This is a genomic window from Streptomyces sp. NPDC057697, from assembly GCF_042799335.1.
Classification (GTDB): Bacteria; Actinomycetota; Actinomycetes; order Streptomycetales; family Streptomycetaceae; genus Streptomyces.
This window is the reverse complement of record NZ_JBHVJA010000014.1, coordinates 1-57,671: the sequence shown is the minus strand read 5'-3', so window position 1 is coordinate 57,671 and position 57,671 is coordinate 1. Positions and strand designations below refer to the sequence as shown.

General features: G+C 72.3%; 38 protein-coding genes (1 of these 38 running past the window's edge). 19 read left to right on the top strand and 19 right to left on the bottom strand.

What is annotated here, in order from left to right; genetic code table 11:
- Together ACFVFH_RS29550 and ACFVFH_RS29545 are read right to left on the bottom strand one after the other, a co-directional pair.
- Window positions 1-327 carry the 5' end (the start) of a serine/threonine-protein kinase gene (locus ACFVFH_RS29550; RefSeq protein ID WP_383774164.1) on the bottom strand. Its footprint begins 915 nt before the window's first position, so 327 of the gene's 1,242 nt are visible here — the first part of the coding sequence; its start codon is at window positions 325-327; its stop codon lies beyond the left edge, outside the window.
- 196 nt (window positions 328-523) lie between these two features.
- On the bottom strand, window positions 524-2,179 hold the full coding sequence (locus ACFVFH_RS29545) for a serine/threonine-protein kinase (protein ID WP_383774162.1): 1,656 nt from the start codon (window positions 2,177-2,179) through the stop codon (window positions 524-526).
- Window positions 2,180-2,669: 490 nt separating this feature from the next.
- Between ACFVFH_RS29545 and ACFVFH_RS29540 the strand changes: the two genes are divergently transcribed.
- The 5 genes from ACFVFH_RS29540 to ACFVFH_RS29520 all read left to right on the top strand — a co-directional run bounded on the left by ACFVFH_RS29540 (window position 2,670) and on the right by ACFVFH_RS29520 (window position 12,455).
- Window positions 2,670-6,233 carry an FHA domain-containing protein gene (locus tag ACFVFH_RS29540; RefSeq protein WP_383774160.1) on the top strand — a complete coding sequence of 1,188 codons (3,564 nt, stop codon included), beginning with the start codon at window positions 2,670-2,672 and terminating at the stop codon, window positions 6,231-6,233.
- 176 nt (window positions 6,234-6,409) lie between these two features.
- Window positions 6,410-7,771, top strand: a complete 1,362-nt coding sequence (locus ACFVFH_RS29535) for an ABC transporter substrate-binding protein (RefSeq protein WP_383774158.1) — start codon at window positions 6,410-6,412, stop codon at window positions 7,769-7,771.
- 4 nt (window positions 7,772-7,775) lie between these two features.
- Window positions 7,776-9,194, top strand: a complete 1,419-nt coding sequence (locus tag ACFVFH_RS29530; protein WP_383774156.1) for a carbohydrate ABC transporter permease — start codon at window positions 7,776-7,778, stop codon at window positions 9,192-9,194.
- Window positions 9,191-10,096: a carbohydrate ABC transporter permease gene (locus tag ACFVFH_RS29525; RefSeq protein WP_383774154.1), complete on the top strand. Its 906-nt coding sequence runs from the start codon at window positions 9,191-9,193 to the stop codon at window positions 10,094-10,096. The genes ACFVFH_RS29530 and ACFVFH_RS29525 overlap by 4 nt, the downstream gene beginning before the upstream one ends.
- A 184-nt stretch (window positions 10,097-10,280) precedes the next feature.
- The gene (locus tag ACFVFH_RS29520) at window positions 10,281-12,455 is read left to right on the top strand and encodes a CDP-glycerol glycerophosphotransferase family protein (protein WP_383774152.1); all 2,175 of its coding nucleotides are present in this window, start codon (window positions 10,281-10,283) and stop codon (window positions 12,453-12,455) included.
- A gap of 21 nt (window positions 12,456-12,476) precedes the next feature.
- Here the strand turns inward: ACFVFH_RS29520 and ACFVFH_RS29515 are convergent, their stop codons facing one another.
- The 4 genes from ACFVFH_RS29515 to ACFVFH_RS29500 all read right to left on the bottom strand — a co-directional run bounded on the left by ACFVFH_RS29515 (window position 12,477) and on the right by ACFVFH_RS29500 (window position 19,473).
- The gene (locus tag ACFVFH_RS29515; protein WP_383774150.1) at window positions 12,477-12,851 is read right to left on the bottom strand and encodes a hypothetical protein; all 375 of its coding nucleotides are present in this window, start codon (window positions 12,849-12,851) and stop codon (window positions 12,477-12,479) included.
- A gap of 70 nt (window positions 12,852-12,921) precedes the next feature.
- Window positions 12,922-14,436, bottom strand: coding sequence for a methyltransferase domain-containing protein (locus tag ACFVFH_RS29510; RefSeq protein ID WP_383774148.1), 1,515 nt, complete (start codon window positions 14,434-14,436; stop codon window positions 12,922-12,924).
- Between the two features lie 60 nt (window positions 14,437-14,496).
- Window positions 14,497-15,705 (bottom strand): hypothetical protein, encoded by a 1,209-nt coding sequence (locus ACFVFH_RS29505; protein WP_383774146.1) that lies wholly within the window; start codon window positions 15,703-15,705, stop codon window positions 14,497-14,499.
- A 222-nt stretch (window positions 15,706-15,927) separates the two neighbouring features.
- Entirely contained in the window at window positions 15,928-19,473 is a 3,546-nt protein-coding gene (locus tag ACFVFH_RS29500; RefSeq protein WP_383774412.1) for a CDP-glycerol glycerophosphotransferase family protein, read from the bottom strand.
- A 407-nt stretch (window positions 19,474-19,880) separates the two neighbouring features.
- Here ACFVFH_RS29500 and ACFVFH_RS29495 point away from each other — a divergent pair, with 407 nt between their 5' ends.
- The gene (locus ACFVFH_RS29495; protein WP_383774144.1) at window positions 19,881-23,378 is read left to right on the top strand and encodes a CDP-glycerol glycerophosphotransferase family protein; all 3,498 of its coding nucleotides are present in this window, start codon (window positions 19,881-19,883) and stop codon (window positions 23,376-23,378) included.
- Between the two features lie 36 nt (window positions 23,379-23,414).
- Here ACFVFH_RS29495 and ACFVFH_RS29490 read toward each other — a convergent pair whose 3' ends face one another.
- A complete protein-coding gene (locus ACFVFH_RS29490; protein WP_383774142.1) occupies window positions 23,415-24,032 on the bottom strand; it encodes a TetR/AcrR family transcriptional regulator in 618 nt (205 codons plus the stop codon).
- Window positions 24,033-24,149: 117 nt separating this feature from the next.
- Here ACFVFH_RS29490 and ACFVFH_RS29485 point away from each other — a divergent pair, with 117 nt between their 5' ends.
- The 4 genes from ACFVFH_RS29485 to ACFVFH_RS29470 all read left to right on the top strand — a co-directional run bounded on the left by ACFVFH_RS29485 (window position 24,150) and on the right by ACFVFH_RS29470 (window position 29,196).
- On the top strand, window positions 24,150-25,091 hold the full coding sequence (locus ACFVFH_RS29485) for an ABC transporter permease (RefSeq protein WP_383774141.1): 942 nt from the start codon (window positions 24,150-24,152) through the stop codon (window positions 25,089-25,091).
- Window positions 25,084-25,863: an ABC transporter ATP-binding protein gene (locus ACFVFH_RS29480; protein ID WP_383774139.1), complete on the top strand. Its 780-nt coding sequence runs from the start codon at window positions 25,084-25,086 to the stop codon at window positions 25,861-25,863. The genes ACFVFH_RS29485 and ACFVFH_RS29480 overlap by 8 nt, the downstream gene beginning before the upstream one ends.
- 207 nt (window positions 25,864-26,070) lie before the next feature.
- Complete coding sequence (locus ACFVFH_RS29475) at window positions 26,071-27,906, top strand: protein kinase (RefSeq protein ID WP_383774410.1); 1,836 nt, start codon at window positions 26,071-26,073, stop codon at window positions 27,904-27,906.
- A 153-nt stretch (window positions 27,907-28,059) separates the two neighbouring features.
- Window positions 28,060-29,196, top strand: a complete 1,137-nt coding sequence (locus tag ACFVFH_RS29470; RefSeq protein ID WP_383774137.1) for an FHA domain-containing protein — start codon at window positions 28,060-28,062, stop codon at window positions 29,194-29,196.
- Window positions 29,197-29,257: 61 nt separating this feature from the next.
- Here the strand turns inward: ACFVFH_RS29470 and ACFVFH_RS29465 are convergent, their stop codons facing one another.
- Entirely contained in the window at window positions 29,258-34,264 is a 5,007-nt protein-coding gene (locus tag ACFVFH_RS29465; protein WP_383774136.1) for an NAD-glutamate dehydrogenase, read from the bottom strand.
- A 412-nt stretch (window positions 34,265-34,676) separates the two neighbouring features.
- Between ACFVFH_RS29465 and ACFVFH_RS29460 the strand changes: the two genes are divergently transcribed.
- Window positions 34,677-35,246 carry a DJ-1/PfpI family protein gene (locus ACFVFH_RS29460; RefSeq protein WP_383774134.1) on the top strand — a complete coding sequence of 190 codons (570 nt, stop codon included), beginning with the start codon at window positions 34,677-34,679 and terminating at the stop codon, window positions 35,244-35,246.
- Window positions 35,247-35,696: 450 nt separating this feature from the next.
- Here the strand turns inward: ACFVFH_RS29460 and ACFVFH_RS29455 are convergent, their stop codons facing one another.
- Both ACFVFH_RS29455 and ACFVFH_RS29450 read right to left on the bottom strand, forming a co-directional pair.
- Window positions 35,697-36,368: an HAD family hydrolase gene (locus ACFVFH_RS29455; RefSeq protein ID WP_383774131.1), complete on the bottom strand. Its 672-nt coding sequence runs from the start codon at window positions 36,366-36,368 to the stop codon at window positions 35,697-35,699.
- Between the two features lie 76 nt (window positions 36,369-36,444).
- On the bottom strand, window positions 36,445-36,951 hold the full coding sequence (locus ACFVFH_RS29450) for a DUF6912 family protein (RefSeq protein WP_383774129.1): 507 nt from the start codon (window positions 36,949-36,951) through the stop codon (window positions 36,445-36,447).
- A gap of 291 nt (window positions 36,952-37,242) precedes the next feature.
- Here ACFVFH_RS29450 and ACFVFH_RS29445 point away from each other — a divergent pair, with 291 nt between their 5' ends.
- Window positions 37,243-37,671 carry an Rv3235 family protein gene (locus ACFVFH_RS29445; protein ID WP_383774127.1) on the top strand — a complete coding sequence of 143 codons (429 nt, stop codon included), beginning with the start codon at window positions 37,243-37,245 and terminating at the stop codon, window positions 37,669-37,671.
- Between the two features lie 658 nt (window positions 37,672-38,329).
- On the opposite strand, the gene secA is transcribed toward ACFVFH_RS29445, so the two are convergent.
- Window positions 38,330-41,149, bottom strand: coding sequence for a preprotein translocase subunit SecA (gene secA / locus ACFVFH_RS29440; protein ID WP_383774125.1), 2,820 nt, complete (start codon window positions 41,147-41,149; stop codon window positions 38,330-38,332).
- Between the two features lie 239 nt (window positions 41,150-41,388).
- On the opposite strand from secA, the gene ACFVFH_RS29435 reads away from it, so the two are divergent.
- Window positions 41,389-41,961, top strand: coding sequence for a GNAT family N-acetyltransferase (locus ACFVFH_RS29435; RefSeq protein ID WP_383774123.1), 573 nt, complete (start codon window positions 41,389-41,391; stop codon window positions 41,959-41,961).
- A gap of 105 nt (window positions 41,962-42,066) precedes the next feature.
- Complete coding sequence (locus ACFVFH_RS29430) at window positions 42,067-43,242, top strand: winged helix-turn-helix domain-containing protein (protein ID WP_383774121.1); 1,176 nt, start codon at window positions 42,067-42,069, stop codon at window positions 43,240-43,242.
- A gap of 54 nt (window positions 43,243-43,296) precedes the next feature.
- Here ACFVFH_RS29430 and ACFVFH_RS29425 read toward each other — a convergent pair whose 3' ends face one another.
- The 8 genes from ACFVFH_RS29425 to mtnA all read right to left on the bottom strand — a co-directional run bounded on the left by ACFVFH_RS29425 (window position 43,297) and on the right by mtnA (window position 51,903).
- Window positions 43,297-44,040, bottom strand: coding sequence for a response regulator (locus tag ACFVFH_RS29425; protein ID WP_383774119.1), 744 nt, complete (start codon window positions 44,038-44,040; stop codon window positions 43,297-43,299).
- 184 nt (window positions 44,041-44,224) lie between these two features.
- Window positions 44,225-44,914, bottom strand: coding sequence for a ribosome hibernation-promoting factor, HPF/YfiA family (hpf, locus tag ACFVFH_RS29420; RefSeq protein WP_093540636.1), 690 nt, complete (start codon window positions 44,912-44,914; stop codon window positions 44,225-44,227).
- A gap of 28 nt (window positions 44,915-44,942) precedes the next feature.
- Window positions 44,943-45,071 carry a hypothetical protein gene (locus ACFVFH_RS29415; protein ID WP_383774117.1) on the bottom strand — a complete coding sequence of 43 codons (129 nt, stop codon included), beginning with the start codon at window positions 45,069-45,071 and terminating at the stop codon, window positions 44,943-44,945.
- A 164-nt stretch (window positions 45,072-45,235) separates the two neighbouring features.
- Window positions 45,236-45,973, bottom strand: a complete 738-nt coding sequence (locus tag ACFVFH_RS29410) for a ComF family protein (RefSeq protein WP_383774115.1) — start codon at window positions 45,971-45,973, stop codon at window positions 45,236-45,238.
- Window positions 45,974-46,179: 206 nt separating this feature from the next.
- On the bottom strand, window positions 46,180-48,009 hold the full coding sequence (locus ACFVFH_RS29405) for an LpqB family beta-propeller domain-containing protein (RefSeq protein ID WP_383774408.1): 1,830 nt from the start codon (window positions 48,007-48,009) through the stop codon (window positions 46,180-46,182).
- Between the two features lie 25 nt (window positions 48,010-48,034).
- On the bottom strand, window positions 48,035-49,972 hold the full coding sequence (gene mtrB / locus ACFVFH_RS29400; RefSeq protein WP_383774406.1) for an MtrAB system histidine kinase MtrB: 1,938 nt from the start codon (window positions 49,970-49,972) through the stop codon (window positions 48,035-48,037).
- 88 nt (window positions 49,973-50,060) lie between these two features.
- Window positions 50,061-50,750 (bottom strand): two-component system response regulator MtrA, encoded by a 690-nt coding sequence (gene mtrA / locus ACFVFH_RS29395; protein WP_187281934.1) that lies wholly within the window; start codon window positions 50,748-50,750, stop codon window positions 50,061-50,063.
- Between the two features lie 4 nt (window positions 50,751-50,754).
- The gene (mtnA, locus tag ACFVFH_RS29390; protein ID WP_383774113.1) at window positions 50,755-51,903 is read right to left on the bottom strand and encodes an S-methyl-5-thioribose-1-phosphate isomerase; all 1,149 of its coding nucleotides are present in this window, start codon (window positions 51,901-51,903) and stop codon (window positions 50,755-50,757) included.
- Between the two features lie 140 nt (window positions 51,904-52,043).
- Between mtnA and ACFVFH_RS29385 the strand changes: the two genes are divergently transcribed.
- From ACFVFH_RS29385 to ACFVFH_RS29365, 5 genes are read left to right on the top strand one after another with little or no spacing between them, the layout of a single operon-like run.
- Window positions 52,044-53,246 (top strand): glycerophosphoryl diester phosphodiesterase membrane domain-containing protein, encoded by a 1,203-nt coding sequence (locus ACFVFH_RS29385; protein ID WP_383774111.1) that lies wholly within the window; start codon window positions 52,044-52,046, stop codon window positions 53,244-53,246.
- A 4-nt stretch (window positions 53,247-53,250) separates the two neighbouring features.
- Window positions 53,251-53,940 (top strand): DUF4129 domain-containing protein, encoded by a 690-nt coding sequence (locus ACFVFH_RS29380; RefSeq protein ID WP_383774109.1) that lies wholly within the window; start codon window positions 53,251-53,253, stop codon window positions 53,938-53,940.
- Complete coding sequence (locus ACFVFH_RS29375; RefSeq protein WP_383774107.1) at window positions 53,937-55,136, top strand: DUF4350 domain-containing protein; 1,200 nt, start codon at window positions 53,937-53,939, stop codon at window positions 55,134-55,136. Before ACFVFH_RS29380 ends, ACFVFH_RS29375 begins: the two co-directional genes overlap by 4 nt.
- A complete protein-coding gene (locus ACFVFH_RS29370; protein WP_383774105.1) occupies window positions 55,133-56,134 on the top strand; it encodes an AAA family ATPase in 1,002 nt (333 codons plus the stop codon). The genes ACFVFH_RS29375 and ACFVFH_RS29370 overlap by 4 nt, the downstream gene beginning before the upstream one ends.
- A gap of 10 nt (window positions 56,135-56,144) precedes the next feature.
- On the top strand, window positions 56,145-57,455 hold the full coding sequence (locus ACFVFH_RS29365) for a DUF58 domain-containing protein (RefSeq protein WP_383774404.1): 1,311 nt from the start codon (window positions 56,145-56,147) through the stop codon (window positions 57,453-57,455).
- Window positions 57,456-57,671: the final 216 nt, after the last annotated feature.

Here is a 57,671-nt window from a genome sequence, read left to right as displayed (position 1 = left end):
CGCCACGGCGGCCTCGGGCGCGAGGCGGCGTTCCCGGTCGAGGCGGGTGCGCAGGTCGGTGCCGCGCACCAGGTCCATGACGAGGGCCAGGTCGTTGCCGTCCACCACGAGGTCGCGGACGGCGACGACGTGCGGATGGTCGAGTCCGAGCAGGGCGGTGCGCTCCTGGACGAAGCGTCCGACGAGTTCCTGGTCGGACGCGAGGTCCTCGCGGAGCAGTTTGATGGCCACCGGGCCCTCGGGCCCCTCGCCGAGCCAGACCGTGCCGGCGCTGCCGCGCCCCAGGATCTGGTGTGCGGTGTACCGGCTGCCGATATTCCGTGCCAAGACTGCTCCCTCAGCGGCTGGCGATGGACCGTCGCTCATGACCCCCGGTCGACAAAGTTACGCGTCGGCCGGGGGGTTGAGTGCCCGGGATGGTGCCAACCTTCACTTCCGCGGGCGATATGCGGTGGAAACTGGCCCGCGGAAGTCGATATAGCTACCGAGTCGATGGTGGTGCGGTTGATGGTGGTGCGGCCGTTCAGGGGCCGGTGTTGCCCGCGCTGCCGCTGTCGCTGCCGCCGCCCAGCTTCGACACCCAGTCGCTGATGTCGGAGACCGTGTCGCTGATCGCCTGCCAGTAGCTCTTGCCCTGGCCGATCCAGTCCTGCAACGGGGTCAGTTCCCAGATCAGCCAGCCCGCGACGAACAGCAGCACCACGGTGAACAGGCAGCCCTTGAGGCAGCCGAGGCCGGGAATCCGCATCGGGTTGGCACTGCGCTGCCTCGGCTCGCGGGGCTGCCGCGGGGCCGGGGGCTGGGGCGCGGCCGGCTGCTGCGGGGGCGCGTACTGCTGCCGCTGGGGCTGCTGGTACTGCTGTTGGCGCTGGGGGTACTGCTGTTGCTGCGGCTGCTGGTACTGCTGATGCTGCGGCGGCGGCTGACGCCGGGGCTGCTGCGGCTGCTGCTGGGGCTGGGCGCGCTGGGGTCGGCGGCGCAGCGGGTCCTCGCTCGGGTCGAGGTACTGGACCTGGGTCTGGTCGTTGCGGTCGCGGGCCGCCTGGAGTTGGGACTGCCAGGGGTGCGGCCCGTCGGGCTGCGGGGGGCCGTCCGGACGCGGCGGCACGGGCGGCAGGACCGAGGTCGGGTCGGCGTGCCCGGCCGGGCCCTGGCCGGGGGTGTGCGGCAGGACGCTGGTGGCGGCGCCGGGGTCGTACGCGCCCGCGTTGCTCGGCAGCACCTGCGTCGGGTCCGCGGCGCCGGGGGTCGCCGGTACGGCCGCGGGCGCCGGGTCGGGGGCGAGCAGGGCGCCCACGCCGTCGGCCGCGGCGATCTGGGCGGAGTTGGCGTGCACGCCGATGCCCTCCGCGACGACGCGCAGGCCGCGGGCCAGGTTCTCGGCGCTGGGCCGCCGGTCGGGGTCCTTGCTCAGGCAGCGCTCTATCACCGTCCACAGCGGGGCCGGGACGGTGCTGGGGCGGCGGGGCTCCTCGCTGAGGTGCCGGTGGAGCACTTCGAGCGCGGTGCCGCCGGCGAACGGCGGACGGCCGGTGACCAGCTCGTACAGCAGGATGCCCGCGCCGTAGATGTCGACGGCGGAGGTCTGCGGGCGGCCCTCGGCGGACTCGGGCGCCACATAGGCGGGCGTGCCGACGAACTCATGGGTCCGGGTGAGCCCCGGGGAGTCGGCCAGGCGGGCGATGCCGAAGTCGGTGAGCATCGGGCGCATCCGGCCGTCGCGCTCGTCCAGCAGGACGTTGGCGGGCTTGAGGTCGCGGTGGACGACGCCGTCGGCGTGGCTCGCGGCGAGCGCGTCCGCGATCTGCGCGGTGAGCAGCGCGGCGGCGACCGGGGTGAGCGGGCCGTTCTCGCGGAGGTAGCGGTGCAGGTCCGGGCCGTCGATCAGGTCCATGACCAGAGCGAGGAGGTCGCCCTCGACGACCAGGTCGCGGGTGCGCACGATGTTCTCGTGGGTGAGCCGGAGCAGTACCGAGCGCTCGCGCAGGAACCGCATCACGATGTCGGCGTCGTTGGCCAGCTCTTCCTTCAGGACCTTGATCGCCACGGTCTCGCCGGGCTCGCCGGCGACGGCCGCCTCGGCGCCCGCGGTCTCCCGCTGGCGGGCCCGCCAGACGGTGCCCGTGGCGCCGCGTCCCAGCGGCTCCTCCAGGAGGTACTTGCTGCCTACCGGCCGCACGTCATGCGCTCCCTGCAGATCGTGGTGCTTACGGTCCCCCCGGTTCCGCCCGGGCGTTCCGGCCCACTCTAGTGGGGTGACCGGCGGGGTCGGGCGGCTCCGCCGGGTCGTCCGACGGCTCCCGGCCGCTCCCGTCCCGGGGAGGCGGCGACCGGCTCGCGGAACAAGACGCGCACATCGGGCGGATGGTTGCCGCACACCTGTGCGATACGACGTTCCCGGCGCTCCCGCGGAACGGTTCCGTCCGCGGGCCCGGCGTTCCAAGCAGGCACTTATGGGCGCACAGCCGACGTTTCAAGATCACTTGGCGGTGGCCCCCGGGCGTGTTGTCGGCGGCAGGTGCGAGGATGCCTCCAGCACGGAACCGCGGGGTCGGGAGCCCCGTGGCACGTGACGAACCTGTACCGGACGACGCGTCCGTGTCGGGTGGGGGGAATCACAGGGCGTTTCCCCTGCCCGGCGCACCGCGCAGAAGGGACCGCTGACGGCGATGCAGATCCGGCTGACCGTCCTCGCGCCGCGCAGCGGCCAGACCCCGGCGCGCGCGTGCGACGTGCTGGTCACCGCCCCGCCCGGGACGGCGCTCGCCACCGTGGCGTCCAACCTGGCCGCGGCCGTCCTGGGGCCCGACGGCTCGCTCGGCAGCGGCGCGGTGGTGCTCTTCGCCGGGCGCGAGCGGCTCGACGCGCAGCGGTGCGCCCTGGGCGAGCCGCCGCTGGTGGACGGGGCGGTGCTCTCGCTCCAGGTCCCGGGCGAGGACGAGGCGGTGGACGACGCCGTCCCGGCCCGGCTGCACGTGGTCGCGGGGCCGGACGCGGGCGGGGTCCACCTGCTGCACGGCGGCCGCGTCCGGATCGGCCGCTCCGCCGACGCGGACGTGCCGCTGGACGACCCCGATGTGTCCCGGCTGCACTGCGCGGTGACGGTCTCCGCCGACGGCCTGGTCGCGGTGGCGGACCTCGGCTCCACCAACGGCACCCTGCTCGACGGCGAGGAGGTCCGCGAGCGCCCGGTCCGGCTGAAGCCCGGTGCGCTGCTGCGGCTCGGCGAGTCCACGCTCCGGCTGACCTCCGGCGCGCCCGCGCCGACGCTGGCGACGGCCCCGGACGGCGAGGGCCATCTGCGGGTGTCCGGCACGGCGGGCGCCGACGACGGCCCGGGACACGGCTACGCCCTGCCGGTCGCCCCCGCTCCCACCCCCCGGGAGGACCCCGGCGCCGCCCTCGCGTACGAGGAGGACGAGGGGCGGGCCGACGGGCGCGGGCGGACCGCCGCCGGCCGCCCCGCGCCGGACGACGGGGCGCTCAGGCGGGGCGGGATCGGCGCCTGGGCCCGCAGACTCGCGGGCGGCAGGGGCGAGCCGGTGCACGAGGCGACGCCCGACGGGGCGGAGGCGTCCGATCCGCTGTTCCCGGCCACCTCCGCGGCGCCGTCCGGGCCCGCCGGGCCGAGCGCCTGGCCGGACCCGGCGGCCGTGCTGCTGACCGCGCTCGGCCCCGGCCCCCGGCTGTGGGAGCGCGGCACCGGCCACCCCGAGGCGCTCGTGGTGCGCCTCGGCACGACGGACCGGGCCGAGCTGCCCGCCGTGCCGGTGACGGTGGGGCTGCGGGAGGCCGGTTCGCTCGGGCTCGCCGGTCCGCGGACCCGGCTGGCCGGGCTCGCCCGCTCGGCCGTGGCGCAGCTCGCCGCGCTGCACTCCCCCGCCGATCTGGAGATCGTGCTGATCAGCACGGACCGCGCCCGCGGCGCGGACGAGCGCAGGCGCGAGTGGGCCTGGCTCGGCTGGCTGCCCCATCTGCGGCCGGCGCACGGCCAGGACTGCCGGCTGCTCCTCGCGTACGACCGCGAGCAGGCCACCGCCCGGGTGACGGAGCTGGTGCGCCGGCTGGACGACGGTCCGCTCGGCCCCGGCTGGGCGAGCCTGGACCGGAGCACGGTCGCCGAGGCCGCGCGGCGGTACACCGGGCCGTACACCGTGCTGGTCGTCGACGGCGACCCGGGCTCGGCGGCGCTGCGCGAGAACACCGCCCGGCTGGCCGCCGTCGGTGCCGCGGCCGGTATCCATCTGATCTGTCTGGCCGAGACCCCGGCCGCCACACCCACCTCACCGGTCGCGGCGACCTACGAGGCCGCCTGCCACGCCTCGATCGCGTTCCGCGAGTGCGGGGCGGTGGCGATGCTGAGCGGCGACGTGGCGACGGCCCTGCGGCTGCTGCGGACGGCGGACGGCCAGGCCGCCGGGCGCGGCACGGTCGCCACCGTGGACGCGGTCTCGGCGCACTGGGCCGAGCGGTTCGGCCGGGCGCTGGCCCCGCTGCGCACGGAGGGGTCGGCCGCCGCCCACGGCCGGTCGTCGGCGGCGGCGCTCCCGACGACCGCCCGCCTGCTGGACGAGCTGGGCCTGGCCCGTGCCACCCCGGCCTCCCTGATGGCCCGATGGGCCTCCACCGCGGACGACCAGCCCGGCGCCACGGTGCGCGGCTCGGGCCGCTGGGCGGGCGGCACGGGCGGCGACGGCCGCGGCTCGGACCGTACGGAGCAGCCGCGCGGCACCGGCCCCCGCGTGGGCGCCCAGCGCATGGGCGGCGCCCCAAGGCCGGACGAATACGCGCCCGGCTCGGGCCGCACCCCCTACCCCGGCAGCGAGAACGCCACCCATATCGGCGCCCCGGGCCGCTCCCTCGCCCCGGACGACGGCCACGAGGCCCCCGGCTCCGGGCGCACCCCGTATCCGGACTCCGGGCGCACGCCGTACCCCGGCGGTTCCCCGGGCCGGATCGGCGGGCAGCGCCACGGCGGTGCGCCCGCCCGAGCCCCGGGTGCGGAGGCCGGGACCGGCGCCCGGACCGGCGGGGGTGACCGCGCGGGCGACGGCCCGGGGGACGGCGGTCTCCGCGCCGGCGCTTCCGGGCGCGGCGCGAACCGGGTCAGCGGGCCACGTGGCGACGACACGCCCCGGATCGCGGCGCGGGGCGCGGAGAGCGCCGCCGCCACCGCGCCCGCCGAGGGCGCCGCGCCCGCCGTGGTCGGGCGGCCCGTGGTGGTGCTCGGGGCCGGGCCCCGGGGCGCGGTCAGCGTGGATCTGTCGGAGGAGGGCCCGCACCTCCTCATCGAGGGACCGGCCGGCAGCGGGCGCACGGAGCTGCTGCGCGCCGTCGCCGCCTCGCTCGCCGCGGCCGCCCGGCCGGATCTGCTGGGCATCCTGCTGGTCGACGGCGCGGGCGACCGCGGCGAGGGCCTCGCCCCCTGCACCGAGCTGCCGCACGCCTTCACGCACCTGGCGGCCTCCGATCCGGTGCGGATGCGGGAGTTCGCGCAGGCCCTGGGCGGCGAGCTGAAGCGCCGCGCCGAGCTGCTCGGCCCGCACGACTTCACCGAGTGGCACCACCGGCAGGAGGTGGCGCGGCGGATGGTCGGCCAGCGGCCGCCGACCGCCGCGGAACAGCGCGGTGACGTGGACACCCCGATGAGCGGGACGCTCCGGCTGCGCCCCGCCGCCCGGCCCTCGGACCCCGGGCCTTCCCCGCTGCCCCGGCTCGTCGTCCTGGTCGACGACTTCGACGCGCTGGTCGCCCCGGCGCTCGGCAGCCCCGGCCGCCCCGCCGCCGGTTCGGTGGTGCGGGCCCTGGAGGCGGTGGCGCGGGAGGGCGGCCGGCTGGGCGTCCACCTGGTCGCGGCCTCCGCCCGCCCGGAGCGCACGGAGGACACGGACCTGGCCCACGGGGCGCGGCTGCGCATCGTGCTGGACGCGCCGGTGGTCCCGCCGTCGCCGGAGAGCCCGGCGCCCGGCCGGGGCAGGCTCGGGCACCCGGACGGCCGGGTGACGCCCTTCCAGGGCGGCCGGGTGACCGGACGCATCCCGCGTACCGCCACGCTGCGGCCCACCGTCGTCCCGCTGGAGTGGGAGCGGATGGGTGATCCGCCGACCCGCCGCCCGGTCCGCGAGCTGGGCAACGGGCCGACCGACCTGGCGCTGCTCGCCAGTGCGCTGGAGTGGGCGGCCCGGTCGGTGAACGCCGAGCCGATAGCGCCGTTCGGGCCCGTCCACCCCTGAGGGGGATCTTCGGGGAGCGCGGCGCGAACAGCCGTGCGGCGCCGGGTCCGGACATCCACTGACATCACGTCACGAGCCCATCACGATCAAGGAGTTGAGACGCCAAGCGGTATTGCGGCCCCCGTGCACCCGGCGTAGGACTGTGCGCACACGACGATGTGAGAAACGGGGAAGCAATGCGCACAACCCTTCGGATCAGCAGGGCCGCAGCGGTGTTCACCGCCATCGGCGCACTGGCCCTCACCGGTTGCGGTGACGGTGGCGACGGGAAGGACAAGACGGACAGCGGCGCGGGGAGCGACAAGAGCGGCTCCACCGTCGCCCTGCCCGAGCTGGACGGCCAGAAGCTCTCGGTCGCGGCCGTCTGGACGGGCGCCGAGCAGGCCAACTTCGTCAAGGTCCTCAAGGAGTTCGAGAGCCGCACGGGCGCCGAGGTCACCTTCGTCCCGGCCCAGGACCCGATCGTCAACTTCCTCGGTACGAAGATCGCGGGAGGTCAGCCGCCGGACGTCGCGATGATCCCGCAGGTCGGCGCGATCCAGCAGGCCGCGCAGAAGAAGTGGGCGAAGCCGGTCGGCCCCGAGGCCAAGGCCCAGCTGGCCAAGAACTACGCGAAGGTCTGGCAGGACCTCGGCGCGGTGGACGGCACCCAGTACGGCGTCTACTTCAAGGCCGCCAACAAGTCCCTGGTCTGGTACAACGCCAAGGCGTTCGAGAACGCGGGCGCGGCCGAGCCGAAGACCTGGAAGGACTTCCTGAAGACGGCCGAGACGATCTCCGCCTCGGGTGTCACCCCGGTCTCGGTCGGCGGCGCGGACGGCTGGACGCTCACCGACTGGTTCGAGAACGTCTATCTCTCCCAGGCCGGTCCGGAGAAGTACGACCAGCTGGCCCAGCACAAGATCAAGTGGACGGACCCGTCCGTCAAGGACGCGCTGACCACGCTGGCGCAGCTCTTCGGCAAGCCGTCGCTGATCGCGGGCGGCGCCGACGGCGCCCTCCAGACGGAGTTCCCGGCCTCGGTCACCCAGACGTTCACCGGGGGCGACCAGCCCAAGGCCGCGATGGTCTACGAGGGCGACTTCGTGAGCGTCAACATCGCGCAGACGAAGACGAAGATCGGGACGGACGCCAAGGTGTTCCCGTTCCCGGCGGTCGGCGCCGAGTCCCCCGTCGTGACCGGCGGCGACGCCGCGGTGGCGCTGAAGGACGGCAAGGGCGCCCAGGCCCTGCTGACCTGGCTGGCCTCGACGGACGCGGCGAAGATCATGGCCGGGCAGGGCGGGTTCATCTCGCCGAACAAGGCCCTGGACGCCGCCGCGTACCCGAACGAGGTGCAGCGCACCATGGCGAAGGCGCTGATCGGTGCCGGTGACTCCGTCCGCTTCGACATGTCCGACCAGGCGCCGCAGTCGTTCGGCGGGACGCCCGGCAAGGGCGAGTGGAAGACCCTCCAGGACTTCCTGAAGAACCCGAAGGACATCGCGGGGACTCAAGCGAAGCTGGAGTCCGACGCGGCCAAGGCGTACAAGAGCTGACGGGATGACGACAGCCGCAGCGGGGGGCGCCGACGCGGTGCCCCCCGCCGACAAGCAATCGTCCGCCGAGCCGTCGGTGCCCTCGCCCAGGAAGCCGTCCGGCCCGCGGTCCGGCAGTCCCGGACGCGGCCGCCGAAGCGTGACCGGCACCCGCAGGCTCATCGCGGCCCTGTTCCTGGCGCCCGCGCTGGTGCTGCTGGGCGCGCTGGTGGTCTATCCGATCGTCTACTCCGTCTACCGGTCGTTCCTCGACCAGGCGGGCACGGGCTTCGCCGGACTCGACAACTACAAGGCGCTGTTCACGGACGACACCATCCGTACGGCGGTCGAGAACAACGCGATCTGGCTCGTGCTCGCGCCCACGGTCTCCACGGCCCTCGGGCTGATCTTCGCGGTGCTCACGGAGCGGGTCCGCTGGGGCACCGCGTTCAAGCTGGTCGTCTTCATGCCGATGGCGATCTCCATGCTCGCCGCGGGCATCATCTTCCGGCTGGTGTACGACGCCGCTCCGGAACGCGGGGTCGCCAACGCCGTCTGGGTGGGGGTGCACGACACCTTCTCCGAGTCGGCGGGGTACCCGAAGGCGCATCCGCTGCCCGTCCACCCGCTCAAGGCGGGCGGTGGCGGCTCGTTCGTCACCAAGGCGCCGGTACGGGCCGGACAGCCGGTGCTGCTGCCGCTGGTCGGCGTGGTCCCGGCGAACATGCCGAAGGACGCGGAGCCCGCGAAGGCCGCCGCGGCGAAGGGCGGTGAGATCACCGGCACCGCGTGGCTGGACTTCACCAGGGGCGGCGGCGGCCGGCCCAATGTCATCGACGCCAAGGAGCTGGGGCTCAAGGGCCTCACGATCGAGGCGGTCAAGGACGGCAAGGTGGTCGCCTCGGCGACGGCGGGCGCGGACGGCACGTTCACCCTGCCCGCGTCGGCGGACGGCGCCGGGCTCCGGCTCCCCGCCTCGAACTTCAAGGAGCCGTACAACGGTGTCGAATGGCTCGGCCCGACCCTGGTCACCCCGGGGATCATCGGTTCGTACGTCTGGATGTGGGCCGGGTTCGCGATGGTGCTGATCGCGGCGGGGCTCGCGGGGCTGCCCCGTGAACTCCTCGAAGCGGCCCGGGTGGACGGCGCGAACGAGTGGCAGGTGTTCCGCCGGATCACGGTGCCGATGCTCGCGCCCGTGCTCGTGGTGGTGCTGGTCACGCTGATGATCAATGTGCTGAAGATCTTCGACCTGGTCTTCATCATCGCGCCGGGCTCCTCCCAGGACGACGCGAACGTGCTGGCGCTCCAGCTCTACCGGTCCTCGTTCGGCACGGACGCGGACCTCGGGATCGGCAGCGCCATCGCCGTACTCCTGCTGCTGCTGGTACTCCCGGTGATGTACGTCAACATCCGCCGGATCCGGAAGGAGGGGCGCCGATGACGACAGCGTCGACCACGAGCACGACGGCCGCGGACGTTCCGCTGCGGGCCGAACGGTCCCTCGGCGCGCGCCTCGCCGCCCGCGCCGCCGGCGGGGCGATGCGGATCTTCCTCGTCCTGGTGGGCCTGTTCTGGCTGATGCCGACGATCGGGCTGCTGCTCTCCTCGCTGCGGGGCTCGGACGACATCGCCGCGACCGGCTGGTGGAAGGTCTTCACGGCCCCGTCCCAGCTCACCTTCGACAACTACTCCCGACTGCTGGACAATCCGACGATCACCCACTCCCTCCTGAGCACGGTGATGATCACCGTTCCGGCGACCGTGCTGGTCGTCGTGATCGGTTCGCTGGCCGGATACGCCTTCGCCTGGCTGGAGTTCCCCGGCCGCGACTGGTGGTTCCTGGTGGTCGTGGGGCTGCTGGTGGTCCCGGTGCAGGTCGCCCTGGTGCCGGTCTCCAAGCTCTTCGGCGCGGTCGGGATCTTCGAGACGACCTTCGGCGTGGTCATCTTCCACACGGCCTTCGGCCTGCCCTTCGCGATCTTCCTGCTGCGGAACTTCTTCGCGGAGATCCCGAGGGAGCTGCTGGAGGCGGCCCGGCTCGACGGGGCGGGCGAGATCCGGCTCTTCACCCGGGTCGTGATGCCGCTGGGCGGCCCGGCGATCGCCTCGCTCGGGATCTTCCAGTTCCTCTGGGTGTGGAACGACATGCTGGTCGCGCTGATCTTCGCCGACTCGGACAGCCCGCCGATCACGGTGGCCCTCCAGCAGCAGGTCAGGCAGTTCGGCAACAACATCGACGTGCTGGCGCCCGGCGCCTTCGTGTCGATGGTGATCCCGCTGGCGGTCTTCTTCGCCTTCCAGCGGCAGTTCGTCTCCGGCGTGATGGCGGGCGCGGTCAAGTAGACCCCGCGCGCCGGGCCCCGCGCGATGCGCACGGCTGTACGTCAACACGGGGCGGGGCGGCCTCTCCTGGCTGCCCCGCCCCACCTGCCGTTTCGCGGACGTGTCACGTTCCGGCGTAACCAGGGCACCCCGTCGGACGTTTGCGGACCACCCGCCCGCGCAGCGAACGACCCATGGATGTGTTGTGCCCCGGTTCAGTGTCATCGTTCCCGTCCGCCGTGCCCGAGGCCAGCTGCGCGAGTGCCTGGAGTCGGTGCTCGGCCAGTCGTTCACGGACATCGAGGTGATCGGGGTCGACGACGGCTCCCCCGACGGATCGGGGCTGCTGTTCGACGAGTTCGCCGCCCGGGACTGCCGGGTGCAGGCCATCCATCTGCCGCCGGGGGCCGGTGCGGACGGGCGGCGCAACGCCGGGACCGAGCGGGCCCTCGGGGACTACCTCCTCTTCCTGGAGGGCGGTTCCGTCCATCTGCCGGACGCCCTGGAGGCCGTCGCCGACCGGCTGGACGCCGCCGGTGACCCCGAGCTGCTGCTCTTCGGCCACCACTGGCGGCCCTTCCGCGGCCGGACCCGGCCGACCCGTTCGCTGGAGCTGCTCGGCGCACTGCCCCCGGGGCGGCTCACCCTCGCCGGGCACCCCCCGCTGCTGGACATCGCCCCGGTCTCCTGGAACCGCGCCGTGCGCCGCTCCCTCCACGAGGGCGAGAAGCTGTCCTTCGGCCCCGGGGAGCACGGTGAGCGGATGTACGCCTTCCAGACCCTGGCCGCCGCCGACTCCGTCGCCGTGCTCCCCGTCCCCTGCGTCGAGCACCGGGGCCTGCGCCCGCTGCCCGCTCCGGCCGACCCGGCGGAACCGTCGAAGGGCTCGGCGCCGCACGAGCTCGTCGACGCGTACACCGCGCTGCTGGAGTTCGTACGGGACCGGCCACGGCTGCGTCCGGTCCGGCCCCTGCTCTTCGAGCGGGCGGTCCGGGACCTCCTTCACGCGTACCCGTCGGTGCCCCGGCGGCGCCGCCGGTACGTGCGCTCCGTGGCGGCCTTCCACCGGGCGCACCGGCCCGAGGCGCACCGCTTCCCGGCGGGCGCCGAGGGGCTGCGGTCCCGGCTGATGGGGAGCGGCCGGTATGCCGCGCTCGGTGCGCTCGACACGGCAGCGGCCCTGCGCCGGATCGTGCGGGCGGCGCCCGGCGCGGTGCGGGCGGGGGCCTGGCGCGCGCTGGCCGGGAGCTACTACCGGTGGCAGCGCGGACTCCCGCTGGACGACGGGCTCGCCGTCTACGCCTCGTACGGGGACCGCGGGCCGAGCTGCAATCCGGAGGCGGTCTTCCAGCGGGCCCGGGAGCTGGCCCCGCGGGTGCACGGGGTGTGGGTGGTGTCGCGCGGTCGGCTGGACACGGTGCCCGAGGGCGTCGACCACGTGGTGCCGGGGACCCGCCGCTACTGGCAGGTGCTGGCACGGGCCACGTACTTCTTCAACAACGTCGACTTCCCCGACCATCTGGTCAAGCGCCCCGGCCAGATCCATGTGATGACGCATCACGGCACCCCGCTGAAGGTCATGGGGCTCGACCGGCAGAGCTGTCCGGCGGCGGCCCGGGGGCTGAGCTTCGACCGGCTGCTGCGGCGGGTGGACCGGTGGGACTGGAGCGTCTCCGCCAATCCGCACTCCACCGAGGTGTGGGCCCGGGTCTATCCGAGCGCGGCGCGTTCGCTCGAAGCGGGCTATCCGCGCAACGACGTCCTCGCGACGGCGACGGCCGACCGGATCGCCGCGATCCGCCGGGCCCTCGGTGTCCGGCCGGGACAGCGCGCCATCCTGTACGCGCCGACGCACCGGGAGTACGAGACGGCGTTCAGCAGCCGGCTCGATCTCGTGCGGTTCTGCGAGGCGCTGGGCCCGGAGTCGGTGGTGCTGGTCCGGGCCCACCCCTCCTACGAGGGCGCGGCGCTGCCGGACCATCCCGCGCTCATCGACGTCTGCGGCCATCCGCGGGTCGAGGAGCTGTGCCTGGCGGCGGACGCGCTGGTGACGGACTACTCGTCGGTGATGTTCGACTACGCCCATCTGGACCGCCCGATCGTGGTACACGCCCCCGACTGGGAGACGTACCGCACGGTCCGGGGGGTCTGCTTCGATCTGCTCTCCGGTGCGCCGGGCGACACCCCCGGGGCGGTCTCCACGACCACGGACGGGCTGGCCGGGATCTTCCTCGACGGCAGCTGGCGCAGCCCGGAGAACGAGGCGCTGCGGGCCGCGTTCCGGGCCCGGTTCTGTCCGTACGGCGACGGGCGGGCCGCGGAGCGGGTGGTACGGCAGGTGCTGCTGGGCGAGACGGGTCCGGTGGCCGGACGGGCCTGAGCGGCCCGTCCGGCGGCGGTGTCAGCGTTGCTGGCCCGCCATCACCGTGGCCAGGCCGACGACCACGAGCAGCGAGCCGCCCCAGGTCCACATCGAGGTCCGCTCGTGCAGCACGGTCGCCCCGGCCAGCACGATCAGCAGGTATCCGAGGGCGTTGAACGGGTAGGCGATGGAGAGCGGCACCTTGGCCAGGGTCGCCATCCAGGCGAGGGCGGACACCGCGAAGACCACCAGTCCCAGGACGACCCAGGGGCTGGTCGCGGCGCGCAGGGCGACGGACCCGGCGCCGTGTCCGGCGGCTGCCGCGGCGCCCTTCATCCCGTGCTTGAGCATGATCTGGCCGCCCGCCGACGAGAACACGGCGAACAGCAGCAGCATCAGACTGGGGAGGGTCAAGACCTTGCTCCTGACTGCGGCGCCCGGGGACTGCGGCTCCTGGGCGGGGGTGGGACGGGGGACGGCGGCCTCAGACGCCGACCCGGTCGGCAGGGACGTACTGTCGGTTGAGGATGTCCTGTACATCGACGTGCTCTCCAGCGATGATCGTCTCGGCCGCGTGCGGGGTGAGCAGTGCGACGTGCTGATAGCCGAACAGCGTCGGCCGGATCCGGGTGAGCAGCTTCGACACTCCGCCGAGGACCGCGGGGAGCGGTCCGCCGCCGAGCAGCGCCCAGAACGGGGCCCCGGTCGACGCGATGCCGAGGACGTCGTAGCCCGCGTCCCGGACCGTGCGGCGCAGGCTGGCCCGGGTGAAGAAGCGCAGATGGGTCTCGTCGAGGATGCCGCGCCGGTCGTAGCCGAAGACGCCGAGCGCCACCCGCAGCCGTGAGTACCAGTGGCTGAAGTTCGGTACGGAGAGCAGCACATGGCCGCCGGGGCGCAGCACCTCGGCGACCTCGGCGAGGACCCGTTCGGGGCGGGAGAGGTGCTCGATGACGTCGCCGGCGACCACGTAGTCGTAGTCGACCCCGATCTCGACGGGCAGCCCCTCCTCCAGGTTGGCGAGGTGGAAGCGGGTGCACTTCTCGCGCACGCCGGGGACCTCGACGTAGTCGACGCCGGTCACCTCGTGGCCGAGGGCTTCGAGGCGCTGGGCGAACAGGCCGCCGGAGCAGCCGAGGTCGAGGACCCGGCCGGGCGGGAGGCCGCGCATCTTCTCCAGGATGACGGCGTGCGAGGAGCCGTCGCCCTCCTTGAACGCGTACTCGACGGGCTTGGGGATCCAGCCGCAGGTGCCGAATCCCTTGACGGCGAGCCGGTATTCGAGGACGTCCTTGACGACGTCCTTGGCGTACTTCATGCCGTTGACGTAGCAGATCTCGTCGCCGTAGTACGTGGGGACGGGGATCTCCTTGATCCGCATCCCCTCGTTGAGCAGCTGGACGATGATCTGGGTGTCGAAGTCGAACGCGTCGGTGTTGCGGTGGATCGGCAGCTTCTTGAGTGCCGCGACGCTGTAGGCGCGGTATCCGGAGTGGAATTCGGTGAGTTGGGAGCCGAGCAGGGCGTTCTCCACGCGGGTGAGAATGCGGTTGCCGAGCCATTTGTACATCGGCATGCCGCCCTTGAGCGCGGACCCGGATTTCATCATCCGTGACCCGAAGACGGCCTCGCATTCGCCGCGTTCGATCGGTGCGACCATGTCGGGCAGGAATTCCGGGGCGTACTGTCCGTCGCCGTGCAGCAGCACGATGATGTCGAGTCCGTGCTCGGCGGCCAGCGCGTATCCGGCCTTCTGGTTTCCGCCGTATCCGAGGTTCTTGGTGTGCCGCATCACCACGGTCCGCGGCATTCCCTCCGTCTGCGACCAGCGGCAGCCCGCGGTGAAGGTGGCGTCATGGCTCGCGTCGTCGAGAATGAGGATTTCGGCGACCTTGGACCGGAAGTCCTCCGGAATGCGGTCGAGGGTCCTCTCCAGTGTCGTCTCGGCGTTGTACGCGACCACCAGGATGCCGATCCTGGGGCTCGGGCTTTCCTTCACGGGGCGTTCTCCAGTTGTGCTCGGTGCTCGGTGATCGGTGCGTGGTGCTGGGGGGGTGGGTCAGTTGACGGGGGAACCGGTGGGCTGCGCGGCGCGGGGTGCCGCGACCGGTCCCCCTCCGGCGGGGGGCCGGCCGGGCGGGTCCGGCTGGGTGGCGAGGACCTTGCGGACGCCCCTGAGGAGGGCCGCGGCGAGCAGCACCCAGCCGACCTCGGCGAGTTGCAGCACCGTTTCGCTCCAGCGCACGGCGGAGGCTCCCCGGTAGCCGAGGACCGCCGTCAGGCCGAGCAGGCAGCTGTACGCGGCGCCCTCCCAGAACCCGACGACGAACAGCCCGGCGGCGGCCCAGGTCAGGTACTGGAGCGCGGACGCGGTGGAGAGCAGCAGCAGGAGGCTCATCGTGATGGCGACGACGACGGGCAGCTGCGCGGGGCGCAGCCAGGCGAGCCAGGCGCCCGCCGCCACGCAGGCCAGGACGAAGAGGAAGTGGCCGTCGCCCTCGATGAAGGTGATGAAGGACTGTGGCAGGCCGAACAGGTCGGCGAACCGGACGAGGCCCCAGAGGCGGTAGCCGCCGCCCGCGTACTCCAGGACGTTCTCCTTGAGGTTCTCCGGCACGGTCGCCAGGACCGGCCCCCAGACGAGGGCGACCAGGGCGGTGAACCCGGCGCCGAAGCGGAGGAGGACCGGCCGGCCGGCCCGCAGCGCGACGAGGAGCAGCGCCGGGACGACCACCACGGGGATGAACTTGATGCTGATCGAGAGCGCGGCGGTGACCCCTGCGGCCAGCGGCGCCTTCCGGTCCACGAGCAGGTGGGCGGCGATCAGGGCGAAGGTGATGGCGACCGCGTCGGTGTTGCCGTGGTAGCCGGAGGTGGCGATCAGTACGGGGCTGGCGGCCACGCCCACGCCACAGGCGACGGCGGCGCCGAGGGAGGCCCGGCGGCGCACGATCTCGAACACGACGAGTGCGCAGAAGAAGTCGGCGATCGAGGCGGGCGATCTGATCAGCGTCCCGAACGGAATGCCGAGGCCGGAGAGTTCATTCAGGCCGAGAAGCATCCAGCCGGCCAGCGGCGGATGGTTGTAGACGGGCAGTCCGGGCAGCGGCTGTTCGTAAATCCGAATGGGCCCGTAGCGCGCGATCGCCTTTGCGAAACCATGAAAGATCCGCACATCGGCGGGGCCCGGCATATTCGCCGCGATCAGCATTCGGGTGAGAAGCCCGGCGGCCGCGGCGATGAGCACCACCGCCCTTGCGCGTGGCACGTCCCAGGTTTCGCATCGCATTCGGATACCCATGAAAACAGAACGTAGCAACCCGAAGACGCTGAGCGACGCACCGTCGGCCCCACTTATAGGGACCATTACTTGAATACGCCGAACGTTCACACAAACGCGCGCACCCCCGGACCACTCGAACGGTTCAGGGGGTGCGCGGTGACATCGGCCTTTCGCCCGGTCCGCGGGGCGGCGGCCGGGCGGTGCGGATTACAGCATTCGGTCGACGACGGCCGCCGCCGCGTGGCCGTCGTCCAGGTCGCAGAAGTCCCGGCGGAATGCCTCGTACGCCTGCGCGTGTCCCGCGGTGGCGCGTTCCGGGTCGCGCAGCGCCTCGACGAGTCCGGCCGAGCCGGGGATCAGCGGGCCGGGGGCGCGGGCCTCGAAGTCGAAGGCGAAGCCGCGCTGGGTGTCGCGGTAGTGCGCCAGGTCGTGGGTGTGGAAGAGCATCGGCCGGCCGGTCCGGGCGAAGTCGAACATCAGCGAGGAGTAGTCGGTGACCAGGGCGTCGCTGATCAGCAGCAGCTCGCCGACGTCCCCGTGGCGCGAGACGTCGCGGACGAAGCCGCTGCCGCTCTCCGGGAGCCGCCCGGTCACCAGGGGGTGGCGGCGCACCAGCAGGACGGTGTCGGCGCCGAGTTCGCGTTCGGCGGCTGCCAGGTCGAGGCACAGGTCGAGGGCGGGGCCGCCGTCGCCCGGCGGCTGGTCCTCCCGGCGGGTCGGCGCGTACAGCACGACCCGCTTGCCCTCGGGGAGGGCGAGCCGCTCCCGTACCGCCGCGGCGACCTTGGTCCGGTCCGTGGCGTGGAACAGGTCGTTGCGGGGGGAGCCGCACTCCAGGATCTCGCCCCGGTAGCCGAACGAGCGGCGCAGGACGGGGGTGGCGAAGCTGTTCGGGGAGACCAGGAAGCTCCACTGGCGGGCGCGTTGCTCGACGGTGGCGAGGTCGGTGGCGTCGGCCCGCGCGCCGCCCGCGAGGTCGAGGCCGATGCGTTTGAGCGGGGCGCCGTGCCAGGTCTGGACGACGCACTGGCCGTCGCGCCGTTCGAACCACGCCGGGAGCTGGGTGTTGGTGACGACGTACCGGCTGCGGGCCAGCGCCTCGTGCCAGGCGGCGGAGCCGTGCTCGACGGCCGTGGCGTCCGCCGGGATCCGGGCCTGCTGGTCGCGCACCACCCACAGGTGCGCCAGTCCGGCGCCGCGCCGGGCCACCTCCTCGTGGACGGCGCGGGGCGAGTCGGAGTACTGCCGGCCGTCGAAGCTGCTGTACAGCACGGTGTCGCGCAGCGGGGCGCCGCGCCGGGCCCGGTACGTCCGGCGCAGCAGCCGCTGGGCGCGCGGGCCGCGTTCCCCGGCGGTGAGCACCGGGCCGGAGTCGATCAGCAGCTGGTCGTGGCAGCGCCGCTCGACGACGTAGGTCCGTCCGGCGAGGGTGCGGGCGGCGGGCAGGGTGCGGTGGGCGGCGGCCGGGATGCGCAGCGGGGTGTCCGCCGCCCCGTCCCGCGCGCCCTTCTCGCGCAGGAAGAGGCCCCAGGCGCCCTGGCCCAGCGGCAGTGCCCCGCCGGGGCCCTCGACGGCGTCCGGCCGGAACGCGGCGCGGAACCGCCGGGCCCCGGCGTCCCCGGAGGAGGTGAGCGGGAGGACGGCCTCCTCGCCGTGCCCGCCGTGCCTGGCCACCAGCTCGACGGGCCGTTCGGGGAGGTCGGGGAAGGTGCCCTCCAGGAGCAGCCGGCCGTCCTCCGTCCAGGTCGCCAGGTCGACGGCGGGCTGCACGGTCCGGTCGCTGATCAGCAGATCGCCCCGGGAACTGGCGGTGAGGCCGAGTTCGCGCCGCTCGTCGCCGTCCCCGGCCAGCGGGTAGCGGCCCGGCAGCACGGGCCCCGGCACGTCGATCGGCGTCCGGTTCCCGTCCGGCCCGACGAGACACAGGCCGTACGGGATCGCGGCGCGTCCCTCCGCCCGCGCCGCGCCCGGCCGGGCGTCGAGGAAGGCGTCGAGCGGGATGTCCGCGCTGAACCGCCGCCAGCCCGCCGCCGAGGGCGCCAGTCCCTCGTGCACCGTCACCGGCCGTTCGAAGGAGGTGCCGGAGGGGTGGTGGACGAGCACGAGGCGCAGCGGACCCGCGCCGAGCCGGTCGCGGATCATGCCGTCGATGACCACGGCGGTGGTGCCGTCGCCGGTGTCGCCCGCGCGGTGCGTCTCGAAGCGGGCGTCGATCCGCTCGGTGTGCAGCACCAGCCTGCCGCCGTCGAAGGCGGGCACGATCCGGTGGTCGCCGTCGGGGCGGTGCACGGGCGGCGGGGCGGTGACCTCGTCCGTGGAGAGCGCGGCGCGGCGCAGCAGGCCGTGTCCGGCGATGCCGATCTCCGGCTGCCAGGTGAGCCGTTCCGGGCGGGAGCCCGCGTCGGCGCGGAGCCTGGCCGGGTCGACGACGGTCTCGAACCCCGCCCGGTCGTAGTCGTGCAGGCTCTGCCGGGACCGGGCGGTGGCCTCGGGCTCGTCGACGGTGCGCAGCCGCAGCGGCAGCACGCGCCGCCCGGCGCGCAGCCAGCCGGTCCGGAACTCGCCGAGGCGCGGGCCCACGGGCAGGTTGCGGATGTACGCGTACCCCTTGAGGTGCAGTCGGCCGCCCTGCCAGTAGGCGTCCCGCAGCCGGGCGGTGAGCGGCAGGTCCCGGTCGGTCACCCGCAGCACCGGGCGCGGCACCGGCCGGGTGAGGGCGGGGAAGGAGGCGCTGCGCCGGCGCACGCCGCGTACCGTGAACGCGCCCGGCTCCGCCCGGTCGGAGGCGAGCAGGTCCAGCAGTTCGCCGGTCCGCCGCTCGCGCACCAGGTGCCACATCAGCCGCAGCGGCAGGGGCAGCGCGTCGAGTACGGCCGGGTCGACCTGGTCGGTGAACTCGTTGGCGTACGTGAGGAAGGCGCGTCGGTACTCCTCGTCACCGCCGGGCAGCGCCGCCATGAAGCGGCGCAGGTCGTGGGCGAGTACATGTGTCTCGTACCGCCGCTTGTCGTCGGCGCCTCGGTGCTCGTCGAGGAAGGCGCAGACGCCCAGTACGTGCGAGACCCGGTCCTGGACGCCGCGGACGAGGGCGCGCGGGGTGGTGGCCGGGCCCGGCCGGTCGCGCCAGTGGTAGACGGTGTCCTTCAGCACGTCGACGGAGCGGGCCAGGAAGTGGGCGGGCAGCACGACCGGGATGTCCTCGTGGAGGGCGCCGGCCGGGAAGGCGAAGGCGTGCTCGTCCCAGAAGGACCGGCGGAAGACCTTGTTGCAGGCGGTCCGGTCGGCGGCCAGTTCCCAGTCCCGGGAGATGTGGGTGCGCAGCCGGGTGGTCGCCATGGGGCCGCGGAAGTCGGGCGCCTGCTGGAGCCGTCCGCCGGTGCGCAGCCGGAGCACGTTGCCGGACGCGAGGTCGGAGCCGGTCTCCTCCAGGGCGGCGAGGAGGAGTTCGTACGCGCGGGGCGGGAGCATGTCGTCGCCGTCGGCGAAGGCGAGGTGGCGGGCGCCCGGATCGCAGCCGCGGACCCCGGTGTTGCGGGCGTGCCCGAGGCCGCCGTTCTCCTGGCTCACCAGCCGGAACCTGCCGTCCCGGGCGGCGAACGCGGCGGCCAGGGCCGCGCTGTCGTCGGTGGACCCGTCGTCGACCATCACCACCTCCAGGTCGGCCATGGTCTGCTCCGCGAGGGACGTCAGGCAGTCCGTCAGATAGAGCTCGACGTTGTGGACGGGTACGACGACACTGAGCCGTGGCGGCATGTTGGGCACGTCCGTTCATCGGGGCCTGGATGTCCGTACGGCTCAACCCCTCGGAGGTCGGGGGGTCACCGGTCGTGGTATCTCCCGAACGGGTGACATCGGCCGCACCGGTCGCCCTCCGCCGGGGCTCCGCGCGGTCCGTGACGGCCCGCGGATCCCGTGTCCGGCCCCGGCTCCTCGGCCGTACGGACGCGGCCGCTCCCGGAGCACCCCCCGCGGAAGGTCGCCGTCCACGCGGAGAAGGGGGTACCGGGCGACCGCGTGCGCGTCGACGGTGGCGAAGACCTCGGCACCGGACGGCCCTCCGGCGGGGGGGGGCATCGCGCCGTCACCGCGCGCCGAACCCTGCGTTCACCCGTTCGGGGCAGTCGTGGTGACCCGGCGCGCCCGCCCCGGTTGACCGTTGCATGAAGCCGCGCCTCAGTGTCGTCGTCCCGGTCCACAACGTCCAGGACAGCCTGGAGGACTGCCTGCGCTCGGTGGCCGAACAGTCGGTCACGGACATCGAGGTGGTCCTCGTGGACGACGGCTCGACGGACAACAGTGCGGCGCTCGCCGAGGACTTCGCCGCCCGCGACCGCCGCTTCCGTCTCGTGCGCCGGGTCAACGGCGGGCCGGGCGCGGCCCGCAACACGGGCGTCCGGCACACCACCCCGGGCGTCCCGTACCTGGCGTTCGTCGACGGCGACGACCTCGTGGTCCACGACGCCTACGCGCGGATGCTGGCCTCGCTGGAGTCGACCGGCTCCGACCTCGCGACCGGCAATGTGTGGCGGCTGACCGAGCAGGGGCGCAGGCAGGCCCGGCAGTACCGGTGGCTGACCGAGTCCCGGTCGCGCACCCACATCGGGCGCGATCCGCGGCTGCTCGCCGACCGGTACGCCTGGAACAAGGTGTTCCGGCGCTCCTTCTGGGACCGGCACGCCTTCTCCTTCCCGGAGGGCAGGCTCTACGAGGACGCCCCGGTGACGCTCCCGGCGCACTATCTGGCCGGCTCGGTGGACGTGCTGCACGAGCACGTCTCCTACTGGCGGGACCGGGCGGGTTCGGTCACCCGGCGGCGTACGGAGGTGAAGGGCGTACGGGACGGGATCGCGGCGTGCGAGCAGGTCAGCGCGTTCCTGGCGGGGCGGGGCGGCGGTGCGCGGCGCCGCTACGACCTCTCCTGCCTGCGCGGGGACCTCGTGTACTTCCTGGAGGGGCTTCCGCTGGGCGGGCCCCGCTACCGGAAGGCGTTCATGGCGGACGCCGGGGCGTTCCTGGACCGGATGGAGCGGATGGACGGGGCGGGCCGCGCGGACCGCGCCGTGGCCCATGAGCTCCCGGTGGAGCTGCGGATCAAGTGGCAGCTGGTGAAGGAGGGCCGGCTCCCGGAGCTGCTGGAGGTGCTCGCCTTCGAGCGGGCCAACGGCGCGGGGACGTTCACGGTCGCCGGTGCGCCGGGGCGGCGGCAGGCCGGTTTCCCCGGCCTCCGGGACACCGCCCGCCCGGCCCGGGGCGATCTCCCGGCCGTGGCCCGGCTGCTGGACGCGCACTGGGACGGCGACGGGACGCTGCGGCTGCGCGGTTACGCGTACATCCGCAATCTCCCGGCCTCGACGCCGCGCCACTCGCTGAAGGTGGGCATGGTGCGCGCGGCCGGTGGACAGCAGCTGCGGACGGTGCCGGTGCGCGGGGTGCCCGCGCCCGAGGCGACCGTCGACTCCGGCCAGCGGCTGCACGCGTACGACCACTCCGGCTTCGAGATGATCCTCGACCCGCACCGGCTGCGGCCCGGCGGCTGGCTGGTCGGCATGATGGTGGCCGCCCAGGGCGCGGTCCGCCGGGTGGCGGTGCGCGCCCCGGAGACGGGCGCCGCCCAGCCGCTCGTCCGTGACCTGGCCGACGGGCGACGGGCCGTGCTCGACTACCGGAACGGGCGGCTCCAGCTGACCCTGCAACAGCTGCCCGCCCGCTGCGAGACCCATCGGTTCGGTGAGGACCTGGAGCTGACCGGACGGCTGTACGGCGGTGTCCGGCCCAACGCCCTGGTGCTGACCTGCGACGGAGTGGCGGACCAGGAGTTCGGGCACCCCGTCGAGTGCCGGCCGGACGGGCGCTTCACGGTCCGGATCCCGCTCGCGGACCTGGCCGGGATGGCGGCCGCGCCGACGGCCCCGCACCGGGCGCCGCGCGAGGTCGAGCGGGAGCCCGGCGGCCGGTGGCGGGCCCTGCTGGTGCTGGCCGACGGAACGCGGGTGCCGCTCGCGGCGGCCCCGGAGTCGGCTCCGCCGGTGGTGGCCGACGCGGCGGGCGGGCTGGTGCTGGACCTGAGCGGACAGCCGTTCGTGGACGGGGCCGCGTGGACGCCGGACGGTGCGCTGCGGATGGAGGGGGTGACCGGCGCCGGTACCGGTGTGCGGGAGGACGAGGGCCCGGACCGCCTGGTGCTGCGCCACGAGACGCTGCGCGAGACGGTGTCGGTGCCGGTCACCCACGACGAGCGGCGCGCGGGGGCGCGTACGGCCGACGGGGGGCGCCGTTTCACCGCGTTCCTCGCGCCCTCGGTGGCCGCCGGGCTGCACGAGGGCCGCTGGGAGGCGTATCTGGGCGGTCGGCCGGTCCGGGTGCTGGCCTCGCTCGCCGCCCGGCTGCCGCTGCGCCGGAGCGGTGCGGTGGCGACGGCGCCCGTGCCCGGCCGGGAGTTCGCCGTGGACCGCCGGTCCGGCGACCGGCTGACCGTGCAGGCCGGTCCGGTGCTCCCGCTCGCCGAGCGCGGCGCGTACCGCCGGGCCGAACTGCGCGGCAGACACTATCCGTCCCGGCGGGCGATGCCGATGCGGGACGCGGTCCTCTACACGGGCGGCGACTCGCCGCGCGCCGTCCATGCCGAACTCCTGCGCCGGGGCGTGGAGTCGGAGCAGCTCTGGGTCACCGACGGGGTCCACGGCCGCGTCCCGCCCACCGCCGTCCCGGTGATCGAGCACAGCACCGCCTGGTACGAGGCGCTGGCGCGGTGCCGCCGCATCGTCACCGCCGACCAGCTGCCGGAGTGGTTCCACCGCCGGCCCGGCCAGATCGTCGTGCAGACCTGGCACGGCACCCCGCTGGGCCGTTTCGGCACGGATCTGTCCGGCACCCTGTACGCCGACCACCAGGAGCTCGCCACACTGGCGTACCGGTCGGCCCAGTGGTCCGTGCTGGTCTCCCCGAGCAGCCGCTCCAGCCCGCTGCTGCGGCGCGCGCTCGGCTACCGGGGCGAGGTCCTGGAGGCGGGCTCCCCCGCCAACGACCTGCTCTTCTCGGCCGACCGCGCCAAGACCGCGGAGCGGGTACGGCGCCGGCTCGGCATCCCGGACGGCCGCCGGGTCGTGCTGTACGCGCCGACCTACCGCGACCAGCTGGCCCATTCCTCCGGCGGCGACGGCGAGCGGCCCCGCTACCACTGGGACCCGGCGCTGGACGCGGTGGCGCTGGCGCGGTCCATCGGGGATGTCCACACGGTGCTGGTGCGCCGCCATCCCCGGGTGACCGGGAGCGTGCCCGAGCGGCCGGGCGTGCGCGACGTGTCGGCGCACCCGGACACCGCGGAGCTGCTGCTGATCGCCGATGTGCTGGTCACGGACTACGCGGGCCTGATGTTCGACTTCGCGCACACGGGCCGCCCGATGCTCTTCCACACCTACGACCTGGCGCACTACCGCGACACGGTGCGCGGTTTCTGTCTGGACTTCGAGACCCGGGCGCCGGGCCCGCTGCTCTCCCGCACGGACGAGATCGCCGCGCTGCTGCGCGACGCGGGGGCACTGGCGGCCTCGGCGTCCCGGCACGCGGCGGCGTACGAGAGCTTCCGCCGGGACTTCTGCGACCTGGACGACGGCGGGGCGGCGGCCCGGGTCGCGGACCGGCTGCTGGCCGAGGGCTGAGGGCCCCGGCCTCGGCTCCTGCGGACCGGCGGGCGCTCAGCTCCTGAGGGCCGCGACGGCGGCGGCCGCCAGATCGTCGAGATAGCCCTTGGGCAGCGGGCTCCGGACGACGGCGAGCCGCCAGTAGAGCGGGCCGACGATCAGGTCCAGCGCCCGGTCCGGGTCGCTGTCGGCGGGCAGCTCGCCTCGGGCCACGGCGTCCCGTACGACCACGGCGGCGATGCCCTGCTGCGGGTCCAGCAGGGCGGCCTTGATCGTGTCGGCGATCTCCGGGTTGCGGGCCGCCTCGACCAGCAGGTCCGGGATGACCTGCGAGGCGACGGGGTGGCGCAGGGCGTAGGAGGCGAGTTCGAGCACGGCCCGGACGTCCCCGTGCAGCGAACCGGTGGCCGGGGCGGGCATGCCCTGGACCGCGACGGCGGAGACCAGGTCGAGGACCAGGGCGAGCTTGGACTTCCAGCGGCGGTACACGGCGGTCTTGCCGACCCCCGCGCGCCGCGCGATCCCCTCGATCGACATCCGGGCGAAGCCCACCGCGGCCAGTTCCTCGAAGACGGCACCGCGGATCGCGTCGGTGACGTCCTCGCGGAGCACGGCGGCTCCGGCGGGGGCACGGCGGCGGGTTCCCGGATCGGTGGTCATGGACCGAATCATAGTCCGTCACGACGGAACGGTTGCGTTGCGACGTAACTCCGTCCTACCCTCGGCGTTGCGACGATACGGTTCCGTTCCGTCGAATGTCGCCCACCTGCCCTCCCGTCGAAAGCGATCGTGGTGAGCCAGACAGCAACCCCAGCGGCCCCGGCCGACACCCCCGCAGGTGCGCCGTTCCCGGCGTACGCGCCGGGCGAGCTCGCCGCGCTCGCCGCCCGGCACGGACTCACGATGAGCGGGGCCCGGCCGTCGCTGCCGGAGTACGTGCGACAGCTGTGGGGGCGCCGGCACTTCATCACGGCGTTCGCCACCGCCAAGCTGACCGCCCAGTACAGCCAGGCGAAGCTCGGCCAGATCTGGCAGATCATGACGCCGCTGCTGAACGCGACGGTCTACTACTTCATCTTCGGCGTCCTGATGAACACCAAGCGCAACGTCGAGGACTTCGTGCCCTTCCTCGTCACCGGCGTCTTCATCTGGACCTTCACCAGCAGCTCGATCACCGCGGGCACCCGGGCGATCAGCGGCAATCTCGGGCTCGTCCGGGCGCTGCACTTCCCGCGCGCCTCGCTGCCGATCGCACTGGCCCTCCAGCAGCTCCAGCAGCTGCTGTTCTCGCTGGGCGCGCTGACGCTGATCCTGGTGGGGTTCGGGCAGTTCCCCCGGCCGTCCTGGCTGCTGGCGGTCCCCGCCCTGCTCCTCCAGGCGGTGTTCAACACCGGCGTCTCCATGGTGGTGGCACGGCTGGCCGCCCGGACGCCGGACATCGCCCAGCTGATGCCGTTCATCCTGCGCACCTGGATGTACGCGTCCGGGGTCATGTGGAGCGTGGACACGATGCTGAAGGGGGACCGTGTCCCGCACGCCGTGACGGTGCTGCTGGAGTGCAATCCGGCCGCCGTCTTCATCGATCTGATGCGGTTCGCGCTCATCGACAGCTTCGGCGCGTCCCACCTCCCGCCGCATGTGTGGGCGATCGCGGCGGGCTGGGCGCTCGTCTGCGGGATCGGCGGATTCGTGTACTTCTGGCAGGCGGAGGAGCGGTACGGACGTGGCTGACATCGACGAGCGGGTACCGACCGTCGTCGTGGACGACGTGCACATCACGTACAAGGTCAACGGCGCCCGCACCGGGAAGGGCAGCGCCACCTCGGCGCTCAGCCGGATCGTCTCGCGCCGGCAGGCCCCCGGCGTGCGCGAGGTGCACGCCGTGAAGGGGGTGAGCTTCGCCGCGTACAAGGGCGAGGCCATCGGACTGATCGGCTCCAACGGCTCCGGGAAGTCGACCCTGCTCAAGGCCATCGCCGGTCTGCTGCCCGCGACGAAGGGCCGGGTGCACACCCAGGGCCAGCCCTCCCTGCTCGGGGTGAACGCCGCGCTGATGGGCGATCTGACCGGCGAGCGCAACGTGGTGCTCGGCGGCCTCGCGATGGGCATGACCCGTGCCCAGGTCCGCGAGCGCTACCAGGGCATCGTCGACTTCTCCGGCATCAACGAGAAGGGCGACTTCATCACCCTGCCGATGCGTACGTACTCCTCCGGCATGGGCGCCCGGCTGCGCTTCTCCATCGCGGCCGCCAAGAGCCACGACGTCCTCCTGATCGACGAGGCGCTGTCCACCGGCGACGCCAGGTTCCAGCGGCGCAGCAAGGAACGGATCATCGAGCTGCGCAAGGAGGCGGGCACGGTCTTCCTGGTCAGCCACAGCAACAAGTCGATCACCGAGACCTGCGACCGGGCGATCTGGCTGGAGGCGGGCACGCTGCGGATGGACGGTCCGGCGGACGAGGTCGTGGCGGCGTACGAACGGTTCACCTCCGGCAAGAAGTAGCGGGCGGGGCGGAGCTGCGCGACTTCGTGGACCGGCCGCCCGGCCCGGTGGCGTCGGTCGCGGCCCCGCCCGTCCTCGTACGCCCCACCCACGCGACAACCGTGCGCGACCCTTCGGCCGCAGAGTGGACCCGCCCGTTCCGCCGAACACCCGGACCATGATCCGGACTTGACGGTCCGCCATCTGTCGTAGGCTCCATCGGGTCGGATTTCGGTCACGCGAGCGGGGGAGGCTCCCATCAGTACCGGCACGGGCGACATACTCACACCTCTGGGACCGGACGATCCGCGCGAGACCGCCGGATACCGGCTGCTCGCCCGCATCGGCGAGGGCGGAATGGGCACGGTCTACCTCTCGCACACCCGGGGCGGCCAGGCCGTCGCACTGAAGGTGATCCGCCGCGAGTTCGGTGACGACCCCGAATTCCGCAGCCGGTTCGAGCAGGAGGTACGGGCCGCCCGCCGGGTGCAGGGCTACCACCTGGTGCCGGTGGTCGACCACGACACCTCGGGCCGACAGCCCTGGCTCGCCTCGGTGTTCGTGCCCGGCATGTCGCTCCACTCGGCGCTGGCGGACCACGGGCCGCTGCCACCGGCCACGGTCTTCCGGCTCGTCGGCTGCACGGCCCAGGCGCTCACCGCCATCCACGCGGCGGGGGTCGTCCACCGCGATCTGAAGCCGGGCAACATCCTGCTCGGGGCGACCGGCCCGTACGTCATCGACTTCGGGATCGCCCGCGCCGCCGACGCCACCCAGCTCACCCGGAGCGGCGGGCTGATCGGGACCCCGCAGTTCATGTCGCCCGAGCACGCGCTCGGCGAGGAGACCGGACCGGCCACCGATGTCTTCTCGCTCGGCCTGATCGCGGCGCTCGCGGCCACCGGCCGCCACCCCTACGGATCGGGCGGGGCGATGACCGTCGCCGCGCAGATCGCCAACACCGAGCACCGGCCGCCGCGGCTCGACGGCTATCCGCCGGAGCTGCGCCCGCTGCTGGAGGGCTGTCTGGCAGCCGATCCGCAAACGCGCATCACCCCCGCCGAACTCGCCGCGCTGTGCGAACGCGCGGCGGGGCGGCCGCTGAACGACGCGGCCGACTGGCTGCCGGAGCCGCTCGCCGCGGAGATCGCCCGCCGCGAGCGGGCCGCGCTGCTGCCCCCGCCCCCGGCGGACCCGGCGACGGACCCGGCCGCCGTGCCCACGTACCCGCCGGGCACGGGCCCGTCGCCGACCGCCCCGGCCACCGGCCCCGGCCGTCCGGCGCCGCCGGACACGTCGGCCTCGTACCCGACGGCCCCGGGGCCGGGTGCGTGGGCCGGGTACACGCCGCCGGGGACACCGCCCGCGACCGGGCCCACGGCCCCTCTCGGACCACCCCCGTACGCGGCGGACCCCGGCGGCCGGCAGCCCGCCCCCCGGCCGGCCGCCGGGCGCCCCCGCCCCGCGCTGTTCATCGCCCTGGCCGCCGTCGCCGTGGTCGTGGCCGTGGTCGTGACCCGGTCGCTGACGAACTCCGGCGGGTCGCGCGACGACGACCTGCCCACGCCACCGCCCTCGCCCGCGACCTCCGAATCCCCCTCCGCCTCCCCTTCCGACTCCCAGTCGCCGAAGAGCACGTACACCCTGGTCTTCAAGGACAAGCCGCTGATCATCCGGGCGCCCGGCTGGCAGCAGACCACGATGATGGACTTCGACCGGCCGAAGCTGAATCCGCACGGCGGTTCCTCCGAGGACGACCGGAAGAACCAGGAGATCAGGTACTTCAACGGGGTCTCGGTGATGGAGTTCATCACCCCCACCGGCAAGTCCACCGCGCCGACCCCCGAGGCCTGCCGTGACGCGGTGGACACCAATGTCATGCAGGACCTGGACGAGGACCAGCTGGAGGACGGCAAGACCCTCGCCAAGGGCACGCTGCTGTGCACCGTGACGTCCGACAACAACCTGGCCATGCTGAAGATCGTCGGCTCGCATCTCGTGCCGGGCGACTTCACGGTGCCCGGGTTCGACACCGAGCTGACCCTCTGGAAGATCGACGAGTGACCGAGGGCGGGCCGGTGCGCCCCCGTGGCTCCTCCCCGCCGTCCCGCGTCCGCCGGAACCCGGAGGGCCGCCGAGGGCGTCAACAGCAGTGCGCCCCGACGCGATTCATGTGACGTCAGCTCCCGTTCAGGGCTTCCGGAAAGGCGACCCCCGATGGAGAACCACCTCACCACGGACTTCGGCGCGGCCTGCTTCCTGGTGGACCTGTCCAACGTCGTGCGCAACCGCTCGCTGGGCGAACCCGGTCCGCGTTCCCTGCGCCGGCTGCGGCTCCTCGTGGACGCCGCGAAGGAGCTCGCCCGGGATCCGGACGTCAAGCTGTATCTGGTCGCCGATGGCAGTCTGCGGCTCGGCGGACGGCGGGAGTTCACCGATCCCACCGACATCCGGCTGCTCGGCCGCTGGGTGGAGCGCGGACTGGTCGAGGAGCTGCCGGACGCCGACGACCGCCTGCTCGAACTGTGCTCGTACACCGGCATCCCCGTCATCACCGGCGACCGCTTCCGCGGCCACCGCGAGTCCCACCCCTGGCTCCAGGGCAATACGGACGACTTCCTGGAGCCGGTCCCGGCCCCCGGCGGCACGGTCCGGCTGGTCCCCGTCGACCTGGGGGTGGCCAGCGCGCTGGACATCTCCAGGAAGATGGAGGAGGACGTGCTGAAGAAGATGGGACTCCTCGGCCCGCACCGCACGCCCCGCTTCGACGTGGTCAGCCGCAACTGGCGCTGCGCGGACCGCCGTTGCACGCTCTACGACACCCACCGGGGCAGCGCCGCCCTGCTGCCGCGCGTCCTCGGGGGCGTACCCCACTGCCAGAGCCATGGCACCCCGCTGGTCGACGACGGTCCCCGCACCGCGACGGTCCAGCTGAAGCTGCTGGTGGAGGGCGATGTGAAGGCCCGGTTCACCCTGGAGGACGGTACGCGGGTGAAGGTGGGCAGGGCGCCCGGCGCGGGCGGCATAGCCCTGCACGGCCTGGTCCCGGAGCACCGCACCGCCGGTCTCAGCCGCGCCCATGTCGAACTTCGGGTGACCGGCGGCCTCGTACAGGTGCGCGACCTCAGTACCTACGGCACCCGGTGGCGGGCGACGGCCGGGAAATCGGGTCCGGGCCCGTGGAAGAAGCTCGGCACGGCAGAGCGGCAGTACCACGGCGGGGACGAACTCGAACTGGTCGAGGGCGTGGTCCTGGCCCGCAGCGGCCGCCGTTTCCCGACCGAGCTGGCCCAGGAATGGCAGCGCCGCCTGCCGCCCCCGCCGGACGCGGCGGGCGAGACCCGCGTCTACTGACGCGCGCCACGACGAAGGAGGCGGCCACCGGACATCCGGCGGCCGCCTCCCTCCCGCGCGGCTACGCGTGCGTACGGAGCAGGGTGCGCATCGTCCGCATCGCGACCGACAGGTTCGCCAGGTCGAAGGCGTCCGACCCCTGGATCTCCTCCAGCGTGGAGCGGGACCGCGTCAGGATCGCCGCGTTCTTCTCCTCCCACGCCATGAAGCGCTCCTCCGGCGTGGAGGTCCCGTTGCCCACCGCCAGCACGTCCGCGGTGAGGGCGGCGTGCGCGGCGTACAGGTCCTCACGGATGGAGGCGCGGGCCATGGACTGCCAGCGGTCGGCCCGCGGCAGCTCGATGATCCGGTCCATCAGCTGGGTGATGCCCAGCCGGTCCGCGAGGTCGTAGTACACCTCGGCGACGGCGAGGGGGTCCTTGCCGGTGCGCTCCGCGATCGCCACGATGTCCAGCGCCGGGAAGGCGGAGGAGAATCCGGCGACCCGCTGGGCCAGCTCGCCCGGGACGCCCGCCTCGGTGAGCTCGTCCAGGATCGACTGGTACCACTCCAGGTCGGCGCCCTTCAGCATCTTGGGCAGCTCGGCCCAGACCTGGTCGACGCCCGACTTGAAGAAGTCGATCGTTTCTGCGATCTCCAGCGGCTGCGGCCGGTTGCCCAGCAGCCAGCGCGAACCGCGCTCGACGAGCCGGCGGGAGTGCAGCCGGATCCGGGTCTGCACATCGGCGGCGACCTCGTTGTCGAGCGCCTCGACGGCGTCCCACACCTGGCCGAGGCCGAAGATCTCACGGGCCGCGAACTGCGCCCGCACGATCTCCTCGATCGAGGCACCGGTCTCTTCCCGCAGCCGGTGCAGGAAGGTCGAACCACCGCTGTTCACGGTGTCGTTGACCAGGACCGTGGTGATGATCTCGCGGCGCAGCGCGTGCCCGTCGACCGCCTCGGGGAACTGCTCGCGCAGTTGCTCCGGGAAGTAGGCGTGCAGCAGCTTCTGCAGGTGCGGGTCGTCCGGCAGGCTGGTCCGGATCAGCTCCCGGGCCGAGGTGATCTTCGTGTACGCGAGCAGCACGGCCAGTTCGGGCTGGCTGAGCCCCTTGCCCGCGTTGAGCAGCTCACGGATCTGGCGGTCGTTGGGCAGGAACTCCAGACCGCGGTCGAGGTCCCCGTCCCGGCCCAGTCGGCGCATGAAGCGCTGGTGGGCGTGGAGCAGCGAGGGGGACTGGGAGGTGGCGTTGGCGAGCGCGACGTTCTGCGCGTAGTTGTTGCGCAGGACCAGACGGCCGATCTCGTCGGTCATCTCGGCGAGCAGCTTGTTGCGCTGCTTGACGGTCATGTCGCCGTCCCGGACCAGGCCGTTGAGCAGGATCTTGATGTTCACCTCGTGGTCGGAGGTGTCCACACCGGCGCTGTTGTCGATCGCGTCGGTGTTGATCCGGCCGCCGCCCCGGGCGAACTCGATCCGGCCGAGCTGGGTGGCGCCGAGGTTGCCGCCCTCGCCGACGACCTTGGCCCGCAGGTCCTCGCCGTTGACGCGGATCGCGTCGTTGGCCTTGTCGCCGACGTCCGTGTTCGATTCGGCGGAGGACTTGATGTAGGTGCCGATGCCGCCGTTCCACAGCAGGTCCACGGGGGCCTTGAGGATGGTCTGCATCAGCTCGGCGGGCGTCATCTTGGTGACACCCGGCTCGATGCCGAGCGCCGCACGGACGTGCGCGTTGATCGGGATGGACTTGGCGCTGCGCGGGTGGACACCGCCGCCCGCGGAGAGCAGGTCCTTGTCGTAGTCGGCCCAGGAGCTGCGCGGCAGGTCGAACAGGCGGCGCCGCTCGGCGTACGAGGTGGCGGCGTCCGGGGTCGGGTCGATGAAGATGTGCCGGTGGTCGAAGGCGGCGACCAGGCGGATGTGCTCGGAGAGCAGCATGCCGTTGCCGAACACGTCACCGGACATGTCGCCGACGCCGACGACGGTGAAGTCCTCGGTCTGGGTGTCGTGGCCCAGCTCGCGGAAGTGCCGCTTGACGGACTCCCAGGCGCCGCGGGCGGTGATGCCCATGCCCTTGTGGTCGTAGCCCGCGGAACCGCCGGAGGCGAAGGCGTCGCCGAGCCAGAAGCCGTAGCCGACGGCGACCTCATTGGCGATGTCGGAGAAGCTCGCGGTGCCCTTGTCGGCGGCGACGACCAGGTAGGTGTCGTCCTCGTCGTGCCGGACGACGTCCTTGGGCGGCACGACCTCGCCGGCCACCATGTTGTCGGTGATGTCGAGCAGCGCCGAGATGAAGGTGCGGTACGAGGCGATGCCCTCGGCCATCCAGGCGTCACGGTCGACGGCCGGGTCCGGGAGCTGCTTGGCGACGAACCCGCCCTTGGCGCCGACCGGCACGATGACGGTGTTCTTCACCATCTGCGCCTTGACCAGGCCGAGGATCTCGGTACGGAAGTCCTCGCGCCGGTCCGACCAGCGCAGACCGCCTCGGGCGACCTTGCCGAAGCGCAGGTGCACGCCCTCGACGCGCGGCGAGTAGACCCAGATCTCGAAGGCCGGGCGGGGTGCCGGCAGGTCCGGGATGGACTGCGGGTCGAACTTCATCGAGACGTACGCGTGCGGCTTGCCGCTCTCGTCGCGCTGGAAGAAGTTGGTCCGCAGGGTGGCCTTGATGACGGTGAGGAAGGACCGCAGGATGCGGTCCTCGTCGAGCGAGGCGACCTGGTCCAGCGCCCCGTCGAGCTCTTCGAGGAGCCCGTCGGTGAGCTCGGTACCGGCGTTCTGCCGCTCCGGGGACATCCGGGCCTCGAAGAGCGAGACCAGCAGCCGGGTGGTGTGGACGTTGTTGCGGAGGGTGCTCTCCATGTAGTCCTGGCTGAACGTCGACCCGGCCTGGCGCAGGTACTTCGCGTACGCGCGCAGCACCATCGCCTGGCGCCAGCTCAGCCCGGCGCCCAGCACCAGCGAGTTGAAGCCGTCGTTCTCGGCCTCGCCGGTCCACACGGCGGCGAAGGCGTCCTGGAAGCGGTCCCGGGCGTCGTCGGCGAGGTAGCTGCCGTTGCCGGTGGCCTGCGGCATCCGGAGCCCGAAGTCGTAGATCCAGGCGTGCGTACGGTCCGCGCAGCGCAGCTCGTACGGGCGCTCGTCGACGACCTCGACGCCGAGCCGCTGGAGGGCCGGGAGCACGGCGGAGAGGGAGACCTGCTCGCCGGTCCGGTAGATCTTGAAGCGTCGCTCGCCGGGGGCGGCGCCGACCGGCTCGTACAGGCTGAGGGCGAAGTCCGTCCCGTCCTGCTTGAGCGCTTCGAGGTGGACGAGGTCGGCCACGGCGGAACGCGGCGTGTGGTCGGCCTTGTAGCCCTCGGGGAAGGAGTGGCCGTACTGGCGCAGCAGCTCGGCGGCGCGTTCCTCGCCGCACTCCGCGCCCAGCGCCTCCTGGAAGCCGTCGGCCCAGGAGCGGGCGGCCTCGACGAGCCGGGCCTCGATGCGGTCGGCCTCGGCGTCGGTGAGGTCGGGCAGCTCGGTGCCGGGCGCGACGCGGACGACGAAGTGCAGCCGGGAGAGGATCGACTCGGTGTTCCAGGCGGTGAAGTCGACGCTGGTGCCGCCCAGCTCCTCCTTGAGGATGTCGATCAGCCGGAGCCGCACACCCGTGGTGTAGCGGTCGCGCGGCAGGTAGACGATCGCGGAGTAGTAGCGCCCGTACTCGTCCTGGCGCAGGTAGAGCCGGAGCCGACGGCGCTCCTGGAGGTACAGCACGGAGGTGACGACGGAGCGCAGCTGGTCGACGGGCGTCTGGAAGAGCTCGTCGCGCGGGTACGTCTCCAGGATCTGGAGCAGGTCGCGGCCGTCGTGGCTGTTGGGCGAGAAGCCCGCGCCCTCCAGCACCTCGGCGACCTTGCGGCGGATGACGGGCACCCGGCGCACGGACTCGGTGTAGGCGGCGGAGGAGAACAGCCCGAGGAAGCGGCGCTCGCCGACGACGTTGCCCTTCGCGTCGAACTTCTTCACGCCGACGTAGTCGAGGTAGCTGGGGCGGTGGACGGTCGACCGGCTGTTGGCCTTGGTCAGGACGAGGAGCTTGCGCTCGCGGGCCTTGGCCCGTGCGTCGGCGGGCAGCCGGTCGAAGGACGGGCTGACGGGGTGCGCCTCGTCGACGCTGTGGTGCGGGTCGGAGCGCAGGATCCCGAGGCCGGTGCCGGGTACGGCGGCCAGCGCGTCGGTGTCCTTCAGCTCGTACTCGCGGTAGCCGAGGAAGGTGAAGTGGTCGGCGGCGAGCCAGCGCAGCAGCTCCCTGGCCTCGTTCACCTCTTCGTCGGCGAGGTCGTCGAGCGGCTCGCCGGGCAGGTCGTCGGCGATGCGCAGCGCGGCCTCGCGCATCTTGTCCCAGTCCTCGACAGTCTCCCGTACGTCGGACAGGACGCGCAGCAGGTCGGCGGCGATCTGCTGGAGGTCGGCGCGGTCGGTCTCGCGGTCGATCTCTACGTGGATCCAGGACTCGACGAGGGCGTCGTGCGGCAGCTCGTGCTTCGTGGCCTTGGCGCCCTTGCGGCCCTGCGGGCCGGTCGCGATGCCGTTGCCCTCGGTGAGGACCTCGATGAGCTTTCCGGTGACGTCGCGGCGCACGACGACCTGCGGGTGGATCACGACGTGGATGCCGCGCCCCTGGCGGGACAGTTCGTTGGTGACGGAGTCGACCAGGAACGGCATGTCGTCGGTGACGACCTCGACGACGGTGTGGCTGCAGGTCCAGCCGTTCTCCTCGACCGTCGGGGTGTGCACCCGGACGTTCGCCGTGCCCTGCGGGCGCATCTCGGCGAGCCGGTAGTGGGAGGAGGCGGCACCGAAGACGTCCACCGGGTCGCGGCCCGCGATGTCCTCCGGAGCGGTGTGCAGGTAGTAGCGCTGGAGGTAGGAGAGGAGCACGTCCGGTCCGGGACGCTCCTGCTCGGCCCCGGCGGCCGCGACACGCACCCGGGAGGTGCTGTCTCCCGGGCCACCGACACCACCGCCCGGACTGTTGTCAGCTACCTTGGCGGCCCGTGCGAGCAGCTCGGCCTTGGCTTCGTCCAGCTTGGTCTGCATGTCCTCTGGCTCCTGTCGCGCGCCGTTGCGTGACGTAGGTGAAAAAGACGACGTACCGCCACGACACGGGGTTTCCGGTCTGAGTCGACGCTATGCCGCTATGAGAGACGCCCGGGACCATATTGGCCATTCTTGACAGTCGGTCCGGGCGGGGTGAATCAGCGGCGGCCCGGGTGCTGTGGCACTCCGGGCGCAGGCCGGGGGCTTCGCTGCCCCCGAGGCGTATCGCGCTGATCACGAGGTCCAGGCTATATCGCCCGCCCCCGTGACCGTCACGAGCCGTTTGTGTAAAAAGAGCGACCCGAACTTTGACACTCTGGACAGCGCGCGCGGCCGCGGTACCGCACTCTGGTAGTCGGAACAGGCCGACGAAGGCAGTCGGAACAGGCCGACGAACCGTGGGAGCCCCGCCATGGCACCGAAGATCCTGATCGTCACCGGCGACGCCGCCGAGTCCCTGGAAGTGCTCTACCCCTACCAGCGGCTCCGCGAAGAGGGGTACGAGGTCCACATCGCGGCCCCCACCCGCAAGACGCTCCGTTTCGTGGTCCATGACTTCGAGCCCGGCTTCGACACCTACACCGAGAAGCCCGGCTACACCTGGCCCGCCGACCTGGCCTTCTCCGAGGTGGACGCCGGGGACTACGTGGCGCTGGTCGTCCCCGGGGGCCGGGCGCCCGAGTATCTGCGCAACGACGCCGAGCTGCGCAAGCTCCTCAAGGCGTTCTTCGACTCGGACCGTCCGGTGGCCCAGATCTGCCACGGTCCGCTGATGACGGCGGCGGTCGGCGGGCTGACCGGTCGGCGGGTGACCGCCTATCCCGCGCTGGAACTCGACATGCAGACGGCGGGCGCCGCCTTCGAGGACCACGAGGTGGTGGTCGACGGCGTGCTGGTCTCGTCCCGCGCGTGGCCCGACCACTCGGCATGGATGCGGGAATTCCTGAAGGTCCTCCGCACCAAGGCCCCGGTCACCGCCTGACCCGAGACCGGGACAGGCGGCGTGGGCCGACGCGGGCGGACACTGACATGAGCCGGGCTGGGCTCGGGCTGGGCCGGCGTGGGACGGACTGGCGCGGGCTGCTGGCGGGGATTGGGCTGGCGCGGGCTGCTGGCGCGGGACGGGCTGGGCTGGGGCGGGACGGACCGGGTGCGGACCCGGCTGGCGTGAGCCGGACCGACACGGGCCGGACTGGGCGCGGGCTGGACCGGGTGCGGGACGGGCTAGCGCGGACCGGACCGGGTGCGGGACGGGCTGTTGCCTGTCCGATGCGGTCCGGCCAGGCGGTCTTGGCCGGGCTGCTCGTCTGTCCGGCGTGGCTCGTCCGGCTCCGACGCCTCATCCAGCCTGCGGGCGTGGCTCGTCCGGCTCGTCTCCCCCGCCCGTCCCGGCCCTCCTGGCCGGCTCGTCCGCGTCCTGGCCTGGTCGCCGCTATCCGGCCATCTGTTCCGCGAGCCGGGCGGCCTCGGCCAGGCTGTCCACCACCGGCACTCCGGCCGCCTCCAGGCTGGACCTGCTGTGCGATCCACCGGTGTAGAGCACGGCCTTCGCGCCGACGTGGGCCGCGGCCACGGCGTCGTCCACCGCGTCACCGATGACCACCGTGTGCTCGGCGGATATCCCGTCCAGCGCGGCGATGTGCCGCTCCATGTAATGGGCCTTGCTGCCACCGGACGGGCCGGTACGCCCGTCGACCCGCACGAAACGCTGCTCGATGCCGTACCCACGCACCACGGGGACCAGCTGGTCGTGCCCGTACATGCTCAGGAGGGACTGGCTGCGCCCGGCCAGCTGCCATTGCGCGAGAAGCTCCTCGGCCCCCTCGGTGAGCCCGCAGGCGGCCCGCTGCTCGGTGTAGTACTGGTGGAAGATCCCGTCCATCCGCTCCCACTCGGCCTCCGTGGGCAGCCTGCCCATCAGCCGTTCGTAGAAGCGCGGTATCGGGACGCAGTACATCTCGCGGTACTGGTCGAGCGTGATCGGCTCCAGGCCGACCTCGCCGAACGCCGCGTTCGTCGCGCCGACGACCGCGGTGTTGTCGTCGAGCAGTGTGCCGTTCCAGTCCCAGACCAGATGCGTGCGGTGCTTCCCGTGCGTCCCCATGCGTAGAAAGTACCCGCCGGGTCCGACAGCCGTTCGACATCCGGCCGACAGACCGGCCGACAGACCGGCCGACAGGTCAGCCGATCAGGTTCGGGATCTCCTGAATGCCGAACCACAGCAGCTCGTGGTCCTCAGCCCCGTCCACGGTGAACTGCGCGTCGTCGTCACCGAGGTCCGCCGCGCCCAGCGCCGCGGCAGCGGCGGTGACGTCCTTCTCCGCGTCGTCCGCGTCGACGTGCACCGCCGCCGCCTTGGCGAGCGCCACGGGGGACGCGATCCGCACCTCGCCGAGCGAGGACGGGTCGAAGCTGTGGTCCGGGTCGGCGACGGCCGCGCCGTCCGGCACCTCGACGGCCACGACGACGCGCCTGCGGACCGCCTCGGGGTTCTGCGCGATCATGCGCAGCGAGGCGGACGCGGCCCGGTTGAGCGCCGCGTACTCCAGCTCCTCGATGTCGTCCGAGACGTACCACTCGCGCAGCGCGGGGGTCACCGCGTACGCGGTGAGCGGACCGGGGCCGATCTCGCCCGCCCGGTGCGCCGCAGCGAGACCGGACAGGGTCAGGGGGACGTACACGCGCATGGCCGGGTCGCTTTCGTAGTCGGAAACGCCCTCAGGATACGTCTGACGTCCCCCTTTGGGGTCACGTGCACCGATGCCGCTCCGTCCACCCGGCGACCGCTCCTCACCCTCCCGGCACCCGCCGCACGCCCCGTCCGGCACCGGGCGTCTCACCCGGATAGGTGATCCCGCCGGAACGGGTCCGGCCCCCGCAGCCGCTTGCGGCCCCCTCGGCCACCCCCGTAGAAGGTCCCCAGCAGAAGTTACCGCCCGGTATTCCGCCGGGCATCCGAAGCACGGGGGCGATGATCGATGAGCACGAACAGGACCCGGCCCGCAGGACGCCGCGACCAGCGCAGGCCCGAAGCCGTACCACCGCAGCGCACCCGGACTCCCCGGCGGGTACGCCCGCACCACTGGTTCGCCGAGCGCCTCCTGGCGGTCCTCAGCGGCCAGCGCCCGGTGCACTGGATGCTTGGCCACACCATCGGCGAGGCCTACGACCAGCTGGCCGAACTGGCCCCGCGCACTCCCCTCAGGGGCCGCGGCGCCCGCCCCGTCATCCGTATGTGCCACGGAGCCCAGCCGGCCCCCGGGGTGGTGGAGGCCTGCGCGAGCATCGCGGCGGGTGAGCAGGTACGCGCCATGGCCTTCCGCCTGGAACAGGGCGCCGACCTCCGCTGGCGCTGCGCCGCGGTGGAGCTCGGCGGCCGGCACCTGGAAGCAGCCCCGACCCGCTGACCCCGCCAGCTCGTGCGGCCGGAAGAGGAACGGGAGGCGGACCAAAAACAGAACGCACCGCGCAGAACGAACCGAAGGGCTGGTACGGGGACGGGGACGCAAGGCAAGGCAGAACGGGAGGGCGGGGCGGCGCAGGACGGCCTGGAGCGGCACAGAAGGAGGGAACGGCACGTCCACAGCCGGACACCGCCACCAGCAGTGCGCACTCCGCCCCACGGCCCTTCCGGCCCCTCGCGCCCCCGCACCCCGGACGCACCCCATCCAGCGGCTCCGGACCCCTCCAGCCCCTCTCCGGGGCCCTCGGGCACAGGAAAGGGGCCGGAGCGGGCACCACGGGCTGGGGCGGGCACCACGGGCCGCAGCGGACGCCACGGGCCGGGCCAAGCACCACGGACCGGAGGCGGGCGCCACGGACCGGAGGCGGGCGCCACGGGCTGCGGCAAGCACCACGGACCGGAGGCGGGCGCCACGGACCGGAGGCACACCACCAGCCCCCAACCCCCAGCCCCAGCCGCCCCCAGCCCCGCCCCACCAAAACGCCGGGGCCGGGCGCCCGAAACACGCGCCCGACCCCGGCTGCAACACTCCGGTCACTCACACCCCGGGCCCCGCGAACGACGTCCACCGCCGTCCACGGCACCCGGGCCGTACGTTCCCGCTACTTCTTGCGGCGCCGCCCGCCCCCGCCGTTCTTCTGGGCCTTGCGGCGCTCCGCCCGGGTCAGTCCGTCGGACTCGGACCCGGACGTCCCGTCGCTGTTGGAGAAGTCGCCCTCGACGACCCCACCCTCCCCGTCCACCGTGGGGGCGGAGAAGTGCAGCCGGTCCGGACGCTGCGGGGCGTCGAGCCCCTTGGCACGGATCTCCGGACGCGCCGCCGGAACGGCGTCCTCCTTGACGAGCGAGGTGCGCTCGGCCTCGTCCTGCACCGGCACCTCCTCGACCTGCTGCTCGACCTGGACCTCCAGGTTGAACAGGTAGCCGACGGACTCCTCCTTGATGCCCTCCATCATGGCGTTGAACATGTCGAAGCCCTCGCGCTGGTACTCGACCAGCGGGTCCTTCTGCGCCATGGCACGGAGGCCGATGCCCTCCTGGAGGTAGTCCATCTCGTAGAGGTGCTCACGCCACTTGCGGTCCAGGACGGACAGCACCACGCGCCGCTCCAGCTCACGCATGATGTCCGAGCCGAGCTGCTTCTCACGCTCGTCGTACTGCTCGTGGATGTCGTCCTTGATGGACTCGCCGATGAACTCGGCCGTGATCCCCGCCCGGTCGCCGGCCGCCTCCTCCAGCTCGTCGACGGTGACCTTCACCGGGTAGAGCTGCTTGAACGCGCCCCACAGCCGGTCCAGGTCCCACTCCTCCGCGAAGCCCTCGGCGGTCTCCTGGCGGATGTAGTCGTCGATCGTGTCGTCCATGAAGTGACGGATCTGGTCCTGCAGGTCCTCGCCCTCCAGGACCCGGCGGCGCTCGCCGTAGATGACCTCACGCTGCCGGTTGAGCACCTCGTCGTACTTCAGGACGTTCTTACGCGTCTCGAAGTTCTGCTGCTCGACCTGCGACTGGGCCGACGCGATAGCCCGCGTCACCATCTTGTTCTCGATCGGCACGTCGTCCGGCACATTGGCCATCGACATGACGCGCTCGACCATCTGCGCCTTGAACAGACGCATCAGGTCGTCGCCGAGCGAGAGGTAGAAGCGGGACTCGCCCGGGTCGCCCTGACGGCCGGAACGACCGCGCAGCTGGTTGTCGATACGACGCGACTCGTGCCGCTCGGTGCCCAGGACGTACAGCCCGCCGAGCTCCTTGACCTCTTCGAACTCCGCCTTCACGGCCTGCTCGGCCTTCTCCAGCGCGGCGGGCAGCGCGGCCGCCCACTCCTCGACGTGCTCGACGGGGTCGAGACCGCGCTGGCGCAGCTCCGCCTCGGCGAGGTCGTCGGGGTTGCCACCGAGCTTGATGTCGGTGCCTCGTCCGGCCATGTTCGTCGCGACCGTGACCGCGCCCTTGCGGCCGGCCTGCGCGACGATCGTCGCCTCACGGTCGTGCTGCTTGGCGTTGAGGACCTCGTGCTGGACACCGCGCTTGGAGAGCTGCTGCGAGAGGTACTCGGACTTCTCGACCGAGGTGGTGCCGACGAGGATCGGCTGCCCCTTCTCGTGCTTCTCGGCGATGTCGTCGACGACCGCGGCGAACTTCGCGACCTCGGTGCGGTAGATCAGGTCCGACTGGTCGGCACGGACCATCGGCCGGTTGGTCGGGATCGGCACCACACCGAGCTTGTAGATCTGGTGGAACTCGGCGGCCTCGGTCATCGCCGTACCGGTCATGCCGGAGAGCTTGCTGTAGAGGCGGAAGAAGTTCTGCAGGGTGATCGTGGCGAGGGTCTGGTTCTCGTCCTTGATGTCCACCCCTTCCTTCGCCTCGATCGCCTGGTGCATGCCCTCGTTGTAGCGGCGGCCGGCGAGGATACGGCCGGTGTGCTCGTCGACGATCATGACTTCGCCGTCGATGACGACGTAGTCCTTGTCCTTCTTGAAGAGTTCCTTGGCCTTGATGGCGTTGTTGAGGTACCCGACGAGCGGGGTGTTCACCGACTCGTAGAGGTTCTCGATCCCGAGCCAGTCCTCGACCTTCGAGACACCCGGCTCGTGGATGGCGACGGTCCGCTTCTTCTCGTCGACCTCGTAGTCGCCGGTCTCCTCGATGCCCTTGAGCGGGTTGCCCGCCTCGCCCTTGGTCAGGCGCGTGACCAGCTTGGCGAAGTCGCCGTACCACTTGGTGGCCTGGTCGGCGGGGCCGGAGATGATCAGCGGCGTACGGGCCTCGTCGACGAGGATCGAGTCGACCTCGTCGACCACGGCGAAGTTGTGACCGCGCTGGACGAGCTCGTCCGCCGACCACGCCATGTTGTCGCGGAGGTAGTCGAAGCCGAACTCGTTGTTCGTGCCGTACGTGATGTCGCAGGCGTACTGCTCACGGCGCTGGGCCGGCGTCATGTTGGCGATGATGCAGCCGACGGTCAGACCGAGGAACTTGTGGACGCGACCCATCAGTTCGGAGTCGCGCTCGGCCAGGTAGTCGTTGACCGTGATCAGGTGCACGCCCTTGCCGGAGAGCGCGTTGAGATACGCCGGCAGGGTGCCGACCAGGGTCTTGCCCTCGCCGGTCTTCATCTCGGCGACATAGCCGAGGTGGAGGGCTGCGCCGCCCATCATCTGGACGTCGTAGTGGCGCTGTCCGAGGACCCGCTTGGCGGCCTCACGGACGGTCGCGAATGCCTCGGGGAGCAGGTCGTCCAGGCTCTCGCCGTCCGCGTACCGTTCCTTGTACTCGTCGGTGAGCGCCCGCAGCTCGGCGTCGGAGAGGTTGACGAAGTCCTCTTCGATGGAGCTGACCTGGTCCGCGATGCGGTGCAGTTTGCGCAGGATCTTGCCTTCGCCTGCACGCATGAGCTTGTTGAAGACGGACACTGAGGCTGGTCTCCTTGCCGGTCGGGCCTGGCACTGGGTCGTGTTATGGACTCTGGCGCGGGCACGGCAGGTGGGCCCCACCGCAACGGCCATCGTAAGCGAGGACCCCGCCGCGCCGGGAGGGCTGCCGTCGCGTTGGCCCCGTCGTCCCCTCCGAGTCAACGGCCGGGGAGCGCCGAAGGTGCCGGGAAGTCCGAAAAGTGTTCGCTTCCGGGCCGGTGCCTCACCAGAATCCGTCCATGGAGCCGATCACCCTCACCAGCGACCGTCTGCTGCTGCGCCCCTTCACCGCCGGCGACGCGGACGCGGTCCACGCCGCCTGTCAGGATCCGGACATCCAGCGATGGACGGTCGTGCCCTCCCCGTACGGTCGCGCCGACGCGGAACTCTTCGCGGGCCGGCTGTCCCCCGACGGCTGGCACGACGACTCCATGTACAACTTCGCGGTGGTCCTGCGCGAGGGCGGGGCCCTGACCGGCGCCCTCGGCATCAACCGTCGCAATCTGCCGGGCGTCTACGAGGTGGGGTACTGGGCCGCCACGGAGCACCGGGGCCGCGGCTACACGACGGAGGCGGTGCTCGCCGCCGCCCGCTGGACCTTCACCGCGCTCGGTGGTGACCGGCTGGAGTGGCGGGCCGAGGTGGGCAACGTCCCCTCGCGGGCGGTCGCGCTGCGGGCGGGCTTCCGGATGGAGGGCGAACAGCGCTCGGGCCTGCTCAACAAAGGAGTGCGGCGCGACATCTGGATCGGCGCGCTGCTCCCCTCCGACCTCGGCCTGCCGGGCACCCACGCCTATCTGCCCACCCCCTGACCCCGCCGGAAGCCACCGCCGGCCCTCCGCCCCGGCAGCCTCGGGTCCCGACGGATTCCACCGCTCCACGGCCGGTTGTCAGTGGCTGCCTCTAGGGTGCGAGGCATGACGTCTGTGCCGCCTCCCGCCGCTGAACTCTCCGCCGACCAGGCGCGCAGGATCGCTCTGCGCGCCCAGGGCTTCCTCGGCGCTCCGGACCGCCGGGCCGGGGTCCCGGGCGTGCTGCGGCACCTCGGCGCCGTACAGCTCGACACGATCTCGGTGCTCGCGCGGTCGCACGAGCTGATCCCGTACGCACGCCTCGGCGCGGTCGGCCGGCGCACCGTCGAGGAGGCGTACTGGTCGGGCGGCCGCACCTTCGAGTACTGGTCGCACGCGGCCTGTGTCCTGCCGGTCGAGGAGTGGCCGCACTTCGCCTTCCGCCGCCGCGCCTACCGCTCGCGCCCGCACTGGCACCACGACCTGCCGGACGGCGCGTACGAGACGGTGATCAAGCAGCTGCGCGCCGAGGGGCCGCTGACGGCGACGGAGCTGGGCGGCGCGAAGAACGGCGGGGAGTGGTGGGACTGGTCGGCGTCGAAGGTCGCCGTCGAGCGCGCCCTGATGTACGGCGAGGTGGTGTGCACCGAGCGCCGCAGCTGGAAGCGGGTCTACGACCTCGCCGAGCGTGCCCTGTCCGACGACGTGCTGCACGACGACCTGGACGACGCGGAGTGCCTGCGCCGCCTGGTGGCCCTCGCGGGGCAGTCCCTGGGGGTGGGCACCCGGGCCGACATCGCGGACTACCACCGGCTGAAGGGCGAGCAGTTCGACGCGGTGGTGGCGGATTCCGGTCTGGTGCCGGTGACGGTGCAGGGCTGGGCCAAACCGGCCTGGGCGGACCCGGCGGCGCTGGCCTCGGAGCCGCGCGGCCGGCACCGTACGACACTGCTGTCGCCGTTCGACTCACTGGTCTGGGAGCGGGCCCGCACCGAGCGGATCTTCGGCTTCACCCACCGGCTGGAGGCCTATGTCCCCAAGCCCAAGCGGGTCCACGGATACTTCGCGATGCCGCTGCTGGCGGGCGGAAGGCTCCAGGGCCGCGTCGACCCGGCGCGGGACGGCAACACGCTGGTGGCCCGGCAGGTGTCATTGGCGAACGGGAAGGCCGTGGCCCCGATGGCCGAGGCGCTGGTGGAGGCCGCGTCCTGGGTCGGCTGCACGGATGTCCGGCTGGAGCGGGTCGACGCACCGGAGCTGCGCGGACCGCTCGCCCAGGAAATCGCCCGCGCCCTGGCCTGAACCCGCGCACCCGTCCGGCCCTTCTTCACCGGGCCGGGCCGGTCGCCGGGCAGCTCACCTGATCTCCAGGATCTTCTCCCGCATGGCATAGACCACGGCTTCCATCCGGGAGTGCAGCTGCAACTTCTCCAGAATGTTGCGGACGTGGTTCTTCACGGTGTTCTCGGAAATGAACAGTTCCTTCGCGATATCGCGATTGTTCATGCCCGTTGCAACGAGTTTGAGGACTTCGAGTTCACGGTCGGTGAGCCGCGGCGCGGGCACCAGCCTGCGCTCGTCGGTCCGCTGGATCATCGACTTGAACTCGGTGAGCAGCTTGGACGCCATGGACGGGCTGATCTGGGACTGCCCGTCGGCGACCGCGCGAATGGCCGTGGCCACCTCGTCCGTGGAGATCTCCTTGAGGAGGTAGCCGGTGGCACCCGCCTTGATCGCGTCGTAGAGGTCGGCCTCCTCGTCGCTGATCGTCAGCATGATGATCTTCGCGCTGGGGGCCACCTCCTTGATGGACGTGCAGGCCTCGATGCCGCCGCGCTTGGGCATCCGTACATCCATCAGCACGATGTCGGGGAGCAGGTCGGCCGCCTTGTCGACCGCCTCGGACCCGTCACCCGCCTCGCCGATGACCTGGATGTCCTCCTCCTGGGCGAGGACGATCTCCAGACCTCTGCGGAAGAGCGCGTGGTCGTCCACCACGAGGACTCTGATCGGCTCCCTGCGGAATCCGCAGTCCGCGCCGGTACCGGCGATGTCGTCGGCATCATTCGCGTCACGTACGGGCCCGAAGGTGTCCGCCATCGTTCCTCCCCCTGAAGGCCGTGGCCTGAAGTTCACACACTGTCCGCCAACGGCAGTTCACAGAACACCGGTTGGCCTGGGACGCCATGATTCCATGACTGGACGGCCAAGCGGTGATCCTGTGGTCGCACGCGGGTGCCCCTGGGGGCGCACAAGCACTCCAGGGGCACCGCGGAAGGAGGCGTCAGCCGCCGAGCGCACCACCGGCCCCGCCCGCCTCGTCGGCGGCCAGCGGATCGGTCCTCAGGTGGATGACACCGTAGTCGTAGGCATGCCGCCGGTAGACGACACTGGGTTCCTTTGTCTCGGAGTCGACGAACAGATAGAAGTCGTGCCCGACCAGCTCCATCTCGTAGAGCGCCTGGTCGAGCGACATCGGTGCGGCGACGTGCGTCTTCTCGCGCATCACCAGCGGACCCTCGCCCTGGATCTCCAGCGAGCCGAACCTGGTGGTGGGCACGGACTCGGCCGACTCGTCGGCGATCAGGTCGCCCTCACCGTTGAACGACGCCGCACCCGGCACGATCTCGCCGACCTCGGCAGCGGGAATCCGGCCATTGCCACGGCGGCTGTAGCGCTTGTCGTGCTGCTTGCGCAGCCGCGCCTCCAGCTTGCCGGTGGCCAGGTCCAGCGCTGCGTACGGGTCGCCTGCGGCCGCTTCCGCCCGGATGACCGGACCACGCGAGCGGAGCGTGATCTCCACCCGGTCGGAGCGGTCGGCCTGACGGGGGTTCGGCTCCTTGGACACCTCGACGTCGAGGCTGATCACCTTGCCGTCGAACTTCTGGATCTTGTCCAGCTTCAGCTTCTCGGCCACGTGCTTGCGGAACCGCTCGGGCACCTCGGTCTTGCGGCCCTTGACGACGATGTCCACGCAGAACTCCGTTCCCGGATCGCCCCGCTCAGAGGCGGAGCATCTCCCTTTTGCACCAGGCCCCGGTGACGACCGGAGCCGCGGACTCGGTGACTTCCACCTCCTCCTCCCCCATCGGCGAGGTCTCCGCCTCACCGAATTCCAGCTTCTGGACCATTGGTGTGTTGCCTGCCCGAAACCTGGCGGTGCATTCATCGAGGTCTGGCATTCACCATTCCTCACAACCGAACATAGCCTGCCCGGCCGGATGTCGGCACCCGCTACTCGCACGTACCTCCGATCGGGCTGTTTTCCTCACTCATTACCTGCAACGACGCAGGTTCATTGACAGTTCCGGTTTATTTCGAAGGCCGAGGGAGATACTGCGACAACGGCCGCCCGCACCCTGCCGGAAGCTGCGCCCGCGTGCCCGTGCACGGCCCCCGGGGCCGCCACCGCCCGAGCCGCTTCGGCGAGCGAGGCTCCCGTCGTCAGAAGGTCGTCCACCAGCACCACCCGTCCGGCGGCGAGCAGCCGTTCGCCCCCGGCCACGACCTCCAGTGCCCCCGCCAGGTTCGCCTGCCGCTCCCGGGCACCGAGCCCCGCCTGGTCGGCCACCGTGCGCCGCTGCCGGAGCACCGCGACCACCCGGGCCCGGACACCACCGCGTCGCAACTCCCCGGCCGCGGCCAGCGCGATCCGCCGCGTCGGATCGTGGCCCCGCGCGGCCACCGCCCGCCGCGCCGACGGCACGGGTACGAGCAGCAACGGGCCCGCGTCACCCGGGCGCCCCGTCCCGGCCCGTACGGCCCCCGCCAGCGCCTTGCCGAGCGCTCCGGCCAGCCCCAGCTCACCCCGCTCCTTGTGGGCCAGCAGCACGGCACGTACCGCGTTCTCGTACGCGGCGGCCGCGTGCACCACCGGCAGGCCCGCGGGTTCCGGATCGGGTCTCACCCGGCGCGGCACCCCGCCGAGGAGCGCCGCCCGGCATTCCTCGCACAACTCCGCGCGCGGCCTGCCGCAGCCGCCGCAGGACACCGGCAGCACCAGGCCGGAGATCTCCCGCCACCACCCCCGCATGACTCCACTGTGCGCCTCCCGCGGCAAGCGGGCCACCCCTGTGGAAAACGCGGAACGGTCCCTGCGGAGCCCGGCCCGGACAGACCGACCGGGCCGGGTCGCGCAGTGGTTCGGCCCGGTTCCGGACGCGTCGGACCGGCCGCGGGCAGGCCGACGGCCCGGCCGGCCAGGACCGGCACGGCGCCGGCCGGCCCGCACGAACCGGCTCAGCCCGGATAGACCAGCGAGGAGCCTTCCTTGACCACGGTCTGCCAGTTGTCACCGGGCGACAGCTTCACGATCCCGTCGCTGGACGTGGCCGCCATCAGCGGAAGCTGTTCGTCGTCCGCCGCCGCGACCGACGACACCTGGTTCACCCCGGGCAGCACACCGGACGCGGACGTCGAACCGTCCGCCTGCACATAGCGCACCTGCTGCACGCCGCCCTGCTCCTTGCCGACCACCACGAGGCGGCTGCGGCCCGACCACGACATCGCGGTCACGTCCGTCAGCTGCGGCGCGGCCTGCCGCAGGTCCACCACCGACACCTGCTGCTCCGTCGCGGGCCCGCGCCGCTCGATCCGGCCGATCTTCAGCGTGGTGCGGTCGTCCTGGTGCACCAGGAGGGCGATCCGCACTCCGTCCGCGGACATCCGCAGGGCCTCGATCCGCCCGCCGCCCAGACCGGGCACGGTGACCTCCTGCGGCTTTCCGGTACCACCGGCGAGCCGCAGCAGTCTGGTGTTGCCGGGGTCCCGGTCGGCCACCCACAGATCGCCCCGGCCGTCCCAGCTCGGGGTCGACAGACGGTTCTTCGACTCGTGCCCTGCGCTGGTCACCGAGGCCACGGGCAGTTCGCCGTCCGAGACGATGGACGACACGTAGAGAGACGCGCCGTCTCGCGAGACCGCCGCGGCCGACTGCTCGTCCCGGGCCACCCCGACCGTGCCCATGCGCACCGGGCCGTCACCGAGCGGACCGGCCACCAGCTCCGGGACGCCACTGCCCTTGGTGCTGCCGGGAATGCGTTCCACATGCCCCTTGGCATCGATGAAGTACTGGCTGTCCGGCCCGCTGGACGAACCGTCAGGAGCGAACTCCTCCGCCTGATCGGCACCGAGCAGACACAGCGGCGAGCCGTCGGAGCGCTGCAGTTCGACCTGCTCGACCCGTGCGGAGGTCAGATCCCTCAGGGTGTAGAGGATCTGCGAGGCCATCATGCGGCAGGAACGCTGCCCGACACCGTCCGCCTTCTTGTCGAGCGGGACCTTCAGCACGCTGCGGTCGTCCGGCGCCAGCGAAGTGACGCCCTTCCGCAGCGCCGTACCGGCGGGGAACCGGGACTCGACCACCGGCCGCAGCCAGCTGGTGGGCCCCGCGAGGAGACTCCGGACGGACTGCGTCACAGTGTCCATCCCCGTGACGGGGTCCGTCCGGCTGCGGAGATAGACGGGGTCGGCCACCAGGGTCGACTGCCCCTCGGACCGGCCCGTCGCGAAGTAGTACTTGTTGACGGACCGGTAGAGGCGCTTGAAGTCCGACTGTCCGAGCAGCAGACCGTCCGGCACGAGGTCGATCCGCCACTCCTTGCCGTCCGGCCCCTTCTCCTTCACCAGATGCAGGGTCTGGTTGTAGTCGGTGGGAGCGAGCGGCTGGTAGGCGCTCTGGGCGTCGACGGTCGCCACCTTCTCACCGGTCAGCGTGTACGTGACCTCGGTGAGATTGCGGTCGCTGTCGCGCAGCGGGCGATCGCTCCTGTTCGGTGCCTTGGTGAGCACGGTGGTGAACGCGTTCGGCTTCCAGGTCTCGGCAGCCTTCTTCGTCAGGTACTGACGGGTGGTCCTGAAGCGCGGGTCGTCGCTGGTCATCGACTCCAGGAAGCCGTCGACCACCTCGTTGGGCGTGGCGTTGTCACGCGGCGCCACCGCGTACACCTGCACCTGGGAATCGCCGGGCTGCGAGGCGTCGACGGCCTTGACGTCCCCGGTCACGGGCATCGAACCGCACGCGGACAGCAGCACCACGCCGCATCCGAGCAGCGCGAACAGCCCCAGCATCCGTCCATGGCCGTCCCTGCGACGGTCAGCGCCCACGATTCGTCTCCCCCCGCTCCGGGTCCTGCACCGCCGTGTCGAGATCGCCACCCGTCCGCTCCTCGGCGGGGCGCGCGACCACCCGTGCGCCGCTCCCCGGGAGAGCCGCAGGGTGCACCGAGGCCGGCGCCGTCCGCGGCGCCGCGGGGGCACGGGACGGTACGGGCAGCGCGGACCTGTCATGGACACCGGGCTGGGCCGGCACGGCCGTCAGCCGGTGCTCGCTGCCCGCCCTCGACGTGGCCCCGGTCCGCGCGCGGTTCTCCTGGTTGCCCCGGGAGTCCTCGGGCTCCAGTGGTATCGGCGACCCGCGCAGCGGCTCGTCCGCCGTACGCGGCAGGGTCAGCCGGAACTGCGAACCGCCACCGGGCTCGCCCCAGGCCTGCAGCCACCCGCCGTGCAGCCGGGCGTCCTCCACCGCGATGGAGAGCCCGAGACCGGTGCCCCCGGTCGTCCGCGCACGAGCCGGGTCCGCCCGCCAGAAGCGGTTGAACACTCGCGTCGCCTCGCCGGGCTTGAGCCCCACGCCGTAGTCCCGGACGGCCACGGCGACCGCGCCTCCGGCCACCCCCATCCGCACCACGACGTCCCGGCCCTCACCGTGCTCGACGGCGTTGACCACGAGGTTGCGGAGCACGCGCTCGACGCGCCGCGCGTCGGCCTCCGCGATCACCGGCTGCTCGTCGCCGACCACCCGGATCCGGGTGCCCTTGCGCTCGGCCAGCGGCTCGGCCCCGCCGATCACCCGGCGTACCACCTGCCGCAGGTCTATCGGCTCCGCCTCCAGCGCCGCGGCGCCCGCGTCGAACCGGCTGATCTCCAGCAGATCGGAGAGCAGCGACTCGAACCGGTCGAGCTGGTCCCCGAGCAGCTCCGCGGAACGGGCCGTCACGGGGTCGAAGTCGCTGCGCGCCTCATGGATGACATCGGCGGCCATCCGTACGGTCGTCAGCGGTGTCCTCAGCTCGTGGGAGACATCGGAGACGAAGCGCCGCTGCATCCGGGAGAGCTCCTCCAGCTGCTGGATCTTCAGCTGGAGGTTCTGCGCCATCTTGTTGAAGGCCTCGCCGAGCCGGGCGATGTCGTCCTCGCCGGTGACCTTCATCCGTTCCTGGAGCCTGCCCGCGGAGAGCCGCTCGGCGATGCCGGCCGCCATCCGCACGGGGGTGACGACCTGCCGCACCACGAACCAGGCGATGGCCCCGAGCAGCACGACGACGAAGAGCCCCGCGGTCGCCAGCGTGCCCTTGATCAGCGTGAGCGACTTCTCCTCCTGCGTCAGCGGGAAGAGGTAGTAGAGCTGGTACGGGTTGTGGTCGATGTCGTAGAGCCGCTTGCCCACGACCAGTCCGGGCTGCGGCGGCTGCCCGTTCGCGTACTGGATCTCGGAGTACGTCTGGTACGCCCCGGGCCCCTTGTTCACGGCGTCCCGCAGGCGCTGCGGGATGCTCACCGCCTCCACGCTGCCCGAACCGCGCGGGGCGCGGGTTCCGGCGTCGGCACTGAGCGCCACCACGTTGAAGGCGTTCTTCCCGCCGCTGGCGAGCTGGTCGACGAGCTCCGTCCGCCAGGAGTTGTTGGCGGTGGTGCCGTCCGTCGTGTCACCGCCCTGGCCGCCGGGGGTGAGCGGCGCGTTCGCCTTTTCCTGGGCTGCGGCGAAACCGCCGGCCGCCTGGGTCTGGGCGGCCTTGCCCTTGGCGTCGAGCAGGCCGTTGCGCACCTGTCCGATCACGACCAGCCCGAGGAGCAGCACCACTCCGAGCGACATGAGCAGCGTGCCCGCGACGACCCTCAGCTGGAGATTGCGCCGCCAGAGCCGCACGGCGGGCAGCAGCGGACGCCGCACCCAGCGCATCAGCAGTCGCGGCACGGGACCGCCGGGCGCCCGGTCGTGGAACAACCGGCCGCCCTGCAGGACGTGCCCGATCCGGAACACCTTGGATCCTGGACCGGCAGCCCGCTCCGCACGGGCTCCCGGCTCCCCGGGCTGCGGAGCAGCGCTACGCGGGTGCATCTCAGCTCGGTCCGGCCTTGTAACCGACCCCTCGGACGGTCACCACGATCTCCGGGCGCTCCGGGTCCTTCTCCACCTTGGAACGCAGTCGCTGGACGTGCACGTTCACCAGCCGTGTGTCGGCGGCGTGGCGGTAGCCCCACACCTGTTCGAGCAGCACCTCACGGGTGAAGACCTGCCACGGCTTACGGGCGAGCGCGACCAGCAGGTCGAATTCCAGGGGGGTGAGGGCGATGGACTGCCCCTCCCGCTTCACCGAGTGACCGGCCACATCGATGACCAGGTCCCCGATGGCCAGCTGCTCCGGCGCCGGCTCCTCGGACCTCCGCAGACGTGCCCTGATCCGGGCGACCAACTCCTTAGGTTTGAACGGCTTGACGATGTAGTCGTCGGCCCCGGACTCCAGGCCCACCACCACGTCAACCGTGTCGCTCTTGGCAGTGAGCATCACGATCGGCACACCCGACTCGGCCCTGATCAACCTGCAGACCTCGATGCCGTCCCTACCGGGCAGCATGAGATCCAGCAGGACCAGGTCCGGCTTGGCCTCACGAAATGCAGCAAGTGCCTTGTCGCCGTCCGCTACGAACGACGGCTCGAACCCTTCTCCACGCAGCACAATCCCGAGCATCTCGGCCAGTGCGGTGTCGTCGTCGACGACAAGGACGCGTCCCTTCATAAACGACATCATCCCATTAGCTAATCGTTACCTGCGATGATCTGGCACACAGCTCTGCCAGCCCGACCCCTGTGACCGGGGAAATTGCGCCCTCCTCCGTGACGATCGCCGTGACCAGCTCCGGCGGCGTGACATCGAAGGCGGGGTTGTACGCGGGCGTTCCCACCGGCGCCACGAGCGGTACGCCGGCATCAGCGCCCGACGCCCCGGCCCGCAGCGATGTGAGCTCCGTCACTTCGGACGCCGGTCGCTGCTCGACGACGATCGACGCCCCGTCCTCGGTGTCCGGATCCACGGTCGTGGTCGGCGCGACCACGATGAACGGTACGTGGTGGTACTTCGCGAGCACAGCCAGCGGATAGCTCCCCACCTTGTTCGCCACCGACCCGTCCGCGGCGATGCGGTCCGCCCCGATGAGCACGGCATCTACCTCCCCCGCGGCGAACAGCGAACCCGCGGCGTTGTCCGTGAGCAGGCTGTACGGCATCCCGTTGCGCGCGGCCTCGTACGCCGTCAGCCGGGCGCCCTGCAACAGCGGACGCGTCTCGTCCACCCACAGCCGCCGCAGCCGGCCCTTCCGGTGCGCCCCGAGCGCCACGGCGAAGGCGGTGCCCTCGCCGCCGGAGACGAGCGCCCCCGTGTTGCAGTGCGTCAGCAACCGGTGCCCACCGCCACCGGGCAGCAGCTCGTCCAGCAGGGCGAGGCCGTACCGCGCCATGCGCCCACTGGCCTCGGCGTCCTCCCGGTGCAGTGCCCTGGCTTCCGCGAGAGCCACCGCGGCGGCCCGCTCCGGATCCGCCCCCTTCCCGACGGCCTCCCGATATGCCCCAGCGGCCCTCCGCACCCCGTACCCGAGGTTCACCGCGGTGGGCCGCGCCCGCTCCAGCAGCTCCGCGGCCACGGCCACGTCGTCCCCCCGCGCGGCCGCGAGCGCCACCCCATAGGCCCCCGCGATCCCCAGCAACGGGGCGCCGCGCACCGCCAGCGTCCGGATCGCCCGAACCAGAGCGGGCACATCGGTGCACACCAGCTCGACCTCCCGCGCGGGCAGTCGCGTCTGGTCGAGGAGCACCAGCGCGGGACCTTCCGGAGGCTCGTTCCAGCGAAGTACGGGAAGCGCGGGAGGCTCGACACCCACCGGCGATTGCGCGTCCTGATCAGCCATCCGTCCAGTCTGCCCGGTGAGCCCCCCACAAATGAAGGTACGAAGGAGATGGAGCGCCCGGCCCACGGCCGAGCGCCGCGTGGCACGATGGCTGCCAACCTGCCGCCCGGATGAGCGGACAGGACCATGAAGGAGCGAGAATGAACGACACTCCGGGCTGGGCCTCGCCCGGATCTGCCCCCTCCGAGGGGCAAGGCGCCGACGTCCCCCGGCCCTCCGAGCCCGTCGACGGCGGCGGCCCGGCAGGAAACTGGTCTCCCGCCCAGCCGCCCGCAGGGCAGTGGTCCCCACCGAGCACCCCTGGCGCGGGCCCCGGCGCACCGCCCCCCGCCCCGGGCTGGGGCGGCGGGCCGCAGGGCCCCGGCTGGGGGCAGCCGCCCCTCGCGGCCAAGCCGGGTGTCATCCCCCTGCGTCCGCTCGGCATCGGCGAGATCCTCGACGGCGCGGTGTCCACGATGCGCGCCCACTGGCGCACGGTCCTCGGCATCACGCTCACGGTGTCCGTGATCACCCAGATCGCGACCATTCTCGTCGAACGCTTCCTGCTGCCGGAGCCCGCGCAGATCGATCCGAACGCCACCGGCGCGGAAGTGTTGCGACAGACCGCCGACTCGGCGCAGTCCGCCGTGTTCAACGGCATCCCGTCCATGCTCATCACCATGATCGCCACGCTGATCACGACATCGGTGCTGACCGTGGTCATCAGCCGCTCGGTACTGGGCCGCCCCGTGACGCTCTCGGACGCCTGGTCCGAGGCCCGGCCCCGGCTTCCTCAGCTGCTGGGGCTGACCCTGCTGCTGGCCCTGATCAGCGCCGCCATCATGGCGGTGGGCCTGCTCCCGGGCATGCTCACCGGCTCCGCCGCGGGCGCCGGACTCGTCGTCCTCGGGTTCATGGCCGCGTGCGCCGTCGTCATCTGGCTGATGGTCCGCTTCTGCCTCGCCTCCCCGGCCCTGATGCTGGAGCGGCAGTCGATCACCGCCTCCATGCGCCGCTCCGCGAAGCTCGTCAAGGGCGCGTGGTGGCGGACCTTCGGGGTGCTGCTGCTCACCGTGGTGCTGACCCTCATCGTGGCCCTGGTCATCACCATTCCGTTCGGCTTCATCGCGGTGATCGTGGACGGCGGCCAGATCGGATCGGCGCTCACGAACGGTTCCACGTCCTTCGGCTGGCCCTTCCTGATCATCTCCGGCATCGGCGAAGTGATCATCACGACGATCACCTACCCGCTCTCCGCCGGCGTGATGGCACTGCTCTACATCGACCAGCGCATCCGCCGCGAGGCGCTCGACCTCGAACTCGCTCGGGCCGCGGGCGTGCCCGGATACGACACCAGGAGCTGATGCCGTGCCGGGGGCGGGGGGCACCACAGCAGCACGTCTACTGATCCGCGCGAGCGGCGACATACCCGTGGACACTCCACGTGTCCCCGCCCGCGAGGCCGCGGAGCACGAACTATCCAAACCGATGTACCACGAGAACGATCCCAACCTCCTCCAACAGGGCCTCGACAAGCTCTGGGGCTGGATCGGCGACCTTCTCGACACGGCATCCGGCGTCGCACCGGGAGGTCCGGTCGGTCTTGTCGTGCTGGTACTGATCGTGCTGGGCCTGGCCGCGGCGCTCTGGTGGCGGCTGGGCACCCCGCGACGGACCGTGCGTTCGGCGGCCGCCCTGTTCGACGACGGGCCCCGCAGCGCGGCCGAGCACCGGAAGGCCGCCGAGGCCCACGCCGCCGCCCGGCGCTGGAACGGCGCGGTCCAGGAACGGATGCGCGCCATCGTCCGCTCCCTGGAAGAACGGGCCCTGCTCGATCCCCGCCCCGGGCGCACCGCCGACGAGGCCGCCGCCGAGGCAGGGCGCACACTGCCGGCACACGCGGCCCGGCTCCACGCCGCCGCCAAGGCATTCGACGACGTCACATACGGCGGCCGTGCCGCCGACGAGCAGATGTACCTGGTCCTGCGGGCTCTGGATCTCGACCTCGAAACCACCAGGCCCGCGCTTTCGACCCCGGCCCGGGGAGCGGCCGAATGACCGAAGCCGTCGCTGCCCCCACGTCGGTGGCCGCCACCCCTCGCCAGGTCTGGACCCGCGTCCGCGGTCTGCTCCTCGCTCTCCTGGTCCTCGTCGTCGCCGGAATCACCCTGGCCACCATGCGCTCCGGCGACGAGCACGGCCGCCTCGATCCTCGCTCCGCCGACCGCTACGGCAGCCGCGCCGTCGCCGAGCTCCTCAAGGAACGCGGCGTCTCCGTCCGCGTGGTCACCACGCTCGACGCCGCCACCGCCGCGGTCGGCCCCGACACCACATTGCTCGTCACCTCCCCCAACCTCCTGGCCCCCGGCCAGCGGACCGAACTCCGCGCCGCGACCCACGACTCGGCGGGGCGCACCGTTCTCCTCGCAGCGGGCCCGCCCTCCGTGCGCACGCTGGTCCCAGGTGTCACGGCGGAGCCCGCCGGGCCGGTGGCCCCCCACGCCCCCGGATGCGCCCTGCCTGCCGCCCACGATGCCGGGGACGTCGAAACGGGAGGCTTCCGCTACGCCTCGGAAGGGCTCGACGCCATCGGGTGCTACCCGAGCGGCGGCCTTCCCACCGTGCTCCTGGTCGAACAGGGCGCGGGCGACACTGTGCTCCTCGGGTCCCCCGACCTTCTCCACAACGACCGACTCGCCGACCGGGGCAATGCGTCCCTGGCCCTGCAACTTCTCGGTTCCCGCCCTCATCTGATCTGGTACCTCCCCTCATTCACTGATCCGTCCGCCACCGAGAACGGTGGCGGGGGCACTACTGGCGAGCGCGGCTTCGCCGACCTGATCCCCAGGGGCTGGCTGTGGGCCACGTGGCAGCTCGCACTGGCCGCCGTTCTCGCCGCCATCTGGCGCGCCCGTCGTCTGGGCCCCCTGGTGGCCGAGCGGCTGCCCGTGGCCATCCGCGCCTCCGAATCCACCGAGGGCCGGGCCCGCCTCTACCGCAGGGCCAACGCCCGCGACCGGGCCGCCGCCTCGCTGCGTTCCGCCACCCGCACCCGCGTCGCCCCCCTGATCGGCGTCCCCCCACGCGACGCCCACTCCCCCTCAGTACTCGTTCCCGCTGTTTCCGCACGTCTCGGCAGCCCCGACGACGGCCTCCGGGCCCTGCTCTTCGGGCCCGCCCCCTCCGACGACGCCGCTCTCGTTCAACTGGCAGACCAACTCGACACCCTCGAAAGAGAGGTACGCACGTCATGAGCGCCCCGCCCCCGGTGCCCGCCGAGACCACCAAGTCCCTCGGGAACGGCGACACAGCCCGCGCGTCCCTCGAAGCGCTGCGCTCGGAGATCGCCAAGGCCGTGGTCGGCCAGGACCCTGCCGTCACCGGTCTCGTCGTCGCTCTGCTCTGCCGAGGTCATGTCCTCCTCGAAGGCGTCCCCGGAGTGGCCAAGACCCTCTTGGTCCGGGCTCTCGCCGCCTCGCTCGAACTCGACACCAAGCGCGTCCAGTTCACCCCCGATCTGATGCCCAGCGACGTCACCGGCTCATTGGTCTACGACGCCCGCACGGCCGAGTTCTCGTTCCAGCCCGGCCCCGTCTTCACTCATCTGCTGCTCGCCGACGAGATCAACCGCACCCCTCCCAAGACGCAGTCCTCCCTCCTCGAAGCCATGGAGGAGCGCCAGGTCACCGTCGACGGAACCCCTCGCCAGCTGCCCGACCCGTTCCTCGTGGCCGCCACGCAGAATCCTGTCGAATACGAGGGCACCTACCCTCTCCCCGAGGCCCAACTGGACCGGTTCCTCCTCAAGCTGACGGTGCCCCTGCCGTCGCGGGAGGAGGAGATCAGCGTCCTCACCCGTCATTCCGAGGGCTTCGATCCGCGTGACCTCCAGTCAGCGGGCATACGTCCCGTCGCGGGCCCGGCCGATCTGGAAGCCGCCCGCAACGCGGTCGCCCGGACCAAGGTCTCTGCCGAGATCGCCGGTTACGTCGTCGATATCTGTCGTGCCACGCGTGAATCCCCCTCGCTCTCCCTCGGCGTCTCTCCCCGAGGCGCCACCGCCCTGCTGTCGACCGCCCGTGCCTGGGCCTGGCTCACCGGACGCGACTACGTCATTCCTGATGACGTGAAGGCCCTGGCACTCCCCACGCTTCGCCATCGCATTCAACTGCGGCCCGAGGCGGAGATGGAGGGTGTCACCCCCGACTCCGTCATCACGGCCGTCCTCGCCCACGTCCCCGTACCCCGATGAGGCGGTGACCGTGGCCCTCACCGGACGCACCGCCTTGCTGGCCGCCCTGGGGTCACTCCCCGTAGGCATCCTGGCTCCCAGCTGGACCGGAATGCTGGCAGTCAACGCACCGCTCTCTTTGGCAATTCTCTGTGACTATGCCCTGGCCGCACCAGTGCGCACGCTCCGGTTCACTCGAACTGGTGATACAAGCGTTCGACTCGGCGAGGCAGCCGAAGTGCAACTCACCGTAACCAACCCTTCCCGCCGCAGACTGCGGGCACACCTTCGCGACGCCTGGCCTCCCAGCAGCTGGTCCACCGGCACGGAGCAGGCGACTTCTCGGCACACCCTCTCGGTCCCGGCGGGCGAACGCCGTCGGCTGACCACCGTCCTGAGGCCGACGCGGCGCGGCGACCGCCGGGCCGAGCGCATCACCGTCCGCTCGTTCGGGCCCCTGGGCCTCGCCGCCCGACAAGGGAACCACCAGGTCACATGGACGGTGCGGGTCCTGCCTCCGTTCACCAGCCGGAAGCATCTGCCGTCCCGTCTCGCCAGACTCCGTGAGCTCGACGGCCGCACCAGTGTCCTCACCCGTGGCGAGGGCACGGAGTTCGACAGCCTGCGCGCGTATGTGCCCGGTGACGACACCCGCTCCATCGACTGGCGGGCCACTGCACGTCAGTCCGCCGTCGCGGTGCGCACGTGGCGTCCCGAGCGGGACCGGCACATCCTCGTCGTCCTGGACACGGGCCGTACTTCGGCGGGGCGTGTCGGTGATGTGCCCCGTCTCGACGCCTCGTTGGACGCGGCCCTGCTGCTCACGGCACTCGCCACGCGTGCGGGCGACCGTGTGGATCTGCTCGCCTACGACCGCCGCATCCGCGCCCAGGTGCGTGGGCGGTCCGCGGGGGAGATCCTTCCGGCCATGGTGAACGCCCTGGCTCCGATCGAGCCGGCTCTCGTGGAGACCGATGCCCGGGGTCTCGTCGCTGCCGCGCTCGCCGGGGCTCCCCGCCGCTCGCTGATCGTGCTTCTCACCGGTCTGGACGCGGCCCCCGTGGAAGAGGGGCTGCTCCCTGTACTACGTCGCCTTACTCAGCGCCACACCGTGCTGGTGGCTTCCGTGGCTGACCCGCACGTCGAGCTGATGGCGGGCGCGAGAGGAACAGTGGACGCGGTCTATGAGGCGGCAGCAGGGGCACAGGCCAGAGCCGTACGGCAACGCACCGCAGAACAGCTCCAGCGAGCCGGCGCGGTGGTGGTCGATGCCACCCCTGACAAGCTCGCGCCTACCCTCGCCGATGCCTATCTCGCTCTCAAAGCGGCCGGCCGACTCTGATCCATTCCAATCCGGGCCACGCCACCGCCACCGCCCGCCCCGTCATGAACCGAGTCGTCCATAGGGAAGAGGAGGTTCTCCCTGGATGGCCGGTGAACGCAGAAAAGCCCCGTGCCACAAGGGCACGGGGCTTTTCAACAAAAGGAGTTCGGCGGCGTCCTACTCTCCCACAGGGTCCCCCCTGCAGTACCATCGGCGCTGAAAGGCTTAGCTTCC

What these genes read in the sequence shown, in the direction of transcription:
- ACFVFH_RS29525 (WP_383774154.1), top strand. Translation starts at nt 9,191, where the DNA reads ATGACGACAGCGTCGACCACGAGCACGACGGCCGCGGACGTTCCGCTG.
- ACFVFH_RS29490 (WP_383774142.1), bottom strand. Translation starts at nt 24,032, where the DNA reads ATGATTCGGTCCATGACCACCGATCCGGGAACCCGCCGCCGTGCCCCC.
- ACFVFH_RS29530 (WP_383774156.1), top strand. Translation starts at nt 7,776, where the DNA reads ATGACGACAGCCGCAGCGGGGGGCGCCGACGCGGTGCCCCCCGCCGAC.
- ACFVFH_RS29415 (WP_383774117.1), bottom strand. Translation starts at nt 45,071, where the DNA reads ATGGTCCAGAAGCTGGAATTCGGTGAGGCGGAGACCTCGCCGATGGGG.
- ACFVFH_RS29445 (WP_383774127.1), top strand. Translation starts at nt 37,243, where the DNA reads ATGAGCACGAACAGGACCCGGCCCGCAGGACGCCGCGACCAGCGCAGG.
- ACFVFH_RS29460 (WP_383774134.1), top strand. Translation starts at nt 34,677, where the DNA reads ATGGCACCGAAGATCCTGATCGTCACCGGCGACGCCGCCGAGTCCCTG.
- mtnA (WP_383774113.1), bottom strand. Translation starts at nt 51,903, where the DNA reads ATGGCTGATCAGGACGCGCAATCGCCGGTGGGTGTCGAGCCTCCCGCG.
- ACFVFH_RS29495 (WP_383774144.1), top strand. Translation starts at nt 19,881, where the DNA reads ATGAAGCCGCGCCTCAGTGTCGTCGTCCCGGTCCACAACGTCCAGGAC.
- ACFVFH_RS29500 (WP_383774412.1), bottom strand. Translation starts at nt 19,473, where the DNA reads ATGCCGCCACGGCTCAGTGTCGTCGTACCCGTCCACAACGTCGAGCTC.
- ACFVFH_RS29430 (WP_383774121.1), top strand. Translation starts at nt 42,067, where the DNA reads ATGACGTCTGTGCCGCCTCCCGCCGCTGAACTCTCCGCCGACCAGGCG.
- ACFVFH_RS29370 (WP_383774105.1), top strand. Translation starts at nt 55,133, where the DNA reads ATGAGCGCCCCGCCCCCGGTGCCCGCCGAGACCACCAAGTCCCTCGGG.
- ACFVFH_RS29450 (WP_383774129.1), bottom strand. Translation starts at nt 36,951, where the DNA reads ATGCGCGTGTACGTCCCCCTGACCCTGTCCGGTCTCGCTGCGGCGCAC.
- ACFVFH_RS29435 (WP_383774123.1), top strand. Translation starts at nt 41,389, where the DNA reads ATGGAGCCGATCACCCTCACCAGCGACCGTCTGCTGCTGCGCCCCTTC.
- ACFVFH_RS29410 (WP_383774115.1), bottom strand. Translation starts at nt 45,973, where the DNA reads ATGCGGGGGTGGTGGCGGGAGATCTCCGGCCTGGTGCTGCCGGTGTCC.
- mtrA (WP_187281934.1), bottom strand. Translation starts at nt 50,750, where the DNA reads ATGATGTCGTTTATGAAGGGACGCGTCCTTGTCGTCGACGACGACACC.
- ACFVFH_RS29465 (WP_383774136.1), bottom strand. Translation starts at nt 34,264, where the DNA reads ATGCAGACCAAGCTGGACGAAGCCAAGGCCGAGCTGCTCGCACGGGCC.
- ACFVFH_RS29535 (WP_383774158.1), top strand. Translation starts at nt 6,410, where the DNA reads ATGCGCACAACCCTTCGGATCAGCAGGGCCGCAGCGGTGTTCACCGCC.
- ACFVFH_RS29455 (WP_383774131.1), bottom strand. Translation starts at nt 36,368, where the DNA reads ATGGGGACGCACGGGAAGCACCGCACGCATCTGGTCTGGGACTGGAAC.
- ACFVFH_RS29405 (WP_383774408.1), bottom strand. Translation starts at nt 48,009, where the DNA reads ATGCTGGGGCTGTTCGCGCTGCTCGGATGCGGCGTGGTGCTGCTGTCC.
- ACFVFH_RS29385 (WP_383774111.1), top strand. Translation starts at nt 52,044, where the DNA reads ATGAACGACACTCCGGGCTGGGCCTCGCCCGGATCTGCCCCCTCCGAG.
- ACFVFH_RS29375 (WP_383774107.1), top strand. Translation starts at nt 53,937, where the DNA reads ATGACCGAAGCCGTCGCTGCCCCCACGTCGGTGGCCGCCACCCCTCGC.
- ACFVFH_RS29470 (WP_383774137.1), top strand. Translation starts at nt 28,060, where the DNA reads ATGGAGAACCACCTCACCACGGACTTCGGCGCGGCCTGCTTCCTGGTG.
- ACFVFH_RS29425 (WP_383774119.1), bottom strand. Translation starts at nt 44,040, where the DNA reads ATGGCGGACACCTTCGGGCCCGTACGTGACGCGAATGATGCCGACGAC.
- ACFVFH_RS29540 (WP_383774160.1), top strand. Translation starts at nt 2,670, where the DNA reads ATGCAGATCCGGCTGACCGTCCTCGCGCCGCGCAGCGGCCAGACCCCG.